General features: G+C 63.9%; 51 protein-coding genes (1 of these 51 only partly in view). 19 read left to right on the forward strand and 32 right to left on the reverse strand.

What is annotated here, in order from left to right:
- The 3 genes from B8784_RS01055 to gshB all read right to left on the reverse strand — a co-directional run.
- Positions 1-912: YifB family Mg chelatase-like AAA ATPase (locus B8784_RS01055; protein ID WP_143435237.1), on the reverse strand; the 912-nt coding region annotated here is incomplete at its 3' end.
- 83 nt (positions 913-995) lie between these two features.
- Positions 996-1,370, reverse strand: a complete 375-nt coding sequence (locus B8784_RS01060) for a hypothetical protein (protein ID WP_143435238.1) — start codon at positions 1,368-1,370, stop codon at positions 996-998.
- A gap of 28 nt (positions 1,371-1,398) precedes the next feature.
- On the reverse strand, positions 1,399-2,349 hold the full coding sequence (gshB, locus tag B8784_RS01065; RefSeq protein WP_084395772.1) for a glutathione synthase: 951 nt from the start codon (positions 2,347-2,349) through the stop codon (positions 1,399-1,401).
- Positions 2,350-2,541: 192 nt separating this feature from the next.
- Here gshB and B8784_RS01070 point away from each other — a divergent pair, with 192 nt between their 5' ends.
- A complete protein-coding gene (locus tag B8784_RS01070) occupies positions 2,542-3,399 on the forward strand; it encodes an META domain-containing protein (protein WP_158085536.1) in 858 nt (285 codons plus the stop codon).
- Between the two features lie 10 nt (positions 3,400-3,409).
- On the opposite strand, the gene B8784_RS01075 is transcribed toward B8784_RS01070, so the two are convergent.
- The 3 genes from B8784_RS01075 to rsmI are packed head-to-tail and all read right to left on the reverse strand — an operon-like array spanning position 3,410 to position 5,399.
- Positions 3,410-4,054, reverse strand: a complete 645-nt coding sequence (locus tag B8784_RS01075) for a BON domain-containing protein (RefSeq protein WP_084395833.1) — start codon at positions 4,052-4,054, stop codon at positions 3,410-3,412.
- A 36-nt stretch (positions 4,055-4,090) separates the two neighbouring features.
- Positions 4,091-4,480 carry a YraN family protein gene (locus B8784_RS01080; protein WP_084395774.1) on the reverse strand — a complete coding sequence of 130 codons (390 nt, stop codon included), beginning with the start codon at positions 4,478-4,480 and terminating at the stop codon, positions 4,091-4,093.
- Positions 4,473-5,399 carry a 16S rRNA (cytidine(1402)-2'-O)-methyltransferase gene (gene rsmI / locus B8784_RS01085; protein WP_084395775.1) on the reverse strand — a complete coding sequence of 309 codons (927 nt, stop codon included), beginning with the start codon at positions 5,397-5,399 and terminating at the stop codon, positions 4,473-4,475. The genes B8784_RS01080 and rsmI overlap by 8 nt, the downstream gene beginning before the upstream one ends.
- Here rsmI and B8784_RS01090 point away from each other — a divergent pair.
- Entirely contained in the window at positions 5,393-6,709 is a 1,317-nt protein-coding gene (locus tag B8784_RS01090) for a penicillin-binding protein activator (RefSeq protein WP_084395776.1), read from the forward strand. The two genes, rsmI and B8784_RS01090, sit on opposite strands and share 7 nt — an antisense overlap.
- Here B8784_RS01090 and B8784_RS01095 read toward each other — a convergent pair whose 3' ends face one another.
- Positions 6,710-7,120, reverse strand: coding sequence for a YkvA family protein (locus B8784_RS01095; protein ID WP_084395777.1), 411 nt, complete (start codon positions 7,118-7,120; stop codon positions 6,710-6,712).
- 67 nt (positions 7,121-7,187) lie between these two features.
- Here B8784_RS01095 and B8784_RS01100 point away from each other — a divergent pair, with 67 nt between their 5' ends.
- Entirely contained in the window at positions 7,188-7,967 is a 780-nt protein-coding gene (locus B8784_RS01100) for an SDR family NAD(P)-dependent oxidoreductase (RefSeq protein ID WP_084395778.1), read from the forward strand.
- A gap of 83 nt (positions 7,968-8,050) precedes the next feature.
- Here the strand turns inward: B8784_RS01100 and B8784_RS01105 are convergent, their stop codons facing one another.
- The 5 genes from B8784_RS01105 to B8784_RS01125 form a co-directional block, all read right to left on the reverse strand.
- Entirely contained in the window at positions 8,051-8,602 is a 552-nt protein-coding gene (locus B8784_RS01105; RefSeq protein WP_084395779.1) for a CC0125/CC1285 family lipoprotein, read from the reverse strand.
- 183 nt (positions 8,603-8,785) lie between these two features.
- The gene (locus tag B8784_RS01110) at positions 8,786-10,216 is read right to left on the reverse strand and encodes an aldehyde dehydrogenase family protein (RefSeq protein WP_084395780.1); all 1,431 of its coding nucleotides are present in this window, start codon (positions 10,214-10,216) and stop codon (positions 8,786-8,788) included.
- 131 nt (positions 10,217-10,347) lie between these two features.
- Positions 10,348-11,382, reverse strand: coding sequence for a phytase (locus B8784_RS01115; RefSeq protein WP_084395781.1), 1,035 nt, complete (start codon positions 11,380-11,382; stop codon positions 10,348-10,350).
- Positions 11,383-11,472: 90 nt separating this feature from the next.
- Positions 11,473-14,319 (reverse strand): TonB-dependent receptor, encoded by a 2,847-nt coding sequence (locus B8784_RS01120; RefSeq protein ID WP_084395782.1) that lies wholly within the window; start codon positions 14,317-14,319, stop codon positions 11,473-11,475.
- A 168-nt stretch (positions 14,320-14,487) separates the two neighbouring features.
- Positions 14,488-15,993 (reverse strand): helicase HerA-like domain-containing protein, encoded by a 1,506-nt coding sequence (locus B8784_RS01125; protein ID WP_084395783.1) that lies wholly within the window; start codon positions 15,991-15,993, stop codon positions 14,488-14,490.
- 133 nt (positions 15,994-16,126) lie between these two features.
- On the opposite strand from B8784_RS01125, the gene B8784_RS01130 reads away from it, so the two are divergent.
- Both B8784_RS01130 and B8784_RS01135 read left to right on the forward strand, forming a co-directional pair.
- The gene (locus B8784_RS01130) at positions 16,127-16,414 is read left to right on the forward strand and encodes a YrhK family protein (RefSeq protein ID WP_084395784.1); all 288 of its coding nucleotides are present in this window, start codon (positions 16,127-16,129) and stop codon (positions 16,412-16,414) included.
- On the forward strand, positions 16,411-17,535 hold the full coding sequence (locus B8784_RS01135) for an AI-2E family transporter (protein ID WP_084395785.1): 1,125 nt from the start codon (positions 16,411-16,413) through the stop codon (positions 17,533-17,535). Before B8784_RS01130 ends, B8784_RS01135 begins: the two co-directional genes overlap by 4 nt.
- A 218-nt stretch (positions 17,536-17,753) precedes the next feature.
- On the opposite strand, the gene B8784_RS01140 is transcribed toward B8784_RS01135, so the two are convergent.
- Positions 17,754-22,499, reverse strand: a complete 4,746-nt coding sequence (locus B8784_RS01140; protein WP_084395786.1) for an NAD-glutamate dehydrogenase — start codon at positions 22,497-22,499, stop codon at positions 17,754-17,756.
- A gap of 105 nt (positions 22,500-22,604) precedes the next feature.
- Positions 22,605-25,322, reverse strand: coding sequence for a M1 family metallopeptidase (locus B8784_RS01145; RefSeq protein WP_084395787.1), 2,718 nt, complete (start codon positions 25,320-25,322; stop codon positions 22,605-22,607).
- A gap of 117 nt (positions 25,323-25,439) precedes the next feature.
- On the opposite strand from B8784_RS01145, the gene B8784_RS01150 reads away from it, so the two are divergent.
- The 3 genes from B8784_RS01150 to mtgA are packed head-to-tail and all read left to right on the forward strand — an operon-like array spanning position 25,440 to position 28,000.
- Complete coding sequence (locus B8784_RS01150) at positions 25,440-26,114, forward strand: glutathione S-transferase family protein (protein WP_084395788.1); 675 nt, start codon at positions 25,440-25,442, stop codon at positions 26,112-26,114.
- Entirely contained in the window at positions 26,115-27,245 is a 1,131-nt protein-coding gene (queG, locus tag B8784_RS01155; RefSeq protein ID WP_084395789.1) for a tRNA epoxyqueuosine(34) reductase QueG, read from the forward strand. It abuts the gene before it with no gap.
- On the forward strand, positions 27,224-28,000 hold the full coding sequence (gene mtgA, locus B8784_RS01160; RefSeq protein ID WP_084395790.1) for a monofunctional biosynthetic peptidoglycan transglycosylase: 777 nt from the start codon (positions 27,224-27,226) through the stop codon (positions 27,998-28,000). The genes queG and mtgA overlap by 22 nt, the downstream gene beginning before the upstream one ends.
- A 3-nt stretch (positions 28,001-28,003) precedes the next feature.
- Here mtgA and B8784_RS01165 read toward each other — a convergent pair whose 3' ends face one another.
- Positions 28,004-28,789 carry a hypothetical protein gene (locus B8784_RS01165; protein WP_084395791.1) on the reverse strand — a complete coding sequence of 262 codons (786 nt, stop codon included), beginning with the start codon at positions 28,787-28,789 and terminating at the stop codon, positions 28,004-28,006.
- Positions 28,773-29,426, reverse strand: coding sequence for a tetratricopeptide repeat protein (locus B8784_RS01170; RefSeq protein ID WP_158085537.1), 654 nt, complete (start codon positions 29,424-29,426; stop codon positions 28,773-28,775). The genes B8784_RS01165 and B8784_RS01170 overlap by 17 nt, the downstream gene beginning before the upstream one ends.
- A gap of 63 nt (positions 29,427-29,489) precedes the next feature.
- Here B8784_RS01170 and B8784_RS01175 point away from each other — a divergent pair, with 63 nt between their 5' ends.
- Together B8784_RS01175 and yghU are read left to right on the forward strand one after the other, a co-directional pair.
- The gene (locus B8784_RS01175) at positions 29,490-30,341 is read left to right on the forward strand and encodes an SDR family oxidoreductase (RefSeq protein WP_084395793.1); all 852 of its coding nucleotides are present in this window, start codon (positions 29,490-29,492) and stop codon (positions 30,339-30,341) included.
- A 100-nt stretch (positions 30,342-30,441) separates the two neighbouring features.
- The gene (gene yghU, locus B8784_RS01180; RefSeq protein ID WP_084395794.1) at positions 30,442-31,314 is read left to right on the forward strand and encodes a glutathione-dependent disulfide-bond oxidoreductase; all 873 of its coding nucleotides are present in this window, start codon (positions 30,442-30,444) and stop codon (positions 31,312-31,314) included.
- 3 nt (positions 31,315-31,317) lie between these two features.
- Here the strand turns inward: yghU and B8784_RS01185 are convergent, their stop codons facing one another.
- The 7 genes from B8784_RS01185 to B8784_RS01215 form a co-directional block, all read right to left on the reverse strand.
- Entirely contained in the window at positions 31,318-32,511 is a 1,194-nt protein-coding gene (locus tag B8784_RS01185; RefSeq protein WP_084395795.1) for an MFS transporter, read from the reverse strand.
- A gap of 206 nt (positions 32,512-32,717) precedes the next feature.
- On the reverse strand, positions 32,718-35,360 hold the full coding sequence (metH, locus tag B8784_RS01190; protein ID WP_084395796.1) for a methionine synthase: 2,643 nt from the start codon (positions 35,358-35,360) through the stop codon (positions 32,718-32,720).
- Positions 35,357-35,788, reverse strand: coding sequence for a gamma-glutamylcyclotransferase family protein (locus tag B8784_RS01195; protein ID WP_084395797.1), 432 nt, complete (start codon positions 35,786-35,788; stop codon positions 35,357-35,359). The genes metH and B8784_RS01195 overlap by 4 nt, the downstream gene beginning before the upstream one ends.
- Positions 35,785-36,354: a pyridoxamine 5'-phosphate oxidase family protein gene (locus B8784_RS01200; RefSeq protein WP_084395798.1), complete on the reverse strand. Its 570-nt coding sequence runs from the start codon at positions 36,352-36,354 to the stop codon at positions 35,785-35,787. Before B8784_RS01200 ends, B8784_RS01195 begins: the two co-directional genes overlap by 4 nt.
- 10 nt (positions 36,355-36,364) lie before the next feature.
- Positions 36,365-37,411 (reverse strand): homocysteine S-methyltransferase family protein, encoded by a 1,047-nt coding sequence (locus B8784_RS01205; protein ID WP_084395799.1) that lies wholly within the window; start codon positions 37,409-37,411, stop codon positions 36,365-36,367.
- A gap of 1 nt (position 37,412) precedes the next feature.
- Complete coding sequence (gene metF, locus B8784_RS01210) at positions 37,413-38,324, reverse strand: methylenetetrahydrofolate reductase [NAD(P)H] (RefSeq protein WP_084395800.1); 912 nt, start codon at positions 38,322-38,324, stop codon at positions 37,413-37,415.
- Positions 38,321-39,298, reverse strand: coding sequence for an ArsR/SmtB family transcription factor (locus B8784_RS01215; protein ID WP_084395801.1), 978 nt, complete (start codon positions 39,296-39,298; stop codon positions 38,321-38,323). Before B8784_RS01215 ends, metF begins: the two co-directional genes overlap by 4 nt.
- 160 nt (positions 39,299-39,458) lie before the next feature.
- On the opposite strand from B8784_RS01215, the gene B8784_RS01220 reads away from it, so the two are divergent.
- Positions 39,459-40,253 carry an MlaA family lipoprotein gene (locus B8784_RS01220; protein ID WP_169712597.1) on the forward strand — a complete coding sequence of 265 codons (795 nt, stop codon included), beginning with the start codon at positions 39,459-39,461 and terminating at the stop codon, positions 40,251-40,253.
- Entirely contained in the window at positions 40,250-40,873 is a 624-nt protein-coding gene (locus B8784_RS01225; protein ID WP_233355913.1) for an MlaC/ttg2D family ABC transporter substrate-binding protein, read from the forward strand. The genes B8784_RS01220 and B8784_RS01225 overlap by 4 nt, the downstream gene beginning before the upstream one ends.
- Before the next feature lie 145 nt (positions 40,874-41,018).
- Here the strand turns inward: B8784_RS01225 and B8784_RS01230 are convergent, their stop codons facing one another.
- Both B8784_RS01230 and B8784_RS01235 read right to left on the reverse strand, forming a co-directional pair.
- Positions 41,019-41,882 carry a PRC-barrel domain-containing protein gene (locus B8784_RS01230; protein ID WP_084395802.1) on the reverse strand — a complete coding sequence of 288 codons (864 nt, stop codon included), beginning with the start codon at positions 41,880-41,882 and terminating at the stop codon, positions 41,019-41,021.
- 143 nt (positions 41,883-42,025) lie between these two features.
- The gene (locus tag B8784_RS01235; RefSeq protein ID WP_084395803.1) at positions 42,026-43,120 is read right to left on the reverse strand and encodes a glutathione S-transferase family protein; all 1,095 of its coding nucleotides are present in this window, start codon (positions 43,118-43,120) and stop codon (positions 42,026-42,028) included.
- 138 nt (positions 43,121-43,258) lie between these two features.
- On the opposite strand from B8784_RS01235, the gene B8784_RS01240 reads away from it, so the two are divergent.
- The 4 genes from B8784_RS01240 to fghA all read left to right on the forward strand — a co-directional run bounded on the left by B8784_RS01240 (position 43,259) and on the right by fghA (position 45,456).
- Positions 43,259-43,723: a RidA family protein gene (locus B8784_RS01240; protein ID WP_084395804.1), complete on the forward strand. Its 465-nt coding sequence runs from the start codon at positions 43,259-43,261 to the stop codon at positions 43,721-43,723.
- A gap of 17 nt (positions 43,724-43,740) precedes the next feature.
- Positions 43,741-44,061 (forward strand): hypothetical protein, encoded by a 321-nt coding sequence (locus tag B8784_RS01245; protein WP_084395805.1) that lies wholly within the window; start codon positions 43,741-43,743, stop codon positions 44,059-44,061.
- 171 nt (positions 44,062-44,232) lie between these two features.
- Positions 44,233-44,556 (forward strand): YajG family lipoprotein, encoded by a 324-nt coding sequence (locus B8784_RS01250; protein WP_143435239.1) that lies wholly within the window; start codon positions 44,233-44,235, stop codon positions 44,554-44,556.
- 66 nt (positions 44,557-44,622) lie between these two features.
- Positions 44,623-45,456 (forward strand): S-formylglutathione hydrolase, encoded by an 834-nt coding sequence (fghA, locus tag B8784_RS01255; protein ID WP_084395807.1) that lies wholly within the window; start codon positions 44,623-44,625, stop codon positions 45,454-45,456.
- 84 nt (positions 45,457-45,540) lie between these two features.
- Here the strand turns inward: fghA and B8784_RS01260 are convergent, their stop codons facing one another.
- The 6 genes from B8784_RS01260 to ectA form a co-directional block, all read right to left on the reverse strand.
- Positions 45,541-46,995 carry a sodium/proline symporter gene (locus B8784_RS01260; RefSeq protein ID WP_084395808.1) on the reverse strand — a complete coding sequence of 485 codons (1,455 nt, stop codon included), beginning with the start codon at positions 46,993-46,995 and terminating at the stop codon, positions 45,541-45,543.
- Entirely contained in the window at positions 46,992-48,332 is a 1,341-nt protein-coding gene (locus tag B8784_RS01265; protein WP_233355914.1) for an MFS transporter, read from the reverse strand. Before B8784_RS01265 ends, B8784_RS01260 begins: the two co-directional genes overlap by 4 nt.
- On the reverse strand, positions 48,332-49,783 hold the full coding sequence (locus tag B8784_RS01270; RefSeq protein ID WP_084395809.1) for an aspartate kinase: 1,452 nt from the start codon (positions 49,781-49,783) through the stop codon (positions 48,332-48,334). The genes B8784_RS01265 and B8784_RS01270 overlap by 1 nt, the downstream gene beginning before the upstream one ends.
- A gap of 90 nt (positions 49,784-49,873) precedes the next feature.
- Positions 49,874-50,275, reverse strand: a complete 402-nt coding sequence (locus B8784_RS01275) for an ectoine synthase (RefSeq protein WP_084395810.1) — start codon at positions 50,273-50,275, stop codon at positions 49,874-49,876.
- A 9-nt stretch (positions 50,276-50,284) separates the two neighbouring features.
- Positions 50,285-51,583, reverse strand: coding sequence for a diaminobutyrate--2-oxoglutarate transaminase (ectB, locus tag B8784_RS01280; RefSeq protein ID WP_199288569.1), 1,299 nt, complete (start codon positions 51,581-51,583; stop codon positions 50,285-50,287).
- Positions 51,584-51,641: 58 nt separating this feature from the next.
- Positions 51,642-52,217, reverse strand: coding sequence for a diaminobutyrate acetyltransferase (ectA, locus tag B8784_RS01285; RefSeq protein WP_084395838.1), 576 nt, complete (start codon positions 52,215-52,217; stop codon positions 51,642-51,644).
- Between the two features lie 257 nt (positions 52,218-52,474).
- Here ectA and B8784_RS01290 point away from each other — a divergent pair, with 257 nt between their 5' ends.
- The 3 genes from B8784_RS01290 to B8784_RS01300 all read left to right on the forward strand — a co-directional run bounded on the left by B8784_RS01290 (position 52,475) and on the right by B8784_RS01300 (position 56,525).
- On the forward strand, positions 52,475-52,969 hold the full coding sequence (locus tag B8784_RS01290; protein WP_233355915.1) for a MarR family winged helix-turn-helix transcriptional regulator: 495 nt from the start codon (positions 52,475-52,477) through the stop codon (positions 52,967-52,969).
- A 149-nt stretch (positions 52,970-53,118) separates the two neighbouring features.
- On the forward strand, positions 53,119-54,774 hold the full coding sequence (locus tag B8784_RS01295; protein ID WP_084395812.1) for an acyl-CoA dehydrogenase family protein: 1,656 nt from the start codon (positions 53,119-53,121) through the stop codon (positions 54,772-54,774).
- Positions 54,775-55,010: 236 nt separating this feature from the next.
- Complete coding sequence (locus B8784_RS01300; RefSeq protein ID WP_143435240.1) at positions 55,011-56,525, forward strand: oligosaccharide flippase family protein; 1,515 nt, start codon at positions 55,011-55,013, stop codon at positions 56,523-56,525.
- On the opposite strand, the gene B8784_RS01305 is transcribed toward B8784_RS01300, so the two are convergent.
- Positions 56,515-56,643: the 3' portion of a ParA family protein gene (locus B8784_RS01305; protein ID WP_084395814.1), read on the reverse strand. It continues 795 nt past the right edge of the window; only the last 129 of its 924 coding nucleotides appear in the window; the start codon falls outside the window, past its right edge; it ends in the stop codon at positions 56,515-56,517. The genes B8784_RS01300 and B8784_RS01305 overlap by 11 nt on opposite strands.

Here is a 56,643-nt window from a genome sequence, read left to right on the forward strand (position 1 = left end):
AAATTCCGGCAATTCATCAAGGAAGAGCACGCCGTGATGGGCAAGCGAGACCTCTCCCGGCCGCGCCTTCATGCCGCCGCCGACAAGGGCCGGCATGGAAGCCGAATGGTGCGGGGCCCGGAACGGCCGCTGGCGCGAGAGCTGCCCGCGCTCCAGCAGGCCCGCGACCGACTGGATCTGCGAGACTTCCAGCAGTTCATTGGCCGAAAGTGGCGGCAACAGGCCCGGCAGGCGCTGGGCGAGCATCGACTTGCCCGAGCCGGGCGGCCCGCAAAAGAGGAGGTTGTGGCCACCGGCGGCGGCGATTTCGAGAACGCGCTTGGCCCCGTCCTGGCCTTTCACATCGGCAAGGTCCGGCCCGGTGCCGGGCGTGGCCAGCTCTCCGGCGACGGGGGGCGGCAGGCTCTGGCGCCCGGCAAAGTGGTTGATCATCGCAATCAGGCTCGGCGCGGCAATGGCGCCTTCCCCGGCCCAGGCGGCTTCGGAGCCGCAGATCTCCGGACAGATAAGGCGCAGATCCATCGCAATGGCTGCCATGGCCGCGGGCAGGACGCCGAGCGTCTGGCTGAGGCTGCCATCCAGCGACAGCTCTCCGATCGCGGCATGGCCGTCGAGCGCATCGGGGGCGATGACACCCATGGCCGCCAGGATGGCGAGCGCGATGGCAAGGTCGTAATGGCTGCCTTCCTTGGGCAGGTCGGCGGGCGCCAGATTGACGGTGATGTGTTTCGGCGGCAGCGCCAGGCCGATGGCGGCAAAGGCGGCGCGCACGCGTTCGCGGCTTTCGCCGACCGCCTTGTCAGGCAGGCCGACAATGGTGAAATAGGGATTCCCGGACGTGATCTGCACCTGCACGTCGACAGGTTTTGCCTCGATGCCTTCAAAGGCGAATGTCGTGATCCTGGACACCATGCCCCACACCCCCGTCTTCATGACAGGGCGTAGCACACGTTCCGGAACAAATAAAGAACGTTTTCTATTTCAGGGCAATCGGCTCAGTCGAGCCGGATGATGTCGTCGTCCGGCTCTTCCGCCGGCGCGTCAGGTCCGGCCGGGCCCGGCTGCAGGTTCGGGGTGTTGATTTCCGGCACATCCGACAGCGCATTGTCGCGAACGGCGCCTTCCGGAAGACGCGGACCGGTAGGCTGGGCGGTGGCGGAACCGGGTGTGCGCAGATTGAACTCGCCCGTGCCTGGCGAACTGGTCGTCTGCGAGCTGGAGCCCGGATAGCGCAGATTGAACTGTGGCGTTTCCGACTGGGCCGTCTCTGTCGAGGCCCCGGCTTGGCCGGCGTCAGCCGGCGACTTCTCGGAACAGGCGACCCCTGCCATGGAGATTGCGAGGATCGATGCGAAGGTTGCGGCTCTCATATTCATACCCCTAAAAGTGCGCCTGATCTCAGGACTTGGCAACCATCCGTTGCACTGTTTTCCAGAAGATGGCCGCAGCATCGATGTCTGTAAAGCGCTTCAGCTCCTGGATTCCGGTCGGTGAGGTCACGTTCACTTCGGTCAGTTTGTCGCCGATCACATCGATGCCGACGAAGATCTGGCCGCGGCGCCGGAGCTCCGGGCCGATGGCCTCGCAGATCCCCCGGTCGGTCTCGGTGAGCTCGACGGGTTCGGCCGTGCCGCCGGCATGCAGGTTGGAGCGGGTCTCGCCCTTCTTGGGGCGGCGGTTGATGGCGCCGACAGGCTCGCCATCGACGAGGATGATGCGCTTGTCGCCATTGCTGACGGCCTTCAGGAAAGCTTGCGCGATGAGGGGCTCGCGGGTCTGTTCGAGGAACATTTCCATCAGCGAGCCGAAATTGGAATCGTCTTCCTTCATGCGGAAGACGCCGGCCCCGCCATTTCCGTAGAGCGGCTTGATGATGATGTCCTTGTGGCGGTCGCGGAAGTCGAGAATGGCCTGGATGTCGCGCGAGATGAGCGTGTTGGGAATGATTTCCGGAAAGAGCAGGGGGAACAGTTTTTCCGGGCCGGAGCGCACGAATTCCGGGTCGTTGAGCACCAGCGTGCGGCCCTTGAGCAGCTCCAGCAGGTGGCAGGCGGTGATATAGGCCATGTCGAAGGGCGGGTCCTGGCGCATCAGGACGACATCGACATCCTCGGCGAGGTCCAGCACCGTTTCCTCGCCCATAATGCCCGGCTGGTCCTTCACACGCTGCACCCTGGCCGGCCGCGCCCGCGCGAGCAGGCGGCCGGTATCGAAGCTCAGATGCTTCGGTTCATAGACCCACAGCGTGTGCCCCATCTCCTGCGCGCTTTCGGCCAGCGCAAAGGTGGTGTCGGCATTGATGTCGACGGATTCGAGCGGATCCATCTGGATGGCGATGCGCAGGCTCATAGTGGCTCCCTGTGACAGATGCCGCGTTATATGAGGGGTTTTGCCCGGCTTGATAAGACTCGCTTTTCAAGACGCACAGACGGGCGGACCTTCAAGGACGTGAGGGCGGTATGGTGATGGCTCCCGACTTGGCCTAGAGTAGTTGAGTTTCAGACGCATATGTTCGCGCGCCGCCGAAGAAGGAGCCTTGCCATGACCCGCATCCTTGCCGCCCTGAGCGGGCTCGCCCTTGTCGCGGCGTGCCAGACCCCGGCCGGGCAGGAGGCTGCATCCGGTCCGGGAGATGCCGGCACGACAGACACCAGCCCGGCCGCCCCGGGCCCGACGGGCGGGACAGCTGCGACAGGGTCGGTAGAGGCTGCCGACGAACTCAAATCGATGCGCGTGATCGGCTCGCTCGTCTATCGCCAGCGTATCGCCCTGCCGGTCGATGCGACGGCCACGATCTCGCTCTATGAAGCGGGCCTGCCCTATCGGGTGACCGAGCCGGTCGCCAGCCAGCAATTCGCGCTGAATGGCCGGCAGGTGCCGATCCCGTTCGAAATCGAACTGGGCTCGGGGCTGGACCTCAAGACGGGCCGGCTGCTGATGCAGGCCAGGATCGCGGATGCTTCGGGCAAGGTGCTGTGGGAGAGCGAGGACACCGAAATCGCCTTCAGCCTCGGTCTGACGGATCTCGGCGCCGTGACCCTGAAGCCGTCACAGGTGGCCATGGTCGATGTGCCGGACCTGACCGGGCAGGAATGGATGGTCCAGAGCGTGAATGGCGAAGCGATCGTCAGCCCGCCGCCGGCGACCATCAATTTCGGCGAGGACGGCCATATCAGCGGCAATGCCTCCTGCAATGCCTATACGGGCAGTTACAAGGTCAATGCCGGCAAGCTGACGGTCGCGCCGCTGGCGCTGACGCGCAAGGCGTGCGTGCCGCCGCTCATGCAGCAGGAACAGGCGCTGATCGCCGTGCTTGAAAAAGCGTCCTTCATGCGGCTCACCGCCGGAGGCGAACTCATCCTGGAAGACGGCGAGGGCGGGGTGCTGACCGCGCGCTGAGGCTCAGGCCCTAATTGGTGGCCGGAGAGCCGCCCATCAATTCGTCATTGCCGCGGCTGGCATTGGACGCATCGTATTGCGCCGGCATGTCGCGCACGCGAACATAAGAGACGACACGCTGCACGCCGCCCACCTTGCTGGCGCGTTCGGCGGCTTCCTTCAGCTCGCCATTGGTCCGGGCGATGCCCATCAGATAGACGACGCCGTCATAGGTCTCGATATTGTAGTTGATGCTTTTGACATCGCGCGAGGCGACGAGCGAGGCGCGCACACGCGCCGTGATCAGCTCGTCGGAAGCGTTGGCGAAGAACCCGCCCGGCTGTTCGATCTTGATCTCGTTGGCAACGTCCTGCGTGCGCGTCGAGCTCCAGGCGACATCCTCGGCATGCACGCGCATTTCGGGGCTGGCTACGCGGCCCGACAGCAGGACGAGCCCGCCGGACACTTCGACGTCCACCTCGCCATAGCCTTTTTCGCTCAGCAGCTTGGTCTTGATCTCGTTGGAGGCGGTCGCATCGTCGACGGCGCCGCCCAGGCTGCGGTCCTGCACGCTGGCAACGCCGACTGCCGCCCCGGTGCCGACGGCGGCGGCGACGCACCCGCCTGCAAACAGCGGGGCCGACAGGGCGATGGCGAGAAAGAGGGATCTGGTCATGGCCATACTCATATCAATCTATCAGGAACTTGGCGTCTAAATTCCTGTTGAGGCGAAATCTGGGCGCCATGTGTCGCGCAGGTGAATCGGCAGATGGTGTGGCACAATCATCACAAGGTCGAAGCGCCAGTCCAGCCCCGAAAGGCTGCTGCGGCTGGCCATCCAGGTTTCGGCTGTCCTGTTGATGCGCCGCCAGGCAGACGGGCGTACGGCGGTCTCGGCTTCCAGCCGGCTGGCGCGCTGCTTCACCTCGACAAAGGCGACCAGATTGCCGCGCCGCGCGACCAGGTCGATCTCGCCGGAGGAGAGGCGCACCCGGCGGGCGAGGATGCGGTAGCCCTTCAGCTGCAGCCAGAGGGCGGCCAGCTGCTCGGCACGCCGCCCGCGGGTTTCGGCGCGCTTGCGGTCGCGCCGGGCCCTAGCCATTGTCCTTCAGCGTCAGGGCGCGCTGATAGGCGTCGCGTTTCGACAGGCCGAACCGGTCTGCCACAAGGGTCGCCGCCTTTTTGGTGGGGTGGTCCGCCATGGCTTCGAGGAGCGCGGCATCGATATCGGCCGCGTCGACGGTTTCTGCGACGGGCGGGCCGATCAGGATGACGATTTCGCCCTTGGGCGCGCCTTCTTTCGCGTAATGGTCTGCCAGCTCGCCCAGTGGAGCGCGGCGGGTCTCCTCGAACAGCTTGGTCAGCTCGCGGGCGACGGCGGCCTCCCGGTTGGCGCCAAGCACGTCGGCAAGGTCGGCCAGGCATTGGGCGAGCCGCGAGCCGCCCTCATAGAAGACGAGCGTGGCCGGGACCGATTTCAGCGTCTCGGCCTCTTTCTTTCGCTGGCCGGATTTCGGCGGCAGGAAGCCGCAGAACATGAACCGGTCGCTCGGCAGGCCGGAGGCGACAAGCCCGGCCAGCACTGCAGACGCCCCCGGCACGGGGATGACGCGGATGCCGGCATCGAGCGCTTCGCGCGCCAGCTTCCAGCCCGGATCGGACACGAGCGGCGTGCCGGCATCCGAGATCAGCGCGATGGTCGCCCCGCCTGAAAGCTTTTCCAGGAGGTCCGGGCGGCGCTCTGCCCCATTATGGTCATGGTACGCACTCAGTTTTGCACGGATGCCATGGGCATCTAGAAGCTTGCGGGCGACACGCGTGTCTTCGGCGAGAACCTCGTCGGCGCCAGCCAGCGTGTCGAGCGCCCGCAGGGTGATATCGCGGAGATTGCCGATCGGTGTCGCGACAAGATGAAGGCCGGGCTCCAGGCGGTGTTTGCCGTGTTGCTTGGCCCCGTCAGCGGCACTAGTCTCGCCTGCAGAGCGAGTCTCGGCGTGAATGGAAGGATCTTTTGATGACATCTCGGGCACAATCGCGCTTCACGGGCCTCGCGCCAAGCCTTGTTTTCGCAGCTTTCATTACGCTGGCCGGTTGCGCCAGCGGCCCGAGCCAGCCGCCGGCGCCGATTTCCAGCGGCAAGCCGCGTGTCGAGCCGGGCCCGCAACAGGCCGAGACCGAGCCGGAAGAACCCGGAAGCCTGCATGCCGAGCGCCTCGATGTGGATGCGCGGGGCATGCCCCTGCCGCTGCCGGGCAAGTTCACCCCGGCCTTCCTGGAAGGCGAGAAGCTGGTGCGTGCGGGCGTGCTTTTGCCCTTCTCGCACCCGAATGCCGCCGTTCGCGCCGAGGCCGAAGGCATGCTGGCAGGCATCGAGATGGCCCTGTTCGATCATGCCGGCGACGATTTCGTCCTGCTGCCCAAGGACACGGCCGGTTCGCGCAGCGCGACGGTCGAGGTCGCCGATCAGGCCGAGCGCGAAGGCGCGGACTTTTTCCTCGGCCCGCTCTTCGGTGAGAATATCGCCGCGTTGAATGAGGACCGCACCGTGGCCGGCCTGCCGGTCATCGGCTTCTCGAATGACCGGGATGTCGCCGGTGGCAATACCTGGCTTGCCTCGATCACGCCGGAAGAGGAGGTCGCCTCGCTCGTCTCCTACGCCGTGTCGCAGGGCTATTACCAGTTTGCCTATTTCGGCCCGCAGAGCCCGCTCGGCCAGCGCATCGAGACCGCGCTGCAGTTCCAGGCGAGCCAGAACGGGGCTTCCGTCATCTCGTCGGCCTTCTATCCCGATGGCAGCGAGTCGCCGACCGAGGAAGCGAAATACCTCGCCCGCTCGATCAACAGTGCGTCCGGCTCGGGTGGGCCCGTGGCCGTGCTGATCCCGGAGCGCGGGACGCAGCTGCGCAAGGTCGCTCCGCTCCTGCCTTTCTACGGCACCGGGCGCAGCGCGAAGCTGATGGGCCTGTCGGGCTGGAACGATGCCGGTGTCTGGCGCGAGCCCTCGCTCAAGGGCGGCTGGTTCGTCGCGCCGCCCAAGGCCGATATCGAAGCCTTCGAGACGCGCTATCGCCGCATCTATGGCCGGGCGCCGAGCGGTCTGGCTGCGCAGGCCTATGATGCTGCCGCGCTCGCCATGCAGCTCTCGGCGGACGGCGCGCTGGACCGGCGCGAGATTACGTCCATGGACGGCTTTGTCGGCCTGAACGGGCTGTTCCGCTTCACAACGGACGGCACCGCGCAACGGCGTCTGGCGATTTACGAAGTTTCGCCTGAGGAAGGCGCCGTCCAGATCAAGGATGCCGACAAGACCTTCCGCCCCGGCGTCGGCTGATCAGGCCTCGGCCTCGTCGCTTTCCGGCTCCGGCCGGCCCAGCAGACGGCGGGCCGCCTTGCGGTGGCGCTCGCGCACCTGCGAGCCGACAATGGTCAGCGCCGTGGCCAGCACGGTGGCATCATCGCTGAAGCCGAACCCCACAATGATGTCGGGCACCGCGTCGGTCGGCAGGACAAAGTAGGCCAGTGCCCCGAACAGCACCGCCTTGGCCTTGCGCGGGGTCTCCGGATCGACGGCGGCATAATAGGCGGCGGCGAGATCGTCGGCGAAGGGGATACGGCCCGCGACCCGCAGGAGCTTCGGCAGGAGCCGGCGGCGCGTGCGCTGCTCGTCCTTCTCGACGGCGAGCGGCAGATAGGTCGGCCAGCTCTCGCCATTCTCTATCACGACTTCCCTTGGGTTACGCATTGGCGGGCCTCTTCATACCCTTTAGATCGCTTTTACATATCGAATGTTCCATGGAGGATCTCAAGGAATGAAACTCAATTCAGACATCAGTGCAGTCATTACTGGCGGGGCATCCGGCCTCGGCGCCGCAACCGCCACCCTCCTGGCCAGCCAGGGTGTGAAGGTCGCACTTTTCGATCTTAACGAAGAAAAAGGCGAAGCTTTGGCGAAAGAGCTCGGCGGTGTCTTCTGCAAGGTCAATGTGACGGACGAAGCCTCCGTCGATGCCGGGTTCGAGAAGGCGCGCGCCGCGATTGGCCAGGAGCGTATTCTCGTGAATTGCGCGGGCACCGGCAACGCCATCAAGACCGCGTCGCGCGACAAGGAATCCGGCGAGATCAAGCACTTCCCGATCGACAAGTTTAACCAGATTATCCAGATCAACCTGGTCGGCACCTTCATGTGCATCGCCAAGTCCGCTGCCGGCATGATGACGCTCGACCCGATCGACGGTGAGCGCGGCGCGATGGTCAACACCGCCTCGGTCGCGGCTGAAGACGGCCAGATCGGCCAGGCTGCCTATTCCGCCTCCAAGGGCGGTGTCGTCGGCATGACGCTGCCGATCGCGCGCGACCTCTCGCGCGAGCTGATCCGTGTGAACACGATCCTGCCGGGCATCTTCAACACGCCGCTGCTGCAGGGCGCTCCGGACCATGTGAAGCAGGCGCTCGGTGCGCAGGTGCCGAACCCGGCCCGCCTCGGCAACCCGGAAGAGTATGCCTCGCTTGCCCGTGAGATGATCACCAACGGGTATTTCAACGGCGAGGATGTCCGCCTCGACGGCGCGATCCGCATGGCACCGCGCTGAGTCGCACCCCCTATCGAATATGGAAAAGCCCGCTCGGATCCGAGCGGGCTTTTTTGTGTCTCGCGGTGGAGCGATCCGGCGCTTTAAGGCTTGGGCAGCTGGATCTGGCCTGCCAGGTTCATGAGAACCTCTTCGGCCGAGAAATAGGCCGGATCGTCCGGCTTCTCGCCCTTGCCCATGAGGATTTCAGCCGAGGCTTCGAACCGGGTCACTTCGCGATATTCCGACGGGCCGTCCCAGAAGGGATCGTAATAGCCATACCGGTCCCAATAGGAGGGATAGCCGAGCAGCCGGCCATGCGCGCCGTAATAGCGGTAATAGGGGCTGAAATGGGAATAGGTGCTGCCGACCGGCACGAAGCGGGAATCGGCATCGGTCGCGCGGCGGACCATGCGGAAATGGTCAAAGCCCTGCTGGCTGGTCAGCTCGGCCGCGCGGTAGAGCAGATAGGTCTCGACCGTCTGGCGGTCGGTCAGGCTGTTGCCCGAAAAGGTGATCATCCAGCGATTGTTCTCGATCTGCTGGTCGCTATAGCCGCGGTCGCTGTTCGTCGCCGGCTGATAGGGGGTGGCGGTCGCACAGGCACCCAGAAGTGCCAGCGCGGCCATTGCGGGGATGAGATATGTCTTGGTCATGGAACGCCTGCATTATGTCTTGTCCATACTATATGGTCTCTAGCTGAACGTCAGGCAACGTGGAGAAGTTGTCACGGGCGGACGCTGTAATGAAGACAATTGCGGCGGGCCTTTCGCCACCGCATCGAAAAAGCCCGCAGCGCGGATACGCTGCGGGCTCGTTTTCCAGATGGGAAGTGCGGCCTAGGCCGGGTTGAAGACCGACTTCACTTCGAGGAATTCGTCGAACCCGAATTCGCCCCATTCGCGGCCGATGCCGGATTGCTTGTAGCCGCCGAACGCGCCGTTGGCGAAGTCCGGCCCGGCCCCGTTGATGTGCACATTGCCGGCGCGGATCTGGTTGCCGACCTCGCGGGCATGTTTCGGGTCGCCCGACTGCACATAGGAGGACAGGCCATAGACCGTGTCGTTCGCGATGCGGATGGCATCTTCCTCGGTGTCATAGGGCAGGATGCAGAGGACGGGGCCGAAGATTTCCTCGCGGGCGATCGTCATGTCGTTGGTGACATTGCCGAACACGGTCGGCTTGGCGAAGTAGCCCTTGTTGAAACCCTCCGGACGGCCCGTGCCGCCGGTGACCAGCGTGGCGCCCTCGTCGATGCCTTTCTGGATCAGGTCCTGGACCTTGTTCCACTGATTGGCGTTCGAGATCGGGCCCATGGCGCCCTTCGGCGCATCGGCACCGGCGCCGATCTGCACCTTCTCGGCGGTCGCCTTGGCAATGGCCATCGCCTCGTCCTGCTTGTCGCGCTGCACCAGCATGCGGGACGGCGCATTACAGGACTGGCCGGTATTGGTCATCATGTTCATGACGCCGCCGCCGACCGCCTTCTGGAGATCGGCATCCGGCAGGATGATGTTCGGGGACTTGCCGCCGAGCTCGAGCGCGACGCGCTTCACCGACGGGGCAGCGGCCTGCTGGACGAGCACGCCGGCGCGGGTCGAGCCGGTGAAGCTCATCATGTCGATGCCCGGATGCTGGGACATGTAGGCGCCGACGCCGGGGCCGTCGCCATTGACCAGGTTGAAGACACCCGGCGGGACACCGGCATCGTGGAAGATCTCTGCCACGATCATCGCGTCGAGCGGCGCGATCTCGGACGGCTTGAGCACCATGGTGCAGCCCGCGGCAATCGCCGGGGCGACCTTGCAGGCGATCTGGTTCTGCGGCCAGTTCCACGGGGTGATGAAGCCGCAGACGCCGATCGGCTCCTTGCGGATGGTGGTGTTGCCGCGGGTTTCCTCGAACTTGTATTCGCGCAGGACCTTGGCGGCGGTCATGTAGTGACCCATCCCGGCCGGGACCTGGGCGGCATTGGCGAGCCACATCGGCGCGCCCATTTCGTCGGAGATGGCCTTGGCCATGTCACCGGCGCGCTGCTGGATGCCGGCGGCGATCTTCTCGAGCAGCTCGGCGCGGAATTCGACCGAGGTCTGCGAGAAGGACGGGAAAGCGGCCTGGGCGGCGGCGACGGCCTTGTCGACATCGGCCTGCGAACCGAGCGAGATGCGCGCGAACGGCTCTTCGGTGGCCGGGTTCTCGACATCAAGGGTGCGCGGTTCGACCGGGTCGACCCATTCGCCGTTGATGTAGAATTTCAGATAGTCCTGCATGTCGGTCCTCCGCTGAGCGTGTTTTTGCTACCTTCCAATCTAGGCGCCGGACCGGGGAAATGAAAGCGGTGCCGCTCCGTCACCCCGCGTGAAATCGGGGCAAGGGAGCGGCCGGGTCCGCCGGAAGGGCCTTATTCGCCCAGACCAAGCGCGGTTTCGATGGCCTGCCAGTCGACGACCTTGAAGTTCTGGTCGACTTCCGAGACCGGGTTGGCGTCGTCCTGGACGATCAGGATCCCCTTCGGAAAACCGGGCAGGGCCGCCGAGGAAGCGTCGAGACCATCGGTGTGGCTGACGGCGTCCACGCTGCCGTCTTCGCTGCCGGTGATCGTGATGACGCCGCGCGGGGTGTGCGGGGCCGCGCGGTCATAGATGACATAGCGGTCGGCTTCCTGCGCGGACGCGACGAGATAGCCGGTATTGCCTGCCCCGAGCCAGAGCGAGAGGCCCTCGACATCGGCGACCAGGCCATTGCCGGCGGCAATCGTGTCGACGCTGACAGGCTCGGAGGCGGCGTCGGTGAGGTCGAGCTTCCAGATGCCGTGCTCTTCCTCGCCGATGAAGGCTATTCCAGCGGCATCATCGACCACGCAGCCTTCCAGCTGGCGCGGGCCGAACTGGCCGACCTGGACGGTGCGCGTCAGGGCGACATCGCTGCCCGTGCCGGACCAGATCTGGATCGAGCCGTCCTTATAGGTCGGGATGATCAGCGTCTTGCCGCCGACCGAGCCCATGCAGATGCCGTAAGGCTCGGTCTTGCCGGTCTCGACCTCGCCGGCATGGTCGACCAGGCCGGTGGCCGGATCGATGGCGAAGAGCGTGATCGTGTTGAACTCATCATTCGAGGCGGCGGCGAGATTGCCGCGCACATCGACATTGTTGAGCTGGCCGGCATCGAGGAACTGAAGCTCCTTGCCCGACAGGTCGTAGACGTGCAGCCCTTCATCCTTGTTGGTGCCGAGGATCAGGCTTCTGGAGGCATCGGCCGGGTGGACCCAGAGGGCCGGATCGTCGGCGCGGTCGCCCGTGCCGGTCATCGGGTCGGTCTCGAAGCTGGCGGCCACCGGCGTGGCGGTGATGCCGTCCTCGATGGGGGCGGGCGCGGTTTCGCAGGCGGCCAGGCCGGTCGCGGCAATGCCCGCGAGCAGGAGGGTGCGGAGGGTCATGGGTGAGAATCCTTGTCTGGTATCTGGAATGTGCGGCGGGCCGGATACGCTTTCACGCTCCGGCCCGCGCCAGTCTTTTCAGGGCCGGACCTAGTAGGTCAGGCGGGCGCCGAAGACGACCGTAGTGCCGAACTCGTCATATTGCGAGAGGCGCCGCTCGTCGCCGAAATAGTAGTATTCCGGCTCGTCGGTGAGGTTCTTGCCTTCGAGATAAAGCTGGATGTTGTCGTTCACCTTGTACTTGGCGGACGCTTCGACGAGCAGGCGGTCGTCGGTGTAGCGGTCGAGGTCCTCGCCCATCAGCTCGTCGACATAGTCGCCGCGATAATTGGCCGAGACGCGCAGGTCCCACGGGCCCTTGTCATAGCCGATGGCGACGTTCCAGACGGTGTCGGACTGCTTCAGGAACGGCACTTCGCGCCCGTCCGGCAGCTCGCTTTCGCTGTCGGTCAGGGTGAGGTTGGCCGACACCAGGAAGCCGTCGAGCGCGCGGGTGAGATCCGCCATGTTCTGCACATAGTTGAACTCGATGCCGTAGAGGTCGCTGGAGCCGACATTGATGAAGGAGGTGATCTCCTCGACATCGGCGAGCTGGGCCGGGTCGAGATAGCCGAGATTGACCGGAACGGTCGGCAGGAACTCGCTCAGCGGCACCAGGTTGCCATCGTCATCCTCGGCCCGCTCATAGGTCGCTTCGTAGATGGCGTTGTCGATCGTCTTGTAGAACACGCCGACCGACAGGACCGACAGCTCGGTCGGGTAGTATTCCAGGCTGAGGTCGAAATTGTCGGCCTCATACGGATCGAGGTTCGGATTGCCGAGTTCGAGTTCGTCGCGGTCGTCATTGAAGACCGTGAACGGGGCCATTTCACCGAAGGACGGGCGCACCACGGCAGCATAATAGGCACCGCGCGCGATAAGCTTGTCATTGAACGCGTACTTGGCGTTCACCGATGGCAGCCAGTGGGTGTAGTCGTTGGAGACGTCGCGCGTCTGCAGGTTCTCCGGATCGTCTTCCTCGGCATAGATGTTGCCGGACAGGTCGGTCTTGGTGTCTTCCATGCGCACGCCGGCGACCAGGGTGAGATTGCCGATGTCGAAGGTGCCCATGGCGTAGGCCGCCAGGATCTGCTCGTCGATGGTGAAGTCCTCGGCGAGGCTGTCGAAATTGGTTGCATCCTCGTCCAGCTCGAAGCCGGGTCCGGCACCGTTGCGCAGGGCCGCCGTCAGGTCCGGGTCCGGCCAGGCCGGCATCGGATTGGCCAGGCGCCAGCCGGAGACATAATCCGCCCCGACATAGTCGGCCAGGTTGAGGTCATCGGCCTCGTGGAAGATGACATTGGCGTCGCGCGTCTTCTCGCGGTCGCGCAGTTTCACACCGGCCTGCCAGGAGACCGGTGTGTCGCCGATCAGGCTGTCGCGGGTGACGTCGAAGCGGGCCGAGATTTCCTCGTCCTCATTGACGGTCTTCTCTTCCTCGAAGGCGTCCATGAAGTAGTTCGACGGATCGTAGACGAGGTCGAGCAGGGCGCCGGAGAATTTCGGCGTTTCCGGCTTCGAGAAGTCGATCGTGACATCGCTGTCTGTCAGGCCGGCCTCGGCGGCGGCATCCTGGATGTCCTCGAAGCGGAAGGTGACGTCATGATTGTCGCTGTCGTCTTCCTCGGCATAGGCATAGGCGACTTCATAGTCGAACTGCCATGCATCTCGGTTGGTCGTGCCGCCGAGCGCATAGGTCTGGATCTTGCGGACTTCGCGGCGCTTGCGCACTTCCGCGTCCATCTCGTTGAGCGGCAGGGTCTGTGAGTCGGCGGTGACGGTGCCATCGTCCTCGGCATCGCCGAGGTCGCGGAACTCGAACTTGTTGCGGACCTCGTCATCCTCGTAATTGTTATAGAGGGTGCGCAGGTAAAGCTCGGTGTTCTCGTCGACGCGCCAGTCGAAATTGGCGATGAAGCCGATGCGTTCGCGGGTCAGGTCGTACCAGCGCTGTTCGTAATCGTCATTGAGATAGGCGGTGCCGTTGTCGAGGAAGTCCCACTCGCCGGTCTCGTTATTGTGGCTCTCGATGGCGAGGTTCTGATAGTTCAGCGACAGGGCGACGCCGAGCTTGTCGTTGAAGACTTCCGAATAGGTCAGTGTGGCCTTGGGCGAGACCTCTTCGGAGATTTCGTTATAGGCGCCTTCCAGCTTGGCGCGGATGAAGCGGCCATCGCGGTCGAAAGCGGAGATCGTCTTCAGGTCGATCACGCCGCCGAGCGAGTCGGCATCGACATTCGGGGTGAGCGACTTCTGGACGGTGATGCCGTCGAGCAGGTCGGAGGGCACGCCATCGAGCAGAACGCCGCGGCGGTCTTCCGGCGACGGGGTGCGCACGCCATTGATGGACGCCGCGATGAGGTCGGTATTGATGCCCCGGATGGAGACATAGCGGCCTTCGCCCTGGTCGGTCTCGATCGACAGGCCCGGCACGCGCGACAGGGAGTCGGCGACCGTGGTGTCCGGGAAGTTGCCGAGGCCGTCACTGTCGATCACGGAGATGATCGCATCGGAGGCGCGCTGCTGGTTGATGGCGCCGGCCTGGGCGGCCGCAGAGCCGACGACGAGCACGTTGTCGAGATAGCGCACATCGCTGCCGACGCGGATGTCGAGCGTCGTGTCGGCCTGGACGCTGACGGTCTGGCTGACCGGTTCGGCGCCGATATAGGAGACCGAGACGGTGTAGTCGCCGGCCGGGATGTTGGCGAAACGATAGTCGCCATAGCGGTCCGTGGTGGTCGACCGGTCCAGCCCCTCAATGCGGACGATGGCGCCTGCCAGCGGGGCTTCGCCGGAGGCGTCGGTGACCTGGCCACGGATGATGTCGGCGGCGGCCACTTGTGCAAATGTCGCTGCGAGAATGCCGGCTGTGACCAGCCTGCTGTAGCGGATGTTCATAAAGATTTCCCCTCTTCAAGATCGAGAGGGCGCTAGCAGCGTTGCGTGACGGTCCGGAGACGGTTCGGTTTCAGTTTGGCGACAGATTTTCGCAAGTTTTGTGACGGGGCTTTTGCGTCACAGCATCATCTGAACGTCTGGTTTGTGCGCTGCAGCGGAGGGGATGGCCTAACGGCGTTTCAGCCCGCCGAGAATTCCGCGCAGGACATAGCGCGTTATGTCGCGGGCGAGCGTCCGCGTGGCGGTCTTTACCGCCGCTTCCGTTGGCGTCTGCCGGCGTGAGGTGCGCCGCCGGGATTTCTTCTTTTCGAGCGCCTTCTTCGCCTTTTCTTCCTGCCGCGCGAGGCGTTCGGCTTCTTCGGCGGCGGCCTCTTCCTTTTCGAGCAGAATCTCGTAGGCGGACTCGCGGTCGACAGCCTCGTCATACCGCGCCGCGACCGGGCTGCGGGACATGATTTCCTTGCGCTCGGCGGGCGTGACCGGGCCAAGCCGGGAAGAGGGCGGGCGGATCAGCGTGCGCTGAACGACGCTCGGGGCGGCCTTCTCGTCCAGCGTGGAGACGAGCGCCTCACCGGTGCCGAGCTGGGTGATCACGTCTTCGGTATCGAAATCCGGATTGGGGCGGAAGCTTTCAGACGCCGCCTTCACGCCCTTGCGCTCGGTCGGCGTATAGGCGCGCAGGGCATGCTGGATGCGGTTGCCGAGCTGGGCGAGTACGCTGTCGGGCAGGTCGCGCGGATTCTGGGTGACGAAATAGACGCCGACGCCCTTCGACCGGATCAGGCGGACGACCTGTTCGATCTTGGTAAGCAGGGCTTTCGGCGCATCCTTGAAGAGGAGGTGGGCCTCGTCGAAGAAGAAGACGAGCTTCGGCTTGTCCGGATCGCCCACTTCCGGCAGCCGCTCGAACAGCTCCGACAGGAGCCAGAGCAGGAAGGTGGAATAGAGCTTCGGGGAATTGATGAGCCGGGTCGCGTCCATGATGTTGACGATGCCGCGCCCGTCGAGGCCGACGCGCATCAGGTCCATCAGGTCGAGAGCGGGCTCGCCGAAGAACTGTTCGGCACCGTCGCGTTCCAGGCCGAGCAGGCTGCGCTGGATCGCGCTCAGCGAGGCCGAGGCGATGTTGCCGTAGCGCAGCGAGACATCGTCGCGGACGTCCTTCTGGCCGAGATGGATGAGCAGCTTCTGCAGGTCCTTCAGGTCGAGCAGGAGCAGGCCCTCATCGTCGGCGTATTCGAAGGCGACATTGAGCACGCCTTCCTGGGTCTCGGTCAGGTCCATCAGGCGGGCGAGCAGGGTGGGGCCCATTTCGCTGATCGTGGCGCGGACCGGATGGCCCTTTTCGCCGAAGACATCCCAGAAGACGGTGGGCACGTCGTGATAGGCATAGTCGTCAAACCCGATCGTGCGGGCGCGCGAGGTGAAGGCCTCGTGCAGCTTGAAGTCTTCGCTGCCGCTCATGCAGAGCCCGGAGAGATCGCCTTTCACATCGGCGCAGAAGACCGGCACGCCTTCATTGGAAAAGCCTTCGGCGAGGATCTGCAGGGTGACGGTCTTGCCCGTGCCGGTTGCGCCCGCGATGATGCCATGCCGGTTGGCGCGGTTGAGCAGCAGGGTCTGTGCCTCGTTCTGCTCCGGTCCGCCGCCACCAATATAGATTGCCTTGCCCATCCGCCGCTCCCTGTGATCAAGCGGGGATGAAGCTAGACGCAAACGCCGGCCGGGCAAAGCCTGAGAGGCTGCGGCGGGGCTGGATCGTTCTGCCCGCCACCGCATTCTGGACGATAAAAGGAGGTCTGCCCCAATGAGTAAACGGAAGAACCAGAGCTGGAGAAATTTCGATACCGAGAAGCACGGACAGGTCTATAATCTCTACCAGACCATTTACGATACGGTCGACGCTCTGGCAGCCATTGCTTTCATCGTCGGCTCGGCGCTATTTTTCAGTGAGAGCACGAAGGTGGCCGGGACGTGGCTGTTTCTGATCGGGTCGGTGTTTTTCGCGATCCGCCCGCTTGTCCACCTTGTTCGTGACCTGCATATGGCCCGGCTGCCAGCTCCGGGCATCGAGGGGGCACCACAAGGATCATGACAGTACGATCGGGCGTCGTTGGTATCTGGATCATTGCGACAGGCGTTCTGATCGCGCTGCTCTATCTCGGGCGCTCGATCTTCGCGCCCTTCGCGCTGGCGGTCTTCCTGTTTCTCACCATGGAGGGCTTCGCCCGGGTCATCCGCGAACAGCTTCCGGTCTTCGGGCGCTATATCAGCCGCCTCATCGCGATCCTGATCGTGCTGCTCGGCTTCGGCCTGTTTGTCGGCCTCATGGCCCAGGGCATCGCCCAGTTCGGCGGCCAGGCGAGCGACTATGAGGCCAAGATCAACGGCCTGATCGCGGACGGCTATGGCCTGCTCAAGATGGAGCGGGCGCCGACGCTGACGGAAATCATTTTCAACGATACCGGCCAGCGCTTCTTCGCGACCATCGCCAATGCGACCGGGGATCTCTCAGCCGATCTGGTGGTCATCCTGATCTATGTCGCCTTCCTGTTCCTGGCGCAGTCGGCCTGGGCGCCGAAGCTGGACCGTCTCTTCCCGGTGACGGAGCAGCGCGAACAGGTCCGCAAGGTCGGCGAGGCGGCCCGCCGGGGCATCGAGATCTATCTGTGGACGCAGACGGTTATCTCGGCGCTCATTACCGGGCTCACCTATGTCACGCTGCTCGCCTTGGGCGTGGAGAATGCCCTCTTCCTTTCGGGGCTGATCTTCGTGCTGAACTACATCCCGACGATCGGCTCGATCGTGGCGGCTTTCGTCCCGACGCTGTTCGCGCTGGTCCAGCCGGACATGCCGGCCTGGGTGCCGGGCAGCGGGGACAATGCGAGCTATTTTTTCGCCCTGTTCGTCTTTCTCGGGGTGAGCTTCTGGCAGTTCATGATCGGCAATTTCGTCCAGCCGCGCATCATGGGCGAGACGCTCAATCTTTCGGCACTGGTCGTGCTGCTTTCTCTTGCGATCTGGGGCGTGATCTGGGGCATTCCCGGAATGTTTTTGTCAGCCCCATTGACAGTGCTGCTTATGGTCTTGTTTTCTCAATCTTCTTCGACCCGGTGGATTGCCATCCTGTTGTCAGCGGACGGGAATCCGGGCGGGCTCGTGGCCAACCCTGCGAATGACGACCTCGTTATCACTGCAGAAACCTCTGAGGAGTAGCCTTGGCTTTCAAAGGGCGGCATTACATATATAGTTCGGTAGTCTATATTAATTAGTATACCGCTCACACGATCAGGCCTCCGCGTGCGTCCCCCCACCCAGCCTGCGGAGTGGCCTGTAGGGCCCGTCGGACACGTCCCCGTTCGACGGGCCCGTCCCATCCCCCGGACATGGGGGATCTGACCATGACAATTTGAGTGTAGCGACGAGGCCCGGTTTCAGGCCCCGCCGGTCATGAAGCTGCGCACAGCATCGGCCGCCAGCGTGAACTGCGCGAAGTTCGCCTTCGAGGAAGACAGCGTGTTGAGCTGCTGGATCAGCGCCTTGCGCTCGGACTCGCGGCTGGCCAGCCAGGCCTGCGGATCGCCGGTGGCGAGCGCGTCGGCCGCTGCATCAGCCTGGTGGCGGCGCAAATCCTCGATCAGCCGGCGGGTCGCCAGCCGTTCCCAATAGGTGGCATCGTCAATGCTGCGGCTGGCATCGGAGCGCAGGCGGTCGAGCCGGAGCGTTTCGCCGAGCTTGAGATAGATCGCCAGCGCCTCGTCGGCCGGCTGCTTGCTGCGTTCGGCCAGCGTCTGCAGATCCACGCCAATGGGCAAGAGCGGCATCAGGGCGGCCCGGTCGGCGAGCTTGCTGGCAATGCCGGACTGGGCGAGGCTCTCTGTGCGCTTGCGCAGCTGTGTGGCCTCGAAGCCGTTAAGGGCCTTGCCGAGCTGCTTGTCCAGCGTCTTGAAGGCCGGCTCGAAGCGTTTGACGGCTTCGCCGACGGTCATGTCGCGCGACTGACGCAGCAGGGCTGCCGAGATATCCATCACCGCATCGGCGGCGAGCTGGTGAAGCGCCGTCTGCGTATGGGCCGGTGCCTTGTTGTCCATGGCATCGACGGCCTCGGTGAAGGCCGGCAGGTCCAGCAGGACACGCGCGGCCTCGAAAGCGCGGCAGATGTCGGCGTTCGAGGCATGCGTGCGCTCGTTCAGGCGCAGCAGCATCAGCGGCCCGCCGGCATCGATCAGCCGGTTGGCGAGCACCGTGGCAATGATTTCGCGCTTCAGGCGGTGGGCCTGCATGGCGTCGTCATAAGTGTGCAGCTGCTCGGGGAAGTAGGCTTTCAGGGTCTCTGCGAACCACGGGTCATCAGGCACATCCGAGCCGACCAGATCGTCAAACAGCGTGATTTTCGACCAGGCCATCAGCACGGCGAGCTCCGGCCGGGTGAGCCATTGTCCGGCGCCGGCGCGCTCCTGCATCTCCGAGCTGTGCGGCAGGCCCTCGACATCGCGATCAAGCACGCCGCGCTCTTCGAGATAGCTCATCAGCCGCTCATTGGCCTCATGATCGCGCTCGGCGGTGGAGACCGCGAGCGTCAGCGCGCCGGTCTGGCTGTAATTGTGTGCCAGGACATGCTCGGCAACCTCGTCCGTCATCGAGGCGAGTAGCGGGTTGCGATGGCCGTGCAGGAGGCTGCCCAGCCGGATCGCTTCCGAGCACAGGATCTTGATGTTCACCTCGTGGTCGGAGCTGTCGACGCCGGCGGAATTGTCGATGGCGTCGCTGTTGATGCGCCCGCCGCGCAGGGCGAATTCGATGCGCCCGGCCTGGGTCAGGCCGAGATTGGCGCCTTCGCCGACCACTTTCGCTCGCAGCGCCCGGCCATTCACGCGGATGGAGTCGTTGGCGCGGTCGCCGGCATCGCCCTGGGTTTCACCGGTGGCCTTCACATAAGTGCCGATGCCGCCGAACCAGAGCAGTTCGCAATCAGCCTTGAGCAGGGCATGGATCACTTCGTCGGGCGTCGCTGCGTCCTGGTTCAGGCCGGTTAGCTTCTTCATCGGGTCCGACAGCGGAATGGATTTCGCCGAGCGCTCGAAAATGCCGCCGCCTTTGGAAATCAGCGACTGGTCGTAATCCATCCAGGAGGAGCGCGGCAGCTCGAACATGCGCTGGCGTTCTTCCCAGAGGCGTTCGGGATCCTGCGGGTCCGGGTCGATGAAGATGTGCATGTGGTTGAAGGCGGCCACCAGCCGGATCTGCTTCGACAGCAGCATGCCGTTGCCGAACACGTCGCCCGACATGTCGCCGCAGCCGATGACGGTGAAGGGCTCGGTCTGGATGTCCTTGCCCATTTCGCGGAAGTGGCGCTTGACCGCTTCCCAGGCGCCGCGCGCGGTGATGCCCATCTTCTTGTGATCGTAGCCGGCCGAGCCGCCGGACGCGAAGGCGTCGCCCAGCCAGAAGCCATGCTCGAGGCTGATCTCGTTGGCGATGTCTGAGAAGGTGGCCGTGCCCTTGTCGGCCGCCACGACGAGATACGGGTCGTCGCCGTCCCAGATCACGGTGTTGTCCGGGTGGTGCACGGCCCCGTCGACAAGGTTGTCGGTCAGGTCGAGCAGGGCGTTGATGAAGGTGCGGTAGGCCGAGATGCCGGCGTCGCGGGTCTCTTCGCGGGTGGCATTGGCCGGGATCTGTTTCGGGAAAAAGCCGCCCTTCGAGCCGACGGGCACAATGACCGCATTCTTGACCTGCTGGGCCTTCACCAGCCCCAGCACTTCGGTGCGGAAATCGTCCCGCCGGTCCGACCAGCGCAGCCCGCCGCGCGCGACGGCGCCGAACCGGCAGTGCACGCCCTCGACTTCCGGGCTCGCCATGAAGATTTCGCGATAGGGCTTCGGCGCGGGCAGGTCGGTGATCTGCTGGCTGGCGATCTTGAAGCTGATGAAGGGATAGGGCGAGCCGTCGGTCTGGCGCTGCCAGAAATTGGTGCGCTGGATCGCCATGATGAGCCGGGCGAGGCGGCGGATGACGCGGTCTTCGTCCAGCGAGGAGACTTCGTTGAGCCGGGTCTCGATTTGCCGCTGCTTGTCCTGGGCGGCGGCCTGGCGGGCCGAGGCGTCGGCCTCGGACGCCGGGTCGAACCGGATGGTGAACAGGTCGAGCAGGGCGCGCGTCAGATGCGGGTGGCGTTTCAGCGCCTCGATCTGCGTGCCGCGGGCCGGGTCGAGGCCGGTCTGGTGGCGGTAGGCACAGAGCGCCCGGCAGAGCGCGGCTTCGCGCCAGCTGGCGCCGACGGAGAAGACGAGCCCGTTGAACCGGTCGTTTTCGGCGCGGCCCTGCCAGATGGCGACAAAAGCGTCCTCGAAGCGCGCGGCCGTTTCCTCAAGGTCGAGCGCTTCGCCGTCGGCGGTGCGCATCTTGAGGGCGTGGACCCAGTAGGTCTCCGGCCCGTTCTTAACGGGTTTTGGATCGGGCGCGACCGGGTAGCCGGTCTCGAAATCGACGAACAGGCCCATATTCTCGAAGACGGGCACACAGTCGGAAAGGGCGATGGAGCCGCTGCGCGAATAGATCTTGGCGCGCACCATGTCATCGCTGTCGCCGGGGTGGCGGTAGGCCCGCAGGCGGACCGGGCGGGCGACGGCCAAGCTGCTCATCGCCTCGACATCGACCAGCGCCTCTTCCGGCGAGAACGCCTCGCGATAGGCGGCATTGAAGGCGCCCCGGAACCCGCTGGCGCGTTCGAAGTCTTCCTGCGGCTGGTTGGCCTCCATCAGCACCTGGCGGAAAGAATCCTCCCAGGTGCGTGCAATCTCGGCAATGTCCTGTTCGAGCTGCTTCAGGTCCGGCTCGATGGTGCCGTCGCTCAGCTCGATCATCAGATAGACGCGGGCCAGCGGCGAGGCATCGAAGCGGGGCTGGAAGGAGATCAGCCGTCCCTTGAACACCTCGGTGATGTGATCGCTCATCCGCAAGCGGACGGAGGTGTCATAGGCCTCGCGCGGCACGAAAACGAGGATGGAGATGAAACGGTTGAAATCGTCGCGGCGCACGAACAGGCGCGTGCGCGGGCGCCCGACCAGATGCAGCGCCCCGCGGATCAGCGGGATGAGCGTCTCGGCATCGGCCTGCAGCAGCTCGTCGCGCGGCCAGGTCTCCAGGATATTGTTGAGCGCCTTGTGATTGTGGCTGCCTTCGATCGCGCCGGTCGCCTCCAGCACCTTTTCCACCCGGCGGCGGACCAGCGGCACTTCACGCACACTCTGATTATAGGCTTCGGCGGTGTAGAGGCCGAGGAAGCGGGTCTCCCCGGTGACGCGGCCCGTCTCGTCGAAATGCTTGATGCCGATATAGTCGCACAGCGAGCGGCGGTGGATCCGGCTCTTCAGGGTCGATTTTGCGACGATGAGCGGGTTGGGTTCCGACAGGAAGGAGCCGATCTCCGGCGTCAGCATCAGCGGTTCGCTGCCGCGGTTGAGGACGTTGCGGTCCTCATCGCGCAGAAGGCCGAGATTGGAGCCCTCGACCATGAGCGGCTCTTCCGGCAGCACGGTGCCGTCCGGCGCGGTCTCGAATTCATAGTCGCGCACGCCGAGGAAGACGAAATGTTCGTCGACCAGCCAGTTCAGGAAGGCGACCACTTCGGCGCGCGTGTCGGCGTCGCACTGGTTGGAGGCCTCGACGCGGGCAATCGCCTCCTGCATGCGCGCCTGCATGCCCTCGAAATCCTGCACAGCCATGGAGACGTCACGCATCGTGGCGTCGGCCTCTTCCTTGAGCAGGCGGCATTCCTGCGCATTCAGAGCCGGGATATGCAGCTGGATCAGGGAGAGCTTGACCCCGCGGTCGGTCTCCAGGATCGGGTGGAAAAGCGCGCGGACCTCGAAGCCGAATTCGGCACACAGGCCGAGCAGGGAGTCCACGAGGAAGGGCTTGTCGACGCTGATGCTTTCGAGAATGCAGGTGCCGAGCGGCTGGCCGTCCGCGCCCTTTGCATCCTGCACGCGCGTGATCGACTCGCCGCCGGAAAAGCTCTCCGCGAATTCGGCAATCGAATCGGCCAGCGCATCGACGTCCGCCGAACTGAGACTGGTCAGATTCTCTTCTTCGGCGTTCTCGTGGAAGCTGCTGTAGATATCGTCAAGCCGCAGGGCGCCCGCGGGCTTTTCAGGGCTTGGGGCATGATCCGGCATAGGAGGGTCCTAAAGCTCAGTGAACGACAGCGGTCTAGCTCGACAAAAATTGCCGGGCAATCACCCTTCGCATTGTGCATATGCGAAGGGTGACCTTGGGTCAGCTTATTCGCGTTCGCCGAGCGTTTCGACCAGCTCGCCGGTTTTTTCTTCGCGGAAGGCCGCGCAGAGATTGCCGCGCTCCTCGGCCTGGGCCAGCGAGCGCTCATAGCCCGGGATCAGATCGCCCTTGGAGACGAAGAAATCCTTCGCTTCGGCCACCTTTTCGGCGGTGCAGAAGGCGCCCACGGCGCCCGCTGTCTGCGGCTTGCGGATTTCCGGGGTGCGGGCGATGACATTGTCGAAGCTCGTCTTGTAGATCTCCCAGGCGGTGTCCTGGTTGGCTTCGTTGTCGAGCGCCGACTGCATGACCGACCAGGTCTCCTGGCCCTGCCAGTCGCTGCCCTGCATTTCCTTCATCAGGTCGGCCATTTCGCCTTCACCGGCATTGGCCACCAGGGTCTGCAGGATGACGCGGCGCTCATACTGGTTGTCATTGTTGCGGGCATAGTCGAGGGCGGCTTCGTAGAAGTCGCGCCCGCCGAGCTTGGCGCCGTATTTGATGGCCGGGCGGATCGTGTCGGCATCGACGGCCGAGGGGGCCGGCTCGCCTTCGACCCCGACAAAGGCGGCGGCCCGGTCGGCCAGCGCCTGGCGCTCGTCCGGCATCTCGCCGATGTCCAGCAGGCCGGAATAGAGCTTGGTCAGCAGGAGCTGCTCGCCCTGGGACAGGTCGCCCTCGCGTGCCTTGAGGGCATCATAGACCGGGCCATAAGTCTCCTGCGCCCACTGGCTCATCAGGTCCTTTTCCTCGTCCGGCAGGGCGTGGAAATAGCCGGCTGCGGTGGTGATGGATTGCGAGGCGACATCCCATTCCGCCGTGGCCGAAGCTTCGAGCGCATCAAGCACGGCGCCCGCCGGGGCGTCGCCAGCCCGGAAGGCGGCTGCGATGCTGTCGATGAAGGCCAGCTGCTGGCCGGAGCTCAGGGCTTCGAAATTATCGGTGAGCGCGGCCCAGTTCTCATCCGACAGGGAGAAGCGCCAATAGCCGCCGGTGGCGTTCGGCATCACCCAGTCGGCGCACTGGCCGTCCAGCGGGATCTCGGTCGTCTTGCCGGTGAGCATCTGGCGCTCGGTGACATCGCCGGAGGCGCCGCTGATGCGGATGGAGAGCGGCACCTGCCAGCTCGCACCGTCGGCATCAATCTCGGAGCCGAGCGGGGCATAGCGATGCTGGGTGATGCGCACGAGGCCGGCATCGGGCGCCTCGCATTCGGTCTCGACCTCGAGATACGGGATGCCCGGCTGGAAGATGAAGGAGCGGAAGCTTTCGACCACGGCCTGGTCGCCGCTACCATCGGCCACCGACTGCATGAAATCGTCGACGTCTGCAGCGTCGTCCTCATAGCGCTTCATGTGCAGGCGGATGCCTTCGCGGAAGCCCTCCTTGCCGAGATAGGACTCGAACATGGAGAGGATGTGCCCGCCCTTGCGGTAGGTGATGCTGTCAAAGGCATCATTGATGTCGGCATTGCTCTCGATCGGATTGCGCACCTGGCGGGCATTCCTCAGGCTGTCCTCGCTCATGGCGCTGATGCCGGCGCGTTGGGCGGCGCGGTCATAGCCCTGATCGGGATAGATCTCGTCCATCGTCTTGTAGCTCATCCAGGTGGCGAACGCCTCGTTCAGCCAGATGTCGTTCCACCAGGCCGGGGTGACGAGATTGCCGAACCACTGGTGCGCCAGTTCGTGGGCATGGGTCGTCAGCACGCCGCGGCGCCGGTCGAGCGGGGTGCGCTCATTAATCAGAAGCGCGCTCTCGCGGTAGATGATCGCGCCGGCATTCTCCATCGCGCCATAGGCAAAATCCGGCACGGCGATGATGTCGAGCTTGGCGTAGGGGTAGGGATAGTTGAAGTAGGATTCCTGCGAGGTGACCATCTCGTCGGTCGCGTCCATCGCGGTCTTCAGCTGGTCGCCCTTGCCGGCGGGGGCGAAGCCGCGGAACGGGATCGGCGTCGCGCGCAGCGTGTTCGCCGGAATGGCCGTGCCCTCGCGCATGTCATACGGGCCGACGGCCAGCGCGACGAGATAGGACTGGATCGCCCGCGTCGGCGCGAAGCTGTGCTTCACCATGCCATTGTCGAGCTGGCTGGTGCCGGTCAGCGGCGCATTGGCGATGACCTGATTGCCCTGCGGGGCGGTCACCGTCAGCGTCCAGGGCGTCTTGAAGCGCGGCTCGTCGAAGGAGGGCATCATGCGGCGCGCATCAATCGGCTCCATCTGCGTGGCGAGATAGGGGCGGCCCTTCTGTGTCGCCTTGTAGAGACCGGCGAGCCCGGTGTTGTAGGGCGCGCTGTACTCGATGACGAGCGTGGCATTACCAGCGGGCACCGGCTCCTCGAAGTCGATCTTGGAGACGCCGCCATCGGCGAGGCCACCCTCGAAGGTGCCGGCGATCTCGGTGCCGTCCTCAAGCCGGGCAAAGGCGCGCTCGATCGTCTGGTCGAGCGAGTGCAGCCAGATCCGGGCATGCGGCTTGTTCAGGCGCAGGCCGATCTCGACGGTGCCGGTAAAGCTGTCCTTGGCCGGGTCGGTGACGAGATTGAGCGTATAGGCTGTTGGCTGGACCGTCTCCGGCAGCTGGCCGGCCGGCGGCGTTTCGAGCTTCACAGGGTCGACCGTTTCCTGGCCGGTCTCTGTGTCGCCGGGGCCACAGGCTGCAAGCAGGGCCAGTCCGGCTGCACCGGCAAGGATGGTCGTTTTGAACCTGTTAAGCGTCATGACGGATTCTCCTGAAGACTGATTGCGGCCTGATGAAGCATGGATCACCAAGCTGCGCAAAATCCTTTTGCTGGTGGCCTCGTCAAGGGGGTAAACTAGCCTTATGAGTGAAGCGATATGAAACGGCTCTGGCAATGGCCTATAGACCCCCTGGCGCGAACCGTGCGTCTGATGCTCGGCGAAAAACGCTGTAGTGCCGAGCTGATCCTGGCGCTGCCATGGGCGCAGCCGGAGGTGCTGGCCGACATGGCGCCGGGCGCACGGGCGCCGGTCCTGATCGATACCGAGGCGGAAGAAAAAGTCACCGCTATCGGCACGCATGCCATCTGCGAATATCTCGAAACCGCGCATCCCACCCCGCGGCTCCTGCCCTTCGTCGCGAATGAGCGCGCCGAGGCCCGCCGCCTGTGGCGCTGGAGCGAGGACAGCTTCGCCGAAGTGAATGCGCTCTTGCTCACCGAGCGGGTCAATCAGTGGGTCCGCCGCGTGCGCCAGCCTGATAGCGAGGCGCTGCGCAAGGGCGTGCACGCGCTGAAATCCAAGATGACCTTCCTCAACGGGCTGGCCGAGATGCGGCCCTATATGGCCGGGCGCAGCCTGACGCTTGCCGACCTGTCGGTCGCCGCCCATCTCTCGGCGTGTGACTATTTCGGCGACGTGCCCTGGGACCTGACGCCGGACCTGAAGGACTGGTATGCCCGGATCAAGTCGCGGCCCAGCTTTCGGCCGCTGTTGGCCGACAAGGTCGAGGGGACGCGGCCGGCAAGACATTACGCTGACCTGGATTTCTGAATGACCGCTCCAGCCGAGACGCTCGAGACCCGCCTGAAGGAGATGGCGGCGCGGCTCGGCTTTGCCGATTGCCGCATCTGCCGGGCCGATGAGCCCTGGCAGGCGGGCGAGCGTCTGGAAGCCTTTGTTGTCAATGGCCGGCATGGCGAGATGGCCTGGATGGAAACCACGCTGGCGCGGCGGAAGGCACCGACCGCGATGTGGCCGGAGGCGAAATCGGCGGTGATGCTGGCGATGAATTACGGGCCGGAGACCGACCCGCTGCTGAACCTCGAGCAGACCCGTCACGGCAATATCTCGGTCTATGCGCGCGGGGCCGATTATCACGACCTTATCAAGAAGAAGCTGAAGCAGCTCGCCCGCGACTTCGCGGAGGTTTCCGGCTCGGAAGTGAAGGTCTTCGTCGATACCGCCCCACTGATGGAAAAGCCGCTGGCGGAGAAGGCTGGGCTCGGCTGGCAGGGCAAGCACACCAATCTCGTCAGCCGCGAGCATGGCAGCTGGCTCTTCCTCGGTGCGGTCCTCACGGCGGCAGACCTCACGCCCGATGAGGCGGAGGCCGATCATTGCGGCTCCTGCCGAGCCTGTCTCGATATCTGCCCGACCAATGCCTTTCCGTCGGCCTATGAGCTCGATGCCCGGCGCTGCATTTCCTACCTCACCATCGAGCATCACGGGCCGATCCCGGCGGAATTCCGCGCGCCGATGGGCAACCGCATCTATGGCTGCGACGATTGCCTCGCCATCTGCCCGTGGAACAAGTTCGCCGAAGCCTCTGCCGAGCAGAAGCTCTGGGCGCGCGCCGAGCTGAAACTACCGGAGCTGGAAGAGCTGGCCGCGCTGGACGATGCCACCTTCCGGGAGGTGTTCGCCGGTTCCCCGGTCAAGCGCACCGGGCGGAACCGGATCATGCGCAATGTGCTTATAGCGATAGGCAACAGCGCGGCGCCCGATCTGGTCGAGGGCTCTGTCCTCCCGCATCTGGACGATGAAGACCCGGTTGTGCGCGGGGCGGCTGTCTGGGCGCTCTCGCGCCTTGATCTGGCCCGCTTTGAGGCCGAGAAGGACCGGCGATCCGCCAGCGAGACAGATGAGGGGGTAAAGGCCGAATGGGCGCTGAAACCAGACTAGGCCGACGAAAACCGAAGACACGACAGCGGCAGCGCCATCCGGTGCTGCGCTGGGCGGTGCGCATCGTGAAGCTGCTCGCGCTCGTCTTCGTGGTCGCCCATATCTATGCGCTGGCGCTGAAATGGGTACCGGTGCCGGGCAGCATCCTGATGACGCAGCGCACCCTGGCCGGCGAGGATTTCCGCCGCTCCATCGTCCCGCTGGAAGACATCTCGCCCAATCTCGTGACCGCCGTCATCGCGGCCGAGGATTCCCGCTTCTGCAAGCATAACGGGATCGACTTCCAGGCCGTCCAGAAAGCCCTCGACGAACGCCAGTCCGGCGGGCGCCTGCGGGGGGCCTCGACCATCACCCAGCAGACGGCCAAGAATGTCTTCTTCTGGAATGGCGGCGGCTATCCCCGCAAGGCGGGCGAGGCCTGGTTTGCGCTCTTCATCGATGGCGTCTGGGGCAAGCGCCGGGTGATGGAGAATTATCTCAACACGATCGAATGGGGCGACGGCGTGTTTGGGGCGGAAGCCGCCGCACGGGTGCGGTTCGGCAAGCAGGCGTCCGACCTCAGCCAGTATGAAGCTGCGCTTCTGGCGGCGGTCCTGCCCAACCCGAATGAATGGCGCGTCGATCCGCCCGGCAACTATGTCCGCCAGCGCGCCGGGACGCTGCAGGCGCGCATGCGCGTGGTCGCCAATGAAGGGCTCGATGACTGCGTGCTGGAGCCGGAAAAGTGGAAGGCCCGGCAGGCGAACGCGCAATAGGGACTAGTCGCAGCGCAGGCCGGAGCCGCTGTCGCCGGCCAGCATGCCGACCATGCCAGCCGCCCCCTGCAGGTTCGGATTGGACGAGCCCGTGAAGACATCCTGGATCACGCCGTCCTGTGGTGGGCAGCCTTCCGCGATGATCCGCTGGACAGCCGGGTCCGGGCGCTCAAGCGCGAACCGCGCCCATTCCTTCGGCGCCATGTCCGGCTCCTCGGCGAAGGCCGGCGGGGCAGGCGCCTCGATGGCATCGGCTTCGTCAGAGCAGAAATCGGGCCGGTCCTTGCCGTACTGATTGCACCGGAAAGCGCGCAGGGCGGTGACTGTCTTGTCCTCCTGCGTGGAGGGCATCGGGAAGTCGAGCTCCGGAAAGGCGGTCTCGTCGCCGGCTGATGGGGCGGCGTCGGCGGTTTCTCCCGGGGCGGCAATGACGGGGGAGGTGAGGCCTTTTGCCGGCGATGTCTCGTCAGGAGGTGGGGGCGTTTCCTCTGGCGCAGGTGAGGCCGCCGGTTCCGGCGGAGCAGGCTGGGCGGACTTCTCCTCCGGCGCGGGCGGCTCTTCCGGCGGTGGCTCGGGGGGCTCAGGCGCCGGGGGTGGCGCCGGCGGCTCCACCAGCGTGACGGGAATGATGGTCTCTCTCGGTGTCGGCGGGGTGAGCGCCGCGCGCGGCACGTTGGCAAGTATCCAGAAGAGCGGAATGTTCAGCCCGGCCGAGGCGAGAAGAAACCAGGCCCGCCGGAAACGGCCCTCGAAAAGGCTATGCCAGCGCTGCCTAATCGTCCCCGGCAAGACGTTTCGCCTCGCGGATATCGCCGCGCAGGACGAGGGTGTCGATATTCTTGCCGTCGATGACCATGGCGCGGTTCATGTCAGCCTCGGCCTTGTCCAGCTCTTCGAGCTTCAGCCAGGAGCGGGCGCGCAGTTGCAGGGCGTCGACCTGGTTGGGATAGATGTTGAGGCTCTTGTCGAGATCCTCGATGGCTTCCTCATACTTCTCAAGCGAGAAATAGGCCGCCGCCCGGTCGGTGCGCACATCGGCGTCTTCGGGGGCGAGCTTGATGGCGTTGGTGAGCGTGGTGACGGCGGCGTCCGGATAGCCGGCGGTCAGCCAGGCATTGCCGGACTGGGCGAGGTAGAGCGCGCGGTCTTTCATGCCGCCGGCATCGGGCGCATTGGCGAGTTCCTCGAGCCGGGCGGCGCCTTCCTTGTAATTGCCCTTGCCGATAATGGCGACGGCATTGCAGTAGCGCGCCGGCGGCGTCGCCCCTTCGCCGAGCCAACGCAGGCTGTCTTCATACGCCTCGTCGGGGTCTTCCTGGCTGAGTTCGATGCACGCGTTCAGGCGGGCTTGTTCGGCCTTCTCGATTTCTGCAATGGCAGATTGGCTCACCGGCAGGACGGCGAGCGTGATGGCGAGCAGGCTCATACTTTGAAATCCCTCGAAAACGCTACACATTACACCCTATTCGACAGGGTTTAACGTGCGCAAATGACAGATCAGTCACGCAGGCTCTTTCTCATCGGTCCGGGCTATTCGGCAAGCCGGCTGGCGCAGCTCTGCCTTGCGCGCGGCTGGACGGTGGCCGGAACGGCGCGCAGCGCGGAGAAGGCGCAGACGCTTGAGGCCGCCGGGATAGAGCCCGTGCGTGTCGAGGATGCGGCCGCCATTCGCGAGGCCGGGAAAGACGCCCACTGGGTCGTCTCCACGCCGCCGAAGGAAGAGGGCTGTCCTGGCTTTGCGCTCGCCGGCGCTTATGCGGATGAGGCGGCCTCCATCACCTATCTCTCGACCACTGGCGTCTATGGCGACCTTGCGGGCGGCTGGGCGTTCGAGTGGAGCCCGGCCAAACCCGGCACGGCCCGCGGGGAACGCCGCGCTGAGGCCGAGCGCCAGTGGTTGTCAGTGCGTGCCGACGCCCGGCTCGTGCGCCTGCCGGGGATTTACGGGCCCGGCCGCTCCCAGCTCGACAAGGTGCGCGGCGGACGCGAGGAACAGCCTGTGAAGCCCGGCCAGGTCTTCTCGCGCATCCATGTCGATGACCTGGCGGCGGGGCTCTTCGCCCTGATCGAGCGCCCGGAGTTGAGCGGGGTTTTCAATCTCTGCGACGAGGAGGCCGCGCCCCCGCAGGATGTCACCGCCTTCGCGGCCCGCCTGCTTGGCCTAGCCGCGCCGGTCGCGGTCGATCTCGATGAGGCCGATGTCAGCCAGATGGCGAAGAGTTTCTATTCCGAGTGCAAGCGTGTTTCGAATGCCCGGCTGAAGCAGGCAACCGGCTGGCGCCCGCGCTATCCGACCTATCGCGAGGGGCTCGCCGCCATTCTCGAGGCTGAGAAAAACTGAACCGTCCGCTCACAAAGCCTTGATGCAATTGAAGATGCCTCGCCGGCCCTTACCTCTCTTGGGGCAAGAATGAGATAGATCAAACAAGGACGGACCCCTCATGAGCGACCAAGAGTATCAGCCCCCGAAAGTCTGGACCTGGAACAAGGAAGGCGGCGGGCGTTTCGCCAATATCAATCGGCCGATCGCCGGGCCGACGCACGAGAAAGACCTCCCGGTCGGCAAGCATCCCTTCCAGCTCTACTCGCTCGGCACGCCGAACGGGGTGAAGGTCACCATCATGTTCGAGGAGCTGCTGGCGGCCGGTCACAAGGGTGCCGAATATGATGCCTGGCTGATCAATATCGGCGAGGGCGACCAGTTCAGCTCGGGCTTCGTCTCGGCCAATCCGAACTCCAAGATCCCGGCGCTCATGGATCATACGACCAATCCGCCGACGCGGGTTTTCGAGAGCGGCTCGATCCTGCTTTACCTCGCGGAGAAGTTTGGCGCCTTCCTGCCCACCGACCATGTGAAGCGCACCGAGGCGATCAGCTGGCTGATGTGGCAGATGGGCTCGGCGCCTTTCCTCGGCGGAGGCTTCGGCCACTTCTACGCCTATGCGCCGGTGAAGCTCGAATATCCGATCAACCGCTATGCCATGGAAGCCAAGCGCCAGATGGACGTGCTCAACCGGCACCTGGCCGAGAACGAGTTCATGGCCGGCGACGAGTATTCCATCGCCGACATGGCGATCTGGCCCTGGTATGGCGCCCTGGCGAAGGGGCTGATCTATGAGGCCGGCGAGTTCCTGCAGGTCCACGAATACACGAATGTGATCCGCTGGACCGACCAGCTCGGCAAGCGCGAGCCTGTCCAGCGCGGGCGCATGGTCAACCGCGTCTTCGGCGAGCCGTCCTCGCAGCTGCACGAACGCCACGACGCCAGCGACTTCGACACGAAGACGCAGGACAAGATCGGCGAAGGGACGTAAGCCTCAGGCCGTTATCTCTGCCGGTTGCAGTCGGGGAAGCAGGACGAGGCACAGCATCGCCGCGCCCTGCAGGCCCGCGCCGGCGATGGCCAGCGGGACGAGTCCGTCCTCGATGAAGGGCGAGACGGCTGCCGTGCCGAGCGCGGCAATGCCGAAGATCCAGAGGATGGTGAGCGAGGAGGCGCGGTCGTCGTCGCCCTGGCCGGCCATGATGGCGCGCAGGAAGCCGGGCGGCCCGCGAAAGCCGAGGCCCGCATTCACCAGCACGAAGAGCGGGGCGAGCCAGATCGGGTCTCCATTGCCGAACAGCGCGAAGAGCAGCACGAGCCCTGCGCCGATGGCCGCCATGGCCGTGCCGAAGGTGATCATCGGTTCCGGGCCGAAGCGCTTGACGAAATTGCCGGTGATGTTCGAGGCGATAATGAAGCAGGTAATGCCGACCACCTGCATGGTGATGAAGTGCATCATCGTCCCGCCCATGCCATTCACGATGACGGCCGGGGCGCCGAACACGAAGGCCAGCAGGCCGCCGACGACAAGCGCATGGCTGAGGCCATAGCGCAGGAAGACCGGTGAGGCGATGAGGCGCCAATAGGAGCCTTTCTGCCGGGCCTGGTCCTTCGAGGGCGGCAGGATGCCGCCCCAGGCCATGAAGACCACCGACAGAATGACCGCCAGCCCGGCGGTGACGAAGAAGGGCAGTTTCCAGCCGCCCTGCTGGACCAGCCAGAGCCCGATGACCGGCGCGCCGGCCGGGGTCAAGCTCTCGATGCTCGACAGTACGCCAATGGCCCGGGTCGCGCCCTGTTCGGAAAAGAGCGCGCGGATGATGCCGGGGGCGAAGACCGCCGGGGCGGCCGAGGCGAGGCCCTGGAAGAAGCGCACGCCCAGCAGCGTCCACATATCCGGCGACAGCGTCGCGATGCCCGAGAGCACGCCGTAGACGAGCAGCGCATAGACGAGACAGCGGCGCCGGCCATAACGCTCACCCAGCATGCCGAACAGCAGAAGGCCCGCGGCCGATCCAGCGACAAAGCAGGCGATGACGAGCTGGGCGGCTTCCTCGCTGCCCGGCAGGGCTTCGTGCAGGGTCGGGATGGCCGGCAGGACGAGGTCGATGCCGGCAATTGAGAGCACGGTGCCCAGCACGATCAGGATGCAGGCGAGAACCGGATAGGGGGTCGTTTTCTCAGTCACGGGAAGGCTCGCTCATGTCCCATAGATTGCCGGAAAGGGCCGCCAGCCGGGCCGGCGGTTTCGCCGGGCTCGTAACAGGGCGGGGGCGTGAAGACCAGACCGCGCCGGCGGGCTTTTGACAGGTTTGGCAGGAAGCCGCGCCAATAAAAAAGGCCCCATCCCTTGAGCGCGGGGATGGGGCCCATTTCATGTGGCAGCAAGCGCGCTCAGGCCGCCTCGTCCGTGCTGACCGCGAACGGGTCGTAGTTGAGGATCGGGGCGAGCCAGCGTTCGGCTGTGCGCGTGTCCCAGCCCTTGCGCCTGGCATAGTCCTCGACCTGGTCGCGCTCGATGCGGCCGACGGCGAAATAGGCGCTGTCGGGATGAGCGAAATAGAGGCCGGAGACCGACGGGGCCGGGCTCATCGCGAAGCTCGTCGTCAGCGACACGCCGATATTCTTCTCGGCGTCGAGCAGCTTGAAGATGGTCTCTTTCTCGGTGTGGTCGGGCTGGGCCGGATAGCCCGGCGCCGGCCGGATACCCTGATACTTCTCCTTGATGAGCTCGTCATTCTCGAGCGTTTCGTCGGAGGCATAGCCCCAGAGCTCCTTGCGGACCTTTTCGTGCATGTATTCGGCCATCGCCTCGGCGAAGCGGTCGGCGAGCGCCTGCACCATGATGCCGGAATAGTCGTCGCCGTCTTCCTTGAACTTCTTCGAGATTTCGTCGGCTTCAGGCCCGGCGGTCACGCAGAAGGCGCCGATATGATCGTCGCTCTCGGCGAGGAAGTCGGCCAGGGCGAAGTTCGGCTTCTCATTGTTCTTCACCATCTGCTGGCGGATCGTGTGCAGCGTGTCGCCGGTCTCCAGCTTGATGTCGTCGCCGGTGCGCTCCGCGCCCCAGAAGCCGATGACGGCTTTCGGCTTGAACCAGGCCTCGCCCAGCAGGCGCTGCAGCATGGTCTGAGTATCGCGCCAGAGGTCTGATGCGGCCTCGCCAACTTTCTCGTCCTCAAGGATTTGCGGATAGCGCCCGGCAAGGTCCCAGCTCATGAAGTAGGGCGTCCAGTCGATATATTCCTTCAGCTCGTTGAGGTCGAAGTCCTCGAAGGTCTTCACGCCGGTGAAGCTCGGCGCCGGAGCGGACGGCTCGGTCGACTTGAAGTCCTTCTGACGGGCTTCCTCGATCGGCAGGCGCGGCGTCGGCGGGCCGCCGGAGCGGCTTTCGCGGATACGGTCATAGCGCGCCTTGGTGGTGCCCCACATCGTCTCGCGCTCTTCGCTGTTCATCATGGCGCTGACCACGCCGACCGCGCGGCTGGCGTCGCTGACATGGATGACGGGCGCGGCCGGGAAGGCCGGGTCGATCTTGACGGCTGTGTGGGCCGGCGATGTCGTCGCGCCCCCGATCAGCAGCGGCAGGTGGATGTTCTGGCGCTGCATCTCGGCGGCGACAAAGACCATCTCGTCGAGCGACGGCGTGATCAGGCCGGAGAGGCCGATCATGTCGGCGTTTTCCTCGATGGCGGTCTCCAGGATCTTCTCGGCCGGGACCATGACGCCCAGGTCGATGATGTCGTAGCCATTACAGCCGAGCACAACGCTGACAATGTTCTTGCCGATATCGTGGACGTCGCCTTTCACCGTGGCGAGCACGACCTTGCCGTTCGAGACCTTGTCGAGGCCGAGCTCTTTCTGCTCCTCCTCGATGAAGGGGGTGAGGTGGGCCACGGCGGCCTTCATGACGCGGGCGGATTTTACCACCTGCGGCAGGAACATCTTGCCGGCGCCGAACAGGTCGCCGACGACGTTCATCCCGTCCATGAGCGGGCCTTCGATGACGTGCAGCGGGCGCTCGGCGCGCTGGCGGCATTCCTCGGTGTCCTCGACGACGAACTCGGTAATGCCGTGCACGAGCGCATGTTCGAGACGCTTCTCGACCGGCTGCTCGCGCCAGCTCATATCCTTCTTTTTGACCTCGCCCTTCTGGCCGCGATACTGCTCCGCGAGGTCGAGCAGGCGCTCGGTCGCGTCGTCGCGGCGGTTGAGGATCACGTCCTCGACAGCCTCGCGCAGCTCCGGGTCGATATTGTCATAGATGTCGAGCTGGCCGGCATTGACGATGGCCATGTCGAGGCCGGCCGGAATGGCGTGATACAGGAAGACCGAGTGCATCGCCCGGCGCACGATCTCGTTGCCGCGGAAAGAGAACGACACGTTCGAGAGGCCGCCGGAGATATGGCAGTGCGGCAGGTTGGCCCGGATGGCCTTGCACGCCTCGATGAAGTCGACGGCGTAATTGTTGTGCTCCTCGATGCCGGTCGCGACAGCGAAGATGTTCGGGTCGAAGACGATGTCTTCCGGCGGAAAATCGAGCTTCTCTGTCAGCAGCTTGTAGGCACGCGTACAGATCTCGATCTTGCGCTCGGCGGTGTCGGCCTGGCCTTCCTCGTCGAAGGCCATGACGACGGTGGCCGCGCCATAGGACTGGATCTTGCGAGCCTGCTCGAAGAACTGCTCCTCGCCTTCCTTCAGCGAGATGGAGTTCACGATGGCCTTGCCCTGCACGCATTTGAGGCCGGCTTCGATGACTTCCCACTTGGAGGAGTCGATCATGATCGGCACGCGGGAAATATCGGGTTCGGCTGCGATGAGGTTGAGGAAGGTCGTCATCGCCTCGACGCCGTCCAGCATGCCCTCATCCATGTTCACGTCGATGATCTGGGCGCCGTTTTCGACCTGCTGGCGCGCGACATCGAGGGCGGTGTCGTAATCACCCGCCTTGATGAGATTGCGGAATTTCGCCGAGCCGGTGACGTTCGTGCGTTCACCGATATTGATAAAGACTTGTGAGGCAGTGTTTTCAGTCATTTGCGCGGGCGTCCTTTCTCAAGGGGCCAGTTGCCGTCTTCGAGGACAGGGTAGCCATTGGTGGATTGGTTGTAGATGTAGATCCAGGCCGTCTCGCCGGTGGGGCGGCCGGAATCGTCGATGATGTCTGTCTTTTCGCGCCGGTAAAGCGAGCCTTCCGGATCGTCCGGCTTGATGTCTTCAAATGCGTCCATCTCTGGCGCGAGCGCGGCGTTGTCGAGGCGGTAGAGCACGCCGTGGCAGGCCCCCTCGCCAGGCACGACACCGGGAAAGCCGCCAAGGTCGAGCATCCGGCCCGCAAAGCGGCGGGGGCCGAGAAATTCGCCATGGCGCGGAAAATCCAGGTGCGCAGGCGCGCCGGCGGCCCCCTGTTTGAGGAGGCCGTAAAAGATGAAGCGGTTGCCGGAGGAGACAGGCGGTGCGATCATGAAGCCTTTCCGGGCGGTGTCATGCCTTCCAGCCCGTCAATGCTCTCGGCGTTCGAGGTATAGAATTCCTGGTCGACCGCATCGCCATGCTTTTCATAGGCGTGGTCCCAGGTGCGCTTGAGCTGGTCGCGCTGGCCCTTGAAGTCATAGAAGGGCACGCCCCAGCCGCAGCTGTCCGAGATACGGTCCAGCTTGACCTTCACGATGGCGCGGGCCTTCTCGAAATCGGGGAACAGCGCGAGCAGGTCAGCAAAGCGCGGATCGTCGAACTGGACGGCTTCGCCCTGGCCATAGAGGCGCAGGATGTTCGCCCGCCCCTCAAAGGCGCAGAACATGATGGTGATCCGCCCATTCTCTTTCAGATGGGCCATGGTTTCGATGCCCGAGCCGCCAAGGTCGAGCCAGGCGACAGTCGTGTCATCGATCACCGCGAAGCTGTCATAGCCTTTGGGCGAGACGTTCACATGCCCGTCGCCCGACAGCGGCGCTGTCGCGACGAAGAACATTTTCTGTGCCTTGATGAAGTCGATGAGCTTGTCATCGAGCCTGTCATACGTCTTGCCCATGGAAACCTCCTCAGCTGGCGAGCTGGAAGGGTTCTAGCCCCGACAGCCGCATCGCGCGAGGCGGTTCCGGAATCTGGCGCGGCGGCTTGCCCTTCACGGCCTTGGCGATGGCGGCGATGTGCGGCGGGGTCGTCCCGCAGCAGCCGCCAAGGATGTTGACCAGGCCGGACTTCGCCCACTCCTCGAGCTGAGACGCGGTCTGTTCCGGTAGTTCGTCATACTCGCCGAACTCGTTCGGCAGGCCGGCATTCGGATAGGAAATGACGCGCGTGTCCGCGATCTTGGAAATGGCCGCGATGTGCGGGCGCATCATTTTCGCGCCGAGCGCGCAGTTGAGGCCGACAGCCCACGGCTTGGCGTGGCGGATCGAATACCAGAAGGCTTCCGCAGTCTGGCCCGATAGCGTGCGGCCGGAGGCGTCTGTGATCGTGCCGGAGATGATGACCGGGATTTCCTCGCCGGTCTCGGCGCGCAGGTCCATCAGCGCCTTGATGGCGGCCTTGGCGTTCAGCGTGTCGAAGATCGTCTCGATCAGGAAGAAGTCGATATGCGGCGCCATGGCCTTGGCCTGCTGCAGATAGGCCTCGCGGACATCGTCGAAGGTCACTTCGCGGTAGCCGGGATTGTTGACGTCCGGCGACAGCGACAGCGTCTTGTTCGTCGGCCCGATGGCACCGAGCACGCCGACCGGCCGGCCGGCCTTGTCGGCCGCCTTGCGGGCGCATTTCACGCCCTCCTCGGCGATTTCCGGGGCGAGGTCCTGCATGTTGTAGTCGGCCTGGCCGATGACGGTGGCACTGAACGTGTTCGTCTCGATCAGGTCGGCGCCGGCCTCGATGAATTGCTCGTGCACCTTGGTGACGGCGTCCGGCTGGGTGAGGTTCAGGAGGTCGTTATTCCCCTTTACCGGGCTCTCCCAGTCGACGAAACGGTCGCCGCGGAACTGCTCCTCGGAGAAGTCATACTTCTGGAGCATCGTCCCCATGGCGCCATCGAGGATGAGGATCTCTTCCTTCGCCTTGGTTTCGAGTTGGGAAATCAGGTCTTGTCTCGACATATCAGGCAGCCTCCGCTTGTGCGGGCTTCAGGCCCAGCAGGTGGCACGTGGACAAGGCGAGGTTCGCCTTGTTGAGCGTATAGAAGTGGAACTGGTTGACGCCGCCATCGGCGAGCTTGTGGCAAAGCTCGGCGGCGACGTTTGCGGTGATCAGGTCGCGCGTCGCCGGGTCGTCGTCCAGGCCCTCATAGAGCTGGTGCAGCCAGTCCGGCAGGCTTGCGCCGCACATCTTGGCGAAGTTCTTGAGGCCGTTGAAGTTCGATTGCAGCATGATGCCGGGCACCAGCGGGATGGTGATGCCGGCCGCGCGGGCCTTGTCGACAAAGTCGAAATAGACGTCCGGCTCGAAGAAGAATTGCGTGATGGCCCGGTCGGCGCCTGCATCCTGCTTGGCCTTGAGGTGGGCGAGGTCGGCTTCCCAGCCGCGTGAATCCGGGTGCGGCTCCGGATAGCAGGCGACCGAGATTTCGAACACCTTGCCGAGGTCAGGCCGATGGGCGCGCAGGTCGCTGACAAGGTCGACAACATTGGTATAGCGGCCTTCCGGCTGCGCGAAGTCTTCCTCCTGGGGCGCATCGCCGCGCAGGGCGACGATGTGGCGGACACCGGCCTCGTAATAGTCATCGGCCGTCTGCAGGACTTCCTCGCGCGGGGCGCCCACACAGGTCAGGTGGGCCGCCGGCGTCAGGGTCGTTTCCTGTGCGATCCGCTTGACCGTTTCATAAGTGCGCGTGCGCGTGGAGCCGCCCGCGCCATAGGTCACGGAGACGAAGTGCGGCGACATGGGTTCCAGGCGTTTGACGCATTCCCATAGCTTCTCCGTCATCTTCTCGTTCTTGGGCGGGAAGAATTCAAACGACACCTGCGGGGTGGTGTCTTCTGTCTGACGTGTTGCAATCGCCAGGTCGCTCATGCGGCAACCTCCTTTTTGTTTGCAGGTTTGCGCCCGCTCCAGATGAGAACGGCGATGCCGGCTTCAAGATCTTTGGGCGGGTCAAAACGAAGTGGTTCTTCGAGGACCAGGCCGGCATGTTCGGCCCAGTTCCTCATATTGTCGTTGCGGATACCGAGACGGTGATGGCCGAATTCCTCGCGCATGAATTCGTGATCATGCTGGGCGAAGTCGACCACGATAAGCTGGCCGCCGGGCATCAGCACGCGGCTGGCTTCGGAGAGGACGCGCTCGGGCTCCTCCAGATAATGCAGCACCTGGTGGACGATGACGATGTCGGCGCTGGACGAGGGGAAGGGCGTCGCGGTGACGTCGCCCTGGCGCACGCGCGAATGCGTCAGCCCGGCCTCGGCCAGGTTGGAGCGCGCCAGCGTCAGCATCTGGTGGGAGAGGTCGAGGCCCTCCGATTCCTGTGCGCGCGCGCCAAGCAGCGCCAGCATGCGGCCCGTGCCGGTGCCGAAGTCGACCACCCGGTGGAACGGCCCGGGGCCGGCCAGCTTCAGGATGGCGGCCTCGATCAGGTCTTCGGGATAGTGCATGGCGCGAATGCGGTCCCATTCCGGGGCAACCGAGCTGAAATAGGCTTCCGCCGAGACCTGCCTCGATTGGCGGACGGCTTCGAGGCGGTCGAGATCGGCCGGAAAGTCGCCTTTTGTCTGGTCGATCTGTTCGAAAATGCTATTGAGCAGGGCCCGCGCCCAGCCGGAGGTGGGCAGGCGGTAGAAGACCCAGGCGCCTTCCGGCAGGCGTTCGGTCAGCCCGGCCGAGGTCAGCGCTTTCAGGTGGTGCGACAGGCGCGGCTGGCTCTGGCCCAGAACCGTCACAAGTTCGCCGACGGCAAGGTCGCCATGGCGCAGCAGCGCAAGGATGCGCAGGCGTGTCGGCTCACCGGCCGCCCGCAAGGCATCCACAATGGTTTCTGGCGCTGCAGTCATATTATCATATAAACATCTATTTATATCAGAAGCAACATCCCTCGCCCCAGTGTTGCGCCAAATCCACATCTTGTTTGTGTGAAGGTGAGATGACACTCGCCTTATCATTGAAAGCGCGCGCCGACTTACACATATGCTGCCTTCAAAAGCGGAATATATTATGAAGTTTGCAGCCACTGCCGCGAGTGCGGCAATCCTTCTGACAGCCTGTGCCTCAACCGAGCAGTCGGCGTCCTCTTCCAATGTCTACGACCCGCTGGAAGGCTGGAACCGGGGCGTTTACGCGTTCAACGAGACGGTCGACAAGGCCGCGCTCGAGCCGATTGCGCGGGGCTATCGCATGTTTACGCCCGGCCTTTTCCGGGAGGGCGTCAGAAACTTCCTGAGCAATCTGAACCAGCCGGTCGTTTTCGCGAACACGGTGCTTCAGGGCAACCCGAACGCGTCCGGCGACACGGTCGGCCGCTTCCTGATCAACTCCACGGTCGGGGTCGCGGGGATCTTCGACGTGGCGTCGACGCTGGGCGTGGCCAAGCACAAGGAAGACTTCGGCCAGACGCTGGGTGTCTGGGGCGTCGACGAGGGCGCCTATCTGATGCTGCCGCTGCTCGGGCCGAGCAATGTCCGTGACGCATTCGGCATGGGGGCCGACCGGGCCTTTGACCCGCTCACCTGGACGGAATTCGAGGATAATGATCTTGATGACCAGATCAGGCTCGGCCGGGTCGTTGTCGGCGCGATTTCGACGCGTGAACAGCTCATCGAGTCAATCGACACCCTGCGTGAGCAACCCGAACCCTATATCGCGCTGAGACGGAACTATACGTCCCAGCGGCGGGCCGCCGTTCGAAATGGCAAGATTGAGGAAGATCCCTACAAAGATTTGCCTGATTTCGATGATTTCGGTGGCTATGATGATGAGTCAGGGTCTGTACCAGAACAGGAAACAGAATGATGAAAGTCCGTAGCGTGATCCTTTCGGCAGCCGCGTTGCTTGCTGCCACAGCACCGGCGATGGCCGATGCGAAGACCGAACAGTTCGTCAAGCAGAACGCCAATGAAGTCCTGAACTCCCTGAACAACCCCTCGCTGAGCGCCGATGAGCGCACAGCCCTGTTCAGCGACTACATGGAAGAATTTGCCGACCTAAACGCCGTCTCGAAATTCGTGATCGGCAAATATGCGCGGCGCTTCACCGATGAGGAAATGAAGCGCTACCAGCACGCCTTCCGGACCTATGCGCTGGCGGTCTACGAGAATGAGCTCGATGCCTATCGCGGAGAGGAAGTCGTGGTGCAGGGCTCGACAGACCGCACGCCCCGGGACTCGATCGTCGACACGACCATCGAGCGCTCCGACGGCAAGGCGATGAGCGTTCGCTGGCGTGTGCTCGACCGCGGCGGTGAATACCAGGTCGTCGATGTGGCTCTCGATATCGACGGTAACCTGATCTGGCTCGCCATCGAGCAGCAGGCGCAGTTCCTGGCGCTGCTCGACCGGACGAATGGCTCCGCCCAGGCCCTGATCGACAAGATCAACGGCATGACGGCCAAGCTCGAGTCCGAGCGCCGCTAGGCCGCAGCCCTCACGTCAAGACAAAACGCCCCTTCCGCATCCGGCGGCAGGGGCGTTTTTTTGAGCGGTGAACCTGTCTTCCGGGCATGAAAAAGCCGGCCCGCTCAAGACGCGGACCGGCTTCATCCATCGGGAAAGAACTCCCTTATTGCGGGGTGTCCATCTCCGGATCATCCTGCATGATGTCCTGCGACATGTCGGTGCTCTCGTCATCGCTCATGCCGGTATCACCATAAGAGGAGCCGCGCGCCTCTTCGGCCTTGTACTTGAAGACCGGCAGGGCCTCGATCTCGTCGGCCGATGCATCGATCACGATGTTGCCGCCGTCGCCCTGTTCAACGGTAATGCGGTTGAAGGCGAGCTGGCGCGGTTCGTCCATCATCATCGGGTCCGCGATGACGGCGTAGGAGACGCTGCCATCCTTGGTGATGATGACGTCCTTGATGCGCTCGGTTTCGTCGGCATTCATGAGCTTGGCATTGGTCCCGATCATCTCGGAGACGAGGCGATAGTCATTCATGCCGTCCTGCTCGAATTCGGCGACGTTCTGGATCGCGTCTTCGGTCATGCCGACCGTGAAGCGCGGCTCATTCTCGCTGTTCATCGTCAGGTCGATCTGCTCGAAGGGAAGGGCACCCTTCTTGCCGGCCATGTCGAGGAAGTCACCGCTCTTGAAGATGACCGACTCGACTTCGCCCGAAGCGTTCACGAGCAGGTCGTCGACATTGGCGATCTCTTCGCCGTCAACACCGATCACCTTCGATCCGATCAGCTCGTCAGCGCTCAGTTCGCCGGACGCGAGATAAACCGTCTCGGTGGGTTGGGCCTGCGCGTCGGCATCGGCATCCATCATGCCGTTGTTTTCAGACGCGTCGGTGCCCGCCATTTCCGCAGTTTCGGTTTGATCGTAGTTGCTTTCGCCCATCTCGATGTCGTCGGAGGACTGCGAACAGGCCGTCATGCCAAGCATCAGGGCAGAAGCGGCCGCTGTAATCATGAGGTTCTTCATGTCTTGTCTCCTTCTGGACTATGACGGGTGAGAAACGGGTGGCACCCGGTCTCGTTCCCGCACCGGTTTCCGGAGCGCGTTACAAAGCATTAAGGCTGTTGACGGGGCAGGGGCCGCCTTCGGCGCCGCCTGCCGGGCCTGTTTCAGGCCAGCACGAGCTGGCAATTCTCCCGCTTGAGGCGTGCGGGCAGCCGGACGGTTTTCAGGGCTTCACCGCCAATCCGCTCCAGCAGGGCGTCGGCGCGGGCGCGGGTGTCGGCATCCATCGCGTCATAGGCATCGAGGGCGGCCTGCAGGCGCCAGAGCGGGAAGCTGCGCGCCTTGGCCGGGCCGCGCCGGCCTTCGATCTCGATGGTGATGTCGCCCAGCGCGCGCGGCACCCGGGCGCCCGGCTCGGCCTGTGCGGCCCAACCTTCAAACAGGGCGCTCGTCTGGACCAGCGCCGGCCATTGCTCGCGCATCTGGCGGGCCAGAATGGGCTTCAGCGTCTCCGGGATGTCATCGCCGTCGAGCAGCTTGCCATCGCCATCCTTGCCGCCAGCCTGCATACGCTCCACCCAGTCGGCGACCTTCGGCGCGAGGCGCTTCATCAGCTTGCCGGAGGCCGGATCGCGGTAGAGGTGGGCATAAAGGGGCCCATAAAAGGCGAAGTCTGCTAGCGAAGGCCGCCCGCCCAGCAGGTAAGGGTGGGCCTCCAGATGCTTGGAAAAGTCGGCGAGGAAGGCCTCATAGCTTGTCTCGATGCCAGGAATGGTCGCGTCGCTAACGCCGAGGACCGGCAGCGCGCCCTTGAAGCGGGCGCCATTCTTGCGGCCGATCTCATACTGCTCTGCCGGTGACAGCGCCGGGGCCGAAAGCGCGCCGAATTCCGCATAGGCCCAGTCTTCGTTATAGGTCCAGCGATAGTGCATGGCCGGGATGACGAGCCACTCATCGCCATAGAGATGCAGGAGTTCACTGACGAAACGCTGCAGCGGCGCCTCGGGCCAAGCGGGCGGGGCCTTGGCTTCGCGGCGCTCGACCTCGGCCATGATGTCGGCGGTGTCCTGCACGATTGTCTCGTCTGGCATCTTCATGACGGGGATCACCGGCCAGCCGACATTGGGCAGAATGATGTCACGATAAACCTGCTCGGTCGCGGTTTCTTCCTTATAAGCCACGCCGCGCCAGTCGAGATAGGCGCGCGCCTTGCCCGTAAAATAGCTTACCTCCGCTCCATAGAGGGTATATCCGCCCATGCCCTTTCGCCTCCGCCTGCTTCTTCCTAAGGTCAACTGACAGCACGAAAGGGGTTTCATTGGCCGAGTTCAAGGGCGCCTGTGTGTTGCGCGGTTGTTTGTCGGGAAACCCTCCCCACCTCCAGGAAAGAGAGATTCATGTCCAAAGCTCCGAGCCAGCCCTTCCTCGCCCTTGTGCCGTTTCTCGCCGTCTGCGCCATGCCGCTTACGGCCAGTGCACAGGCGGTTTTCCATCAGGCGCCGGGCGCGTCCGAAAGCGCCCCTTATTCCACTGCCGTGGTCGCGAACGGAGAGATCTACCTGTCCGGCGGGCTCGGCATGAAGCCGGGTGAGAGCACGCTGGTCGAGGGCGGGATCGGCCCGCAGACCACGCAGATCCTCAAGAATTTCGAAGCCACGCTCACCTCGCTTGGCGCGGACATGTCCGATGTCATCAAGTGCAATGTCTATCTCGATGACATCGGCGATTATGGCGCGATGAACGAGGCCTATACAGCGGCCTTTCCCGGCAACAAGCCGGCGCGCACCACCGTTGCCGTAGAGGCCCTGCCGCGCGAGGCGGCCGTCGAGATCGCCTGCATCGCGCTCGCCCCCGATCAATAAGCTGGAGGATTTTCCCCTTGACCGACTTCAAGCATTTTTCACTCGTGGCCGGCGGTGAGACCGTCGAGGATCATCAGGTGCCCGACGGTGTCGTCGGCCCCTCGGTGATGTCGATGAAAGTCTGGGCCGAAACGGTCGAGCAGGCCGTCGATGTGCTGTGCGAGGTCGGCAACCAGATCGGCTTCAAGATCGACGAGCAGGTCGAGGTCCACCGCACGCCGGCCAAACAGGCCGTTCGCGAGGAGCCGTTTGCCTATGAGCTGCGGGTGATTCCGTGCTCGCCGGAGACGCTGACCAGTACGGTCGAGCGTGAAGCCGAGACGGTGCGCAGCGAGTAACAGGTCACGGGGGCCGGGGAACCGGCCGTCCTGCCGCCACGTTTCATGAGGGTGTACGCCCCCGGCGCCGGCCAGAAGAAGTCAGGCCTGCCGGATGGCGGAATGCCCGCAGGCGATCTGTGACAAGCAGCCTTCCTGCTGGCGCCAACCAGAATGGAAGGAAATGTCTTCATGAAACGCGCATCCCTGCTTATTGCGGCGGTTTCGACCCTGTCGGTCGCCGCCTGTGCCACCAACCCGCCGGTCCAGCGCAATGCCGGGCCGCCGCCGGGTTATGATGACGGCCCCTACCAGGACGGGCGTTATGCCAACGACCCGTACCGCGATGACGGCTACCGGCAGGCGCCCCGCCGCGACGGGGCGTACAATAATGACCGCTACGGCAATGACCGGGGCGAGCGTTATTATGACGAGCGTGCCCGGCGCTATTATTATTACGACCCGCGGACCGGGAACACCTATTGGGAAAACGGAGACCTGCGCACGCGGGGATGATTCTGGCAAACCGGGCATCCTGTGCTAGGTCAGTCAGGACAGACCTGACGCAAGAGAGGTATTGAATTGCAGACAGTATCGGAATGGACCTGCTTCGGCGGTGATCTGAGTGTTCATGAGCATGAGAGCGAGACGCTCGGCTGTGATATGCGCTTTGCTGTCTTCGAGCCGCCGCAGACTGCCGAGGAGCCGGTTCCGGTGCTCTGGTATCTCTCGGGGCTGACCTGCACCTGGGCGAATGTCATGGAGAAGTCCGGGCTGCAGCGCAAAGCCTCCGAGCTGGGCGTCATTATCGTGGCGCCGGACACCAGCCCGCGCGGCAAGGATGTGCCCGATGACGAGGCCTACGACTTCGGTCAGGGCGCGGGCTTCTATCTGACGGCCACCGAAGATCCATGGTCCAAGCATTTCAAGATGGACCAGTATGTCATGGAGGAACTGCCCTCCATCATCCGGTCCAACTTCGCCGCCGACATGCGCCGCCAGTCGATCTTTGGCCATTCCATGGGCGGGCATGGCGCGCTGACCCTGGCGCTGAAGAATCCCGGCCATTTCCGCAGCGTGTCGGCCTTCGCGCCGATTGTCGCGCCAAGCCAGGTGCCGTGGGGCCAGAAGGCCTTCAAGGGCTATCTCGGCGACGATGAGGCCGCCTGGAAAGAGTATGATGCCTGTGAGCTGGTGAAGCAGCAGCAGCTGGAAACGACCATCCTGATCGACCAGGGCGAGGACGACCAGTTCCTCGAAGAGCAGCTGCAGCCGCGCCTGTTCGAGGAAGCCTGCCGCGAGGCCGGCCAGCCGCTCGCCATCCGCATGCGGCCGGGCTATGACCATTCCTATTATTTCATCGCCACCTTCATGGACGATCACATCATGCACCACGCCAAGGCGCTCTACGCTTAAGGCCCGGTCGCAAGACACCAGACAAAAAAGCGCCCCGCGGTTTTGAGGCCACGGGGCGCTTTCTTTTTCGGATAAGGGGGCTGGCTATTCGGCGGGGTTTTCCGCCGGGCTGGCCTTGATCTCGGCATGGGTGGCCGGGCGCGAGAGGACCCAGCCGATGATGATCGGGATCGCGATACCCGGCAGGCCTTCATAGACACCGCCCTGCCAGCTGAGCCCGAAGCGCCAGACCAGCGTGATGCCGATGCCTAGCAGCATCAGGAAGATGGCGGTTGTCTCACTAATGCGCCGGTTGAGCGCATAGAGCGTCAGGAGCGGCGCGAAGGCGGCCGCGAGCGCCGACCAGGCGATGATGACAAGGCTGAAAACGCTCTGATTATCCAGCAGCGCCAAGGCGAGGGCGAGCAGTGTCACCGATGCCGTGGCCGTCTTGAGCAGCCATGGCTGCTCGAGCCGTTGCGGGACGAGGTCATGGGTAATCGCGGCTGAGCAGGACAGGACGACGGAGTCCGCTGTCGACATGGTAGCTGCGAAGATGCCAGCGAGGATGAGGCCGACGAGAATGTCCGGCAGCAGGGCCTCTGCCATGCGCGGAAGCGCAAGCTCCACATCAATGCTGGCGGCATCCGGCATGTAGACCCTTGCGAGCAGGGAGAGGCCGGCGGCCAGGATGTAGAACACAACGAAGAAGCCATAATACCAGGCGCGCGTGCGCTGCATGTTCTTGTCATCGTCGAGGGCCATGAACCGGACCATGATGTGCGGTTGGCCCACGACGGAGAAACCGGCAAACAGCCAGCCCAGCACAAAGAGACCAAAGCCGAGGGCGCCGGTCATGAGAAGCTCGTCGGATTCCGGCAGCAGATTCAGGAAGGTGCCGTCATCCAGCGGGCGAAGCTGGTCGAGCATGCTGGTAAACCCACCGGCCCAGCTGACGCCGACAAAGAACAGGATGAAGAGCGCGACCAGCATGCAGACCGACTGGATCGCATCCGTCCAGATAGAGGCCCGGATTCCGCCCGCAATCGAGTAGGCAAGGATGATGATGGCCGAACCGATGGCGCCAATACGCCAGTTGAAGCCTTCGAAAACACCCTCAAGCGCCTTTGCGCCAGCGGTGATCTGGGCGGCGCCATAGACGATCAGCAGAACGACCATGATGATTGCGGCCAGCCGGCGCCAGATTGCGAAGTCGTCGCCATGCCAGCGCGACAGGACCGAGGCGAACGAGGCCTCATTGGTGACACCCGTCGCGGTGCGCAGTTTGCGGTGAATGAAAGTGGAGCCGATAAAGTCGCCGACAATCCAGCCGAACATCAGCCACACTGCCGAGAGACCGGTTGCGTAGCCGTAGCCGATCACACCGATGAAAAGATAACCGGAATTATTGGTCGCGACGGCCGAGAGCCCGGCAAGCCATGGCGAGACGGTCTGGCCCGCCATGTAATAGTCCTTTCTCTCCCCCGTGGCCTTTCTGGCCGAGGCCAGGCCCACGCCAAGGAAGATGATCAGGATTACTACAAAGCTTGCTAAAATCATTCGTCAGCCTCTGCTGAGGCCATCCAGGCGAGGAACAGATCGAACTGCTCGTTTGTATGGTCGCCGCGCGGGTCGAGTTCCGACAGCGCAAGACTTGTCGTCTGGGTGGCGTTGAACGGCTCCTTCTCCGCTTCGGGAACAGGCGCCTTGTTGACAGTACGGGTAAACATGGTTGCCGCCAGAAGTGCAAGGCTTGCACTCGCAAAGGCGAAAAGGCCGGGCGCGCCGAGCGGGCTCGACATGACCACACCGGCGACCAGCGGGCCGAGGATGGAGCCGATGCCCCAGATGACCAGAATGCCCGCCATCATGGAGGTCGCCTGGTCGGGCCGGGCCCGGTCTGCGGCATGCGCCACCGCGACGGCATAATAGGCGAGCGCCCCCACGCCATAGACGAAAGCCAGGACCAGGATGAGCGCCGGGCTGACCACATGGCTGAACAGGCTGAGGGCCAGCGCGGCCCCCGCGGCCAGGATGCCGGTGCCGGCGATCACCATGCGCCGGTCGACCCGGTCGGAGATCATGCCGGCCGGCCAGAGGCCGACCATGGCGCCGGCGAGCAGGGCGGCGTTGAAGTTCGCCGAGAAGCCGGCTGCGCCGTCGGGCATGATGGACTGGGCATAGACCGGATAGAGCTGCGCCACGGCATTGTTGACCGCGCCCGCACAGAGCGCGGCAAAGGCGGCCGCCGGAGCGTATTTCAGGATCTTGGTCGGGCCGAAGGGCGTACCGGTCGAGATTTCCGGCTGGGCTTTCCGCGTGGCCGAGATCGGCATGATGGTCAGCGCGAAAAGGGCGGCCACCATGACAAAGCCCATCGGACCATTGGCGCCGGCGACGATGGCGAAGGGGCCTGCGATGGCGCCGAGCTTCGAAACAACGTGATAGAAGCCGAGAATGGCGCCGCGGCGGTTGGCCGGGGCGCTATCGGTGATCCACCCGTCGCCGGCCGTCAGCAGGGCCGAGGTGCTGGCCCCGATCACGGCCTGGAGGACTGCCCAGCCAATGATATTGACGCCGAGCGAGAAGCTCAGCGTCGCAATGATGGCGAGGGCCGCGAAAAAGGAGAAGGACCGGATGTGCCCTATCCGTGTGATCTGCTTCGGCGAGGCGATGGCTCCCGTCAGGAAGCCGCCGGCGTAGCACGCCGCCACCAGACCAAGCGCAGCGTTGGATGCGCCGGCTGCCTGCAAGCTCAGCGCGATCATCACGGATAGGGCCGCCGTTGCGCCCTGAAGCACGGTCAGGGCGCTGACGATGGCGAGAACATTGCGGTACAGACCGAGGGTTACCCGCCAGTCTGACGAAGTCTCTTCTACAGGCGCCGAATAAGGCATCAGGCTGCGGCAGCGATATCCGTGTCAGCCTTGTCGGCAGTGTCTTCATTGTCCTCCACAAGGGCCCTGTGAAGGATCTTGACCGCCTCGTCGTAATCCTCTTCGGCGACGATGGTCTGGAGATCGGTCTCACGGGTCAGCTTGTGCAGGCCGAGCAGCTTCACGCCGCCCTCATGCAGCGCCGTCGTGGCCCGCGCCGTGAGGCCCGGAACGTCCAGGTTCGCGCCGATGACGGACACAATGGCAAGCTTGCGGAAGGAGACTTCTGCGTTCTCGAAAACCGCTTCGATGTCGGCGGCGGCCCGTTTGAGAGACTGGCGCGGGCCGCTGACATAGTGCGTGATCGTGTTGGCGTTCGAACACTTGCTCACAATCCAGAGCTTGTGACGCGTCATCGCCTTCAGCGCTTCGGCGTCATAGCCTTTCACGCCGACCATGTCCTGCTCGAACAGTTCGAAGGCATAAACGCTCTGAAGGCCGGTGACGATCTCCGCGCGCGGGCTCTCCGGCATGAAGTCCTCGGTGATGATCGTGCCGGCATCGGCCGGATCGAACGTGTTCTTCACGCGCAGCGGAATGCCGGCCTGGCGAAGGCCCTTGGCGGCTTTCGGGTGAACGGCTTCCATGCCCATATTGGAGAGCTGGTCGGCCACGTCGTAATTCGTGCGGCCGATCTTGCGCACCTTGTCGTCGCCAACCAGTTTCGGGTCGGCGCTGGAAAGGTGGAACTCCTTGTGAATGATGGCTTCCTTGGCCTGCGTCAGCGCGCCGATGCGGGAGAAGGTCACTTCCGTGTAGCCCCGGTCATAGAGCTTCACCATGCCTTCCAGGCAGCTGGCATAGCCCGTCGTGATCGGCAGCTCTTTGGAAAAGTCGATGCCCTTGAAGGAGGTCTCGATGCGCTCGTCCAGCGTCATCTTCTCCTCATCGCGCCAGCCTGTCAGGTCGACGAACACCGCATTGATCTCGCGCTGGCGAAGCAGGAGGGCGGTGTTGTGGGCCGAATGGGCCTCACCGAGCGCGGCGAGCATCTCGCGCACCGTCATGAGGTGCTCGTCGAGCCTGAACTGGCCGTAGGAACAGAGGCGGTGAAGGTCGATCAGGCAGTTGCGCACGCCTTCGACCCGCTCGAGGACGAAATTGTCGGCCACCTTGCGGTCCGGGTGGTCGCCGAAGATCTCTTCATTCTTCTCGCGCATGGCCTGGGAGAGCTCGGTCAGGGCCTCGCTCCACTGCCACTTGTTCTCGGCGCTGGCGAACAGGGCGTAGACGCCGGGCTTGCCGGATTTCTTGTGCTCGAGAAGCATGTCCGTCATGCCGGCATAGGCCGAGACGACGAAAATACGATTGTAAAGGTCATCACCCTCGCGGTCGGCAATGAGGACATTGTCGAGGATGACGGGCGTATTGGCGATAGACGTTCCGCCGATTTTCTCAACGGTGTGTGTCATGGGTAAGTCCCGTGATTTTTTCTGGTCTGGTTTGTGAGCGACAGCCCCGACGTCTGAGGTCAGGGCTGTCTCTCGAAAGAGGTCACGGCCTTAGCTGATGGCCGGGGCGTCATCCGGCGCGGCATAGGAGCCGTCCGCCTGGTGCACTTCGTTGCCCGTTACGGGCGGGTTGAAGCAGCACGCCATGTGCAGTTCTTCCTCGGCCCGCAGCGTATGCTTGTCGTGCAGGTTCAGGGCATACATGACGCCCGGTTTGATCTCATGGGTCTCGCCCGTGCCGTGATCGGTGATCGAGCCCTTGCCCTTCATGCAATACACACTCTCGAAGTGGTTCTTGTAGTGAAAGGTGTGCTCCGAGCCGGCTTCCAGCACCGTGATGTGGAAGCTGAAACCCATCTTGTCGTCGGCCAGAAGCAGACGGTAGGACGTCCACTTGGCGTCGGACACGGCACGTTCGGTGCCCTTCAGATCATTCAGGTCGCGTACAATCATTGTGTTTCTTTACTCCGCTGCAGCTTTGACGTTGTCGGATGCATCGCGTGCGGCATCAAGCAGGATATCGAGGCCCTTGCGCAGCGTCTCGACCGGCACGGTCAGCGCCACGAGCACCTTCACGACTTCGTCGTTGGCACCGGAGGTCTCGATGATCAGGCCCTTGTCGAACGCACGGCTGGTGATTTCGGACGCCATCTCGCCGGAGCCGACATCAACGCCCTGCATCATGCCACGGCCCTTGAGCCGGGCGCCGGGGATGAGGTCAACGATCTTCTGCAGGCCTTCGGTCAGGATCCTGGATTTCTCCTGGACCTCTTTCTGGAACGTGTCGTCCTTCCAGAATTTCTCCAGCGTGACCTTGCCGGTCACGAAGGCGTGGTTGTTGCCGCGGAAGGTGCCGTTGTGCTCGGCCGGCTTCCAGATGTCGTGCTCCTTCTTGAGCAGGACACAGGCAAAGGGAAGGCCCATACCCGAAAGCGACTTGGCCTGGGTGACGATGTCCGGCTTGATGCCGGCGCCTTCGAAGGCGAAATAGGTGCCCGACCGGCCGCAACCGGACTGGATGTCATCGACGATGAGCAGGGCGCCATGCTTCTTGGCAAGCTCGGCGATGCCCTTCATCCATTCGTCGGAGGCCGCGTTCAGGCCGCCTTCGCCCTGGATGGGCTCGAAGATGAAGGCTGCCGGCGCGTCGACGCCAGACGAGGAGTTCTCGATCATCATCTCGATCTGCTCGAGCGTGTCGACATCGGCGCCAAACGCCTTGTCGTAAGGCAGGTGGGTGCTGCCCGAAAGGCCGCTGCCACCCGGGCCGGCGGCCGCCCGCTTACCGGCATTACCGGTCAGCGCGAGCGCGCCGAGCGTCATGCCGTGGAAGCCATTGGTGAAGGAGATGACATTGGTGCGTCCGGTCACCTTGCGAGCGAGCTTCACAGCCGCCTCGACAGCATTGGTGCCCGTCGGGCCCGTCATCATGATCTTGTAATCGTCCATACCACGCGGCTCGAGGATATAGTCCTCGAAGGCCTTCAGCCATTCGGCCTTGGCGTCGGTGTACATGTCGAGGCCGTGAGCGACCCCGTCGCGCTGGATATGCTCGATCAGCGCGGCCTTCATGTCCGGATCGTTGTGCCCGTAATTGAGGGTCGAGCACCCGGCCAGGAAGTCGATATAGGTTTTCCCGTCGGCATCGGTCATTTCCGAGCCCTGGGCTTTCACGAACAGCGTGTCGAAGTTGCGGCAGTAACTGCGAACTTTCGATTCACGCCTTTCGAAGATGTCTTGTTGAATGTCTGTGAACGGCATGCGTTCGGCTCCTATGGTGGTCTGGTGTTGTAGTCAGGGGTGAGGCGGCCAGGTGTGCTTAGAGGCTGGCCGGCAGCTCGAATGGCCCGATGGTGACGAGGATTTCGCTGTCGTGGCGTCCCTTGAAGTGACGCTCCTTGTCGAAAAACGCGCCTTCCTTGAGTGGCGCGTCGAGCCAACGCGCAATGCTCCTGAAGAGCCCCCATGACGCCTCATTGTCGGGCGTGATGGTCGTCTTGAGATACTTTACGTTCTTGCAGGCCTCACGCGAGAAGATGTCTGCGACAAGACGCTTGGGAATGCGCTTGCCACGGGCTTTCTCGCCTATAGCGACCTGCCAGAGGAAGAACACATCCGGCTCTTCCGGCGGAATATGGCCGGAAACCCAGCCAATGACATCGCCGTCCTTGCCATCGCGCGCGATCGCGCAGGTCTGCGCGAAATGCGTGGTCTGGATCAAATTCATGTAAAGCGAATTGGTATCCAGAGGCGGGCAGGCGGCAATGAGGTCGTGTACGGCCGCGCCATCTTCACTCAGCGGCGGGCCGATAATGGTACTGTCGTCTGCGTCGCCTGCCTCCCCGGCAGACGCAGCTGAGCCTTCTTTCGGCTTCGTTGTTTGTACAGTTTGCATGTTTCTCTCGGACATATTTTGTTTGGCGATCTATGTAATTGGAATCGCTGGGCGTTCAACCCGTATATTGCGGACAGCCGCATAAGGCTTTCCTTCTCTATTGAAGGAACGTATGAGCTACATATCTGTTCCAATGTTACTTAGATGAAAAAATAATTTTTTGCGCAAAGGAAATGCCCTAGAAAATGGCTCAATTATCAGAGGGTTTTGAAGCGGTTCGCCTGTCTGCAGCGAACGCTGATATATGGAGCGACGGTGTGCAGGATCAGACAGAAACGGCCCTGATTGCTCTGCGGAGAATCCTCAAGGCCACGGCCAATAACGTCAAGGCGGTCGCTCACCAGACCGGCCTGACAGCCTCCCAGCTGCTTGTCTTGCAGGTGCTGAAGACGCGCGGCGAAACCCTGACCGGGGATCTCGCCAAGGCCGTCGACCTCAAGCAGGCTACGATTTCCATCCTGCTCGACAAGCTGCAGGACCGCGGTTTTGTCGAACGCGAGCGCGGCGAAGCCGACCGCCGGCGGGTCTGGGTGCGGATTACCGACAGCGGTGCGCGCACGCTGGAGGGCGCGCCCGACCTTCTGCAGGAAACCTTCCGCTCCCGCTTCCGCAATCTTGCCGACTGGGAGCAGGCGAGCCTCGTGGCCGCACTGCTGCGGCTGGTCTCGCTGCTGGATGCCGAGGAAATCGACGCCTCGCCGCTTCTGGATGTCGGCGGCATCAACGACCTTCCGGCCAACGGCTCACGCTAGAGGCAGGCGCCGGCCTCATCGCCAGATCCTGTTGCAGCCTGTATGATTCCGATCAGGACAGGCCCTCGGGCTTGCCCGTATGGTCGCGCTGAACCTGCCGCGCCAAAAGGCAGGGTGACGACACAAACTGCCAAGGAGGGCGCAAGATCATGGCCAGTCGACAGCCGACCGCGGAGCTCGAAACCCATACCGTTACCAATCAGCCGGTGCCATTCGAGGAGGTGAACCTTTTCGAGAGCGACCAGGCCTTGCGCGGCGCGGTCACGGCGTTTGGCGGGGCGGTCCATGCCGGTCATCTCTTGGCCTTCGGCGCGAAGTGCGGGACCGCGGAGACAGCGCAATGGGGCCGCCAGGCCAATGAGAACCCGCCCAGGCTGAAATCCTTCGACCGCTATGGCCACCGCCTCGACGAGGTCGAATTCCATCCCGCCTATCACGAACTGATGGCGCTCGGCCTCGACAATGGCATCTCGGGTGCGCCCTGGGCGGCCGATGAGGCCGGTCACGTCCTGCACGGGGCGATGATGATGCTGATGATGCAGGCCGATGCCGGGGTCACCTGCCCGATGTCGATGACCTATGCCTGCGTCGCCGCGCTCAAGACCGATCCGGAAATCGCGAAGATCTGGACGCCGCGCGTCACGGCCCAGTCCTACGACAAGCGCTTCATCCCGGCCCCGGAAAAGACCGGGGTCACCATCGGCATGGCGATGACGGAGAAGCAGGGCGGCTCGGATGTGCGCGCCAACACCACCCGTGCCGAACCGGCCGGCGATGGCGGCTATATCCTGACCGGGCACAAATGGTTCTGTTCCGCGCCGATGTCGGACGCCTTCCTGACGCTCGCCTATGCCGAAGGCGGGATGACCTGCTTTCTCGTCCCGCGCTGGCGCCCGGACGGCACACGCAACGGCATTCACATCATGCGGCTGAAGGACAAGATGGGCGACAAGGCCAACGCCTCCTCGGAGATCGAGTATCACGGCGCCTGGGCCGAGCGGCTCGGCGAAGAGGGCCGGGGCGTGCGCACCATCATCGATATGGTCCAGCATACCCGTTATGACTGCACATTAGGCTCGGCGGGCGGCATGCGGGCCGCGCTCGCCCAGGCGATGTGGCACACGAGCCAGCGCCGGGCTTTCCAGAAAACGCTGATCGACCAGCCGGCCATGCGGGCCGTGCTCACCGATCTCGCGCTGGAGAGCGAGGCGGCCACCGCCATCGCGCTGCGCATCGGGGCAAGCCTCGACCGCGCCAAGGACGATCCGGGTGAAGCGGCCTTCATGCGGCTGGCGACCCCGATTGCGAAATACTGGGTCTGCAAACGCCAGCCGGGCTTCGTCTATGAGGCGCTCGAATGCCATGGCGGCGCCGGCTATGTGGAGGAAGGCCCGATGCCGCGCCTCTTCCGCCAGTCGCCGCTGAACGCGATCTGGGAAGGCTCGGGCAATGTCATCGCGCTCGACATCCTGCGCGCGCTTTCAAGGGAGCCCGACAGCCTGACAGCCGTGCGCGCAGAGCTTGAAACAGCGCTCGGGGTTAACCCCGCCTATGACCGTCACTGCGCGGGCCTTGAGGCCTTCATGGAGCCGGGCGCCCTGCATGAGGGCTCGGCGCGCGCCTTCGCGCAGGCCATGGCGCTTGGCCTGCAGGCGGCGGCCCTGAAACAGACCGCGCCGGACTTCGTCTTCCATGGCTTCTGTGCCCAGCGGCTGGGGGAAAACCGTCGCGGCTATCTCTATGGCGATGTCGAGGCGAGCGTGGACCAGGCGTCCATTCTTGAACGGGCCCGTCCGGACGTCTGAAGCCGCAGGCGGCCAGATCTGGCACACCCCGCCGCCGGGCTTGATCCAGGTTAACGGACTCGCCGCTTTGTGGCGGGGACAGAGGCCGGATCATCCGCCGGCGGAAGGCTGATATCGGCGCCTCAGGCCCGGCAGTGGGGCGTTTTGGCGCCGGGGCCTGATATTTCTTGACGGATTGGCGCCAAAAGTGCGCAAGACTTGCATTGGGCTCCCGAAAGCACAGAAGGTCCCCCTGTTTGAGTACGCAAAAGCCATCCAATCCGAAACGGGAAGCCGGCATCCTCATGATGGTCGGCATGGGCGTGCGCATCACGTCCCAATCCATGACGCTGGCGCTTCTTCTGGTTGCCGGCCGTTTCCTCGATGCGGAGCTTTTCGGTGTGTTCGTCCTGGCCTCGATCGTGATGAATTTCGCGATCGTCCAGATGTATACCGGCGTCTACCACTATGTGCTGAAACAACCCGATTTCGAGGCCAGTGAAGGCACCGCTTTCAGCCTGCAGCTGATGACGGGCGCGTTCTATGGCGTCGTCATCCTTGCGGCTGCGGGCATTGCGTGGGCGGTTGGCGGCGATGGCCTGCTGGTGCAGCTGATGGCGGCGACGGCCCTTGTGCCGCTGATCATCACGGTCTCCAGCTGGCAGGAAGCGATCCTTCTGCGCCGGGGCGAGGTCAAATACTATTACGGCGCCCTGCTGCTGGCGGAAGTCGCCGGCTTCTGCGTGGCGCTGACCATGTTGATGAACGGCGCGGGTGTCTGGTCGCTGATCGTGAACCGCTATTGCAGCGCCGTCGGCATTTCGCTGCTTTTGAGCTTCCGCTCCGGCCGGCTGCCGCGCCTGGCTTTCCACCGGGAGCATGCCTCCGCGATCTTCCGCTACAGCGCGGGCCTTTACGGTAATTCGGCGCTCTCCTTCTTCTCTGGCTCTGGCGCCGAGATCATCCTCGGCAGCTTCCTGTCGGCGCGCGCCGTCGGCCTGTTCCGGATGGGCGCCCGCACATCGACAGCCGCTTACGACATCTTCGCACAGACCTTCCGCGTGCTGACCTGGCAGGCCGTCGGGCGCATGGCGAGGGAAGAGCGCCTGACACCCACGCTCTGGACGCGGCTCATCGCTATCAATCTGTGTATCATGACCTTCGTCCTGGGCTCGCTGAGCCTGCTGGCAACGGAGCTCACCATCCTGCTGCTCGGCGAGAAATGGCTGGGCATGGTGCCGGTGCTGCAGGTCTTCTGCTGGCTGAAGGTCCTCAATTCCGTGGACATGATCGCTTCGGCGCAGCTGGCAGCCGCGGGTTATTCGAAATTCCTGGTCAGGGCGCGCAGTCTTGAAGCCGGCCTGACGCTGGTCGTGCTGCTGGCGAGTGTCCAGTTCGGCATGATGGCGGTTGCCTACAGCCTCTTCATCCCGGCCGCGATCTATATCTCCATCATTCTCTGGAAGCTGATGCGCCTTACCGAAGCGAGTGTGGGGCGGTTGATCATGACGGTCGCGCCCGGCCTTCTCCTGTCGGGCGGCTCGCTTGCCGTGGTCTATGCCGTGTCCCGCGCGCTGAGCGTCGACTCCGGCCTCATCGTCATCCTGCTGACCGCGGTTGCCGGGTCGGGTGCCTATCTCGCCATCGCCTTCGGGCCGCTGCGGGCCTGGACGCTGAAAACGCTTCAGACGGTGAGTGTCGCCATCCTGCCGGCGCAGGACTCCGGCGAGCGGCATTCCTCAGGCCAGGAGGCCTCTTCCGTCAGCTCCTGACGAGCTGGGGCACATCCGATCCCATCCGGTCGGCCAGGAAGCCGGCAAACCGTTCCGACAGCCGGCGGACATCGCCGCGCAGATTGCCGTACTTGCCGCGCATCGTGTTGTAGCTGTC

Origin of the sequence: Henriciella aquimarina (genome assembly GCF_002088975.1) — a bacterium.
Taxonomy (GTDB): domain Bacteria; phylum Pseudomonadota; class Alphaproteobacteria; order Caulobacterales; family Hyphomonadaceae; genus Henriciella; species Henriciella aquimarina.

What these genes read in the sequence shown, in the direction of transcription:
- B8784_RS01060 (WP_143435238.1), bottom strand. Translation starts at nt 1,370, where the DNA reads ATGAGAGCCGCAACCTTCGCATCGATCCTCGCAATCTCCATGGCAGGG.
- gshB (WP_084395772.1), bottom strand. Translation starts at nt 2,349, where the DNA reads ATGAGCCTGCGCATCGCCATCCAGATGGATCCGCTCGAATCCGTCGAC.
- B8784_RS01070 (WP_158085536.1), top strand. Translation starts at nt 2,542, where the DNA reads ATGACCCGCATCCTTGCCGCCCTGAGCGGGCTCGCCCTTGTCGCGGCG.
- B8784_RS01075 (WP_084395833.1), bottom strand. Translation starts at nt 4,054, where the DNA reads ATGACCAGATCCCTCTTTCTCGCCATCGCCCTGTCGGCCCCGCTGTTT.
- B8784_RS01080 (WP_084395774.1), bottom strand. Translation starts at nt 4,480, where the DNA reads ATGGCTAGGGCCCGGCGCGACCGCAAGCGCGCCGAAACCCGCGGGCGG.
- B8784_RS01090 (WP_084395776.1), top strand. Translation starts at nt 5,393, where the DNA reads ATGACATCTCGGGCACAATCGCGCTTCACGGGCCTCGCGCCAAGCCTT.
- rsmI (WP_084395775.1), bottom strand. Translation starts at nt 5,399, where the DNA reads ATGTCATCAAAAGATCCTTCCATTCACGCCGAGACTCGCTCTGCAGGC.
- B8784_RS01095 (WP_084395777.1), bottom strand. Translation starts at nt 7,120, where the DNA reads ATGCGTAACCCAAGGGAAGTCGTGATAGAGAATGGCGAGAGCTGGCCG.
- B8784_RS01100 (WP_084395778.1), top strand. Translation starts at nt 7,188, where the DNA reads ATGAAACTCAATTCAGACATCAGTGCAGTCATTACTGGCGGGGCATCC.
- B8784_RS01105 (WP_084395779.1), bottom strand. Translation starts at nt 8,602, where the DNA reads ATGACCAAGACATATCTCATCCCCGCAATGGCCGCGCTGGCACTTCTG.
- B8784_RS01110 (WP_084395780.1), bottom strand. Translation starts at nt 10,216, where the DNA reads ATGCAGGACTATCTGAAATTCTACATCAACGGCGAATGGGTCGACCCG.
- B8784_RS01115 (WP_084395781.1), bottom strand. Translation starts at nt 11,382, where the DNA reads ATGACCCTCCGCACCCTCCTGCTCGCGGGCATTGCCGCGACCGGCCTG.
- B8784_RS01120 (WP_084395782.1), bottom strand. Translation starts at nt 14,319, where the DNA reads ATGAACATCCGCTACAGCAGGCTGGTCACAGCCGGCATTCTCGCAGCG.
- B8784_RS01125 (WP_084395783.1), bottom strand. Translation starts at nt 15,993, where the DNA reads ATGGGCAAGGCAATCTATATTGGTGGCGGCGGACCGGAGCAGAACGAG.
- B8784_RS01130 (WP_084395784.1), top strand. Translation starts at nt 16,127, where the DNA reads ATGAGTAAACGGAAGAACCAGAGCTGGAGAAATTTCGATACCGAGAAG.
- B8784_RS01135 (WP_084395785.1), top strand. Translation starts at nt 16,411, where the DNA reads ATGACAGTACGATCGGGCGTCGTTGGTATCTGGATCATTGCGACAGGC.
- B8784_RS01140 (WP_084395786.1), bottom strand. Translation starts at nt 22,499, where the DNA reads ATGCCGGATCATGCCCCAAGCCCTGAAAAGCCCGCGGGCGCCCTGCGG.
- B8784_RS01145 (WP_084395787.1), bottom strand. Translation starts at nt 25,322, where the DNA reads ATGACGCTTAACAGGTTCAAAACGACCATCCTTGCCGGTGCAGCCGGA.
- B8784_RS01150 (WP_084395788.1), top strand. Translation starts at nt 25,440, where the DNA reads ATGAAACGGCTCTGGCAATGGCCTATAGACCCCCTGGCGCGAACCGTG.
- queG (WP_084395789.1), top strand. Translation starts at nt 26,115, where the DNA reads ATGACCGCTCCAGCCGAGACGCTCGAGACCCGCCTGAAGGAGATGGCG.
- mtgA (WP_084395790.1), top strand. Translation starts at nt 27,224, where the DNA reads ATGGGCGCTGAAACCAGACTAGGCCGACGAAAACCGAAGACACGACAG.
- B8784_RS01170 (WP_158085537.1), bottom strand. Translation starts at nt 29,426, where the DNA reads ATGAGCCTGCTCGCCATCACGCTCGCCGTCCTGCCGGTGAGCCAATCT.
- B8784_RS01175 (WP_084395793.1), top strand. Translation starts at nt 29,490, where the DNA reads ATGACAGATCAGTCACGCAGGCTCTTTCTCATCGGTCCGGGCTATTCG.
- yghU (WP_084395794.1), top strand. Translation starts at nt 30,442, where the DNA reads ATGAGCGACCAAGAGTATCAGCCCCCGAAAGTCTGGACCTGGAACAAG.
- metH (WP_084395796.1), bottom strand. Translation starts at nt 35,360, where the DNA reads ATGACTGAAAACACTGCCTCACAAGTCTTTATCAATATCGGTGAACGC.
- B8784_RS01195 (WP_084395797.1), bottom strand. Translation starts at nt 35,788, where the DNA reads ATGATCGCACCGCCTGTCTCCTCCGGCAACCGCTTCATCTTTTACGGC.
- B8784_RS01200 (WP_084395798.1), bottom strand. Translation starts at nt 36,354, where the DNA reads ATGGGCAAGACGTATGACAGGCTCGATGACAAGCTCATCGACTTCATC.
- B8784_RS01205 (WP_084395799.1), bottom strand. Translation starts at nt 37,411, where the DNA reads ATGTCGAGACAAGACCTGATTTCCCAACTCGAAACCAAGGCGAAGGAA.
- metF (WP_084395800.1), bottom strand. Translation starts at nt 38,324, where the DNA reads ATGAGCGACCTGGCGATTGCAACACGTCAGACAGAAGACACCACCCCG.
- B8784_RS01215 (WP_084395801.1), bottom strand. Translation starts at nt 39,298, where the DNA reads ATGACTGCAGCGCCAGAAACCATTGTGGATGCCTTGCGGGCGGCCGGT.
- B8784_RS01220 (WP_169712597.1), top strand. Translation starts at nt 39,459, where the DNA reads ATGAAGTTTGCAGCCACTGCCGCGAGTGCGGCAATCCTTCTGACAGCC.
- B8784_RS01225 (WP_233355913.1), top strand. Translation starts at nt 40,250, where the DNA reads ATGATGAAAGTCCGTAGCGTGATCCTTTCGGCAGCCGCGTTGCTTGCT.
- B8784_RS01230 (WP_084395802.1), bottom strand. Translation starts at nt 41,882, where the DNA reads ATGAAGAACCTCATGATTACAGCGGCCGCTTCTGCCCTGATGCTTGGC.
- B8784_RS01235 (WP_084395803.1), bottom strand. Translation starts at nt 43,120, where the DNA reads ATGGGCGGATATACCCTCTATGGAGCGGAGGTAAGCTATTTTACGGGC.
- B8784_RS01240 (WP_084395804.1), top strand. Translation starts at nt 43,259, where the DNA reads ATGTCCAAAGCTCCGAGCCAGCCCTTCCTCGCCCTTGTGCCGTTTCTC.
- B8784_RS01250 (WP_143435239.1), top strand. Translation starts at nt 44,233, where the DNA reads ATGAAACGCGCATCCCTGCTTATTGCGGCGGTTTCGACCCTGTCGGTC.
- B8784_RS01260 (WP_084395808.1), bottom strand. Translation starts at nt 46,995, where the DNA reads ATGATTTTAGCAAGCTTTGTAGTAATCCTGATCATCTTCCTTGGCGTG.
- B8784_RS01265 (WP_233355914.1), bottom strand. Translation starts at nt 48,332, where the DNA reads ATGCCTTATTCGGCGCCTGTAGAAGAGACTTCGTCAGACTGGCGGGTA.
- B8784_RS01270 (WP_084395809.1), bottom strand. Translation starts at nt 49,783, where the DNA reads ATGACACACACCGTTGAGAAAATCGGCGGAACGTCTATCGCCAATACG.
- B8784_RS01275 (WP_084395810.1), bottom strand. Translation starts at nt 50,275, where the DNA reads ATGATTGTACGCGACCTGAATGATCTGAAGGGCACCGAACGTGCCGTG.
- ectB (WP_199288569.1), bottom strand. Translation starts at nt 51,583, where the DNA reads ATGCCGTTCACAGACATTCAACAAGACATCTTCGAAAGGCGTGAATCG.
- ectA (WP_084395838.1), bottom strand. Translation starts at nt 52,217, where the DNA reads ATGCAAACTGTACAAACAACGAAGCCGAAAGAAGGCTCAGCTGCGTCT.
- B8784_RS01295 (WP_084395812.1), top strand. Translation starts at nt 53,119, where the DNA reads ATGGCCAGTCGACAGCCGACCGCGGAGCTCGAAACCCATACCGTTACC.